We start from the raw sequence: 57,671 nt of genomic DNA on the forward strand, positions 1-57,671 counted from the left end.
GCGGTTCCAGAAGAACCGCGGCATGCGCATCGACTTCGCGCTCTGCTCACCGGCCCTCGCGACCGCGGTGACCGGGGCGCGGATCGACCGGGACGAACGCAAGGGCAAGGGCGCCTCCGACCACGCGCCGGTGATCGTGGAGATCGACTCGTGACCGGAACCCGCGGATGAGCACCATCCTGGTGATCGAACACGACCCGTCCGACCCGCTGCTGCGGTTGGGGGAGTGGCTCACCGACGCCGGTGCGACCGTCGAGGTCCGCCGACCGTACGCCGGCGACACCGTCCCCGAGGACACCGCGGCCTTCGACGCGGTCATCAGCCTGGGGGGCGAGATGGGCGCCCACGACGACTCCGCCGCCCCGTGGCTCCCCGCGACCCGCCGCCTGCTGGCCCGGTCCGTCGCCGCCCGCACCCCGACCCTGGGCATCTGCCTCGGCGCCCAACTGCTCGCCGCGGCCGGCGGTGGCATCGTCACCCGGGGCGAGAACGGTCCGGAACGCGGCGCGTACCTCACCGCCCGCCGCGACGCCGCCGAGCACGACCCGCTGTTCCGCGACCTCCCGCTCACCCCGGACGTCATGCACTACCACGACGACGTCGTGTCGGTGCTGCCACCGGGAGCGACCCTGCTGCTGTCGTCCCCGGGGTACCCGCACCAGGCGTGGCGGCAGGGCGACGCCGCCTGGGCCGTCCAGTTCCACATCGAGACCGGGGCCGACGACCTGCGGGCCTGGGCCGCCTCCGACGACCTGCCGATGACGGGCCGGTTCGGGCCGATGCTCGACGAGGCGGCCGAGACCATGGCCCTGGTGTGGCGGGACGTCGCCGTCCGCTTCGTGGCCCTGGCCGACGCGTACGCCGCCGCCCGCCGCGACGGCGCAGGCGGTGCGCCGTGAGCCGCCCGGCGTCGCGGAGCCTCGGCCGCTACGGACTCGGGACCGAACCCAAGATCCTCCGGGACCTCGAGATCACCGGACTCGCCGACGCCGACGGCGTCCGGGACGGCGGTCAGGACGTGCTGCGGGCGCTGTCGCGCGCCGGCCGCCCGGAGATGGCTTTGGCGGGGCTCGCCAACCTGGCCGCGCACCCGGCGATCTGGGCCCGGGTGCGGCCGGAGCTGCAGGCCAACTCCCGCTTCCGCGGGCGCCTGATCGCCGTCCTCGGTGCGTCCACCGCGCTGTCCGACCACCTCTCCGCCCGGCCGGACGACTGGGAACTGCTGCTTCCGGAGGCCGAGAGCACCCGGCTGCTCACCGCCGATCAGGCCTACGCCGTCCTCGCCACCGCCGTCGGTATCGACCCGGCCGCGCCGCGCTGCACCGGTACCGCCGGCCCCCGGGCCACCGTCGGTGGGCCGGCCGCCGTCATCGCCCTCCGGCAGGCGTACCGCTCGCAGTTGCTCATCGTCGCCGCGCACGACCTGGCCCAGGCCGTCGAGTCCTCGCTGCCGGCGGTGGCGCTGCCGGCCGTCACCCAGGCCCTGTCCGACCTCGCCGACGCCACCCTGCAGGTCGGGCTGACGATCGCCGCCTCGGCCCTGCCCGACACCGCGCCGCCGGCCCGGCTCGCGATCGTCGCGATGGGCAAGTGCGGGGCCCGTGAGCTCAACTACATCTCCGACGTGGACGTCATCTTCACCGCCGAGGGTGAGCCCGGCGACGGTGACGCCGGTCTGGCCACCGCGACCACCCTGGCCTCCCAGACCATGCGGATCTGCGGACAGGCGGCCTGGGAGGTCGACGCCAATCTGCGCCCGGAGGGCAAGGCCGGCGCCCTGGTGCGGACGCTCGCCAGTCACGGCAGCTACTACCAGCGGTGGGCGGCGACGTGGGAGTTCCAGGCGTTGCTCAAGGCCCGCCCGTCGGCCGGTGACCTGGAACTCGGGCAGCGGTTCGTCGACCTCACGCAGCCGGGGGTGTGGAACGCCGCCAAACGCGACTCGTTCGTCGACGACGTGCAGGCGATGCGCCGCCGCGTCGAGGCCAACATCCCCGACGGTGTCCGCGAACGCGAACTCAAGCTCGGCCCCGGCGGCCTGCGCGACGTCGAGTTCTCCGTCCAGCTGCTGCAGCTCGTCCACGGTCGCACCGACCCCGACCTGCGCATCCCCGGCACCCTGATGGGTCTGCGGGCGTTGATCCGCGACGGATACGTGGGCCGCACCGACGGCGCCGACATGAGCGCCGCTTACACCTTCCTGCGCCGCGCCGAGCACCGCATCCAGCTGCAACGGCTGCGCCGCACCCACCTGCTCCCCGACAACCACGCCGACCTCGACTGGCTGGCCCGGACCGCGGGGTACAGCGGGGCGGGCACCTCCGACGCGGCCGAGGTGTTCAACAACGAGCTGCAGCAACACGTCACCACCGTGCGGCGCCTGCACGAGAAGCTGTTCTACCGGCCACTGCTGCACGCCGTCGCCGCCGTCCCGGGCGACGAGCTGCAGCTGACCCCGGAGTCCGCGGCCGCCCGGCTGCAGGCCCTGGGTTTCCGCGCCCCCGAGGCCGCGCTGCGCCATCTCGCCGCCCTGACCAGCGGCGTCAGCCGGCGCGCGGCGATCCAACGACACCTGCTGCCGGTGCTGCTGGACACCTTCTCCACCGCGCCGGACCCCGACGCCGGACTGCTGTCCTACCGGCACGTGTCGGAGGCGCTCGCCGACACCCCCTGGTACCTGCGGCTGCTGCGCGACGAGGCCCTCGTCGCACAGCGGCTCGCCGGGTTGCTGGGTTCTTCGCGGCTGGTCGGCGACCTGCTGCCGCGGGCACCCGAAGTGCTCCAACTGCTCGTCGACGACGAACTGCTCCTCGCCCCGGAGCCCGATCAGGTCGCGGCCTCGCTGCTGCGCCGCTCCCGTCGGGGGCTCACCCCGCAGGAGCAGGTGGACATCGCCCGCAACCGCCGCCGTCACGAGCTGCTCCGGCTCACCTGCGCGGACATGCTCGGGCTGGTCGCGGTCGCCGACATCGTGCTCGGGCTCACCAGCGCCGCCGAGGCCACCCTGCAGGCCGCGTACGCGGCAGCGCTGGCGAAGGTCGCCGAGGACCGCGGCCGCGTCGACTTCCGGTTGGCCGTCATCGGGATGGGACGGCTCGGCGGCGCCGAGGTCGGCTACTCCTCCGACGCGGACGTGATGTACGTCGCCGTCCCGCTGCCCGGCGCCGACCCGGGCGCCGCGATGGCCGCCGCCAACACCGCCGCCGATCTGATGGGGCGGCTGCTCGCCCGCCCCAGCCCCGACCCGGCGCTGCTGATCGACGCGAATCTGCGGCCGGAGGGCAAGAACGGCCCGCTCGTCCGCAGTCTCGACGCCTACAAGGCCTACTGGCAGAAGTTCGCGCAGGCATGGGAGCGGCAGGCTCTGATCCGGGCCCGGCCGGTGGCGGGGGACGCTGAACTCGGCGCCGAGTTCATCGCCGCCGCCGACGAGTTCCGCTATCCGACCGGTGGCCTGGCCGAGTCCGACGTCATCGAGATCCGCCGCATCAAGGCGCGGGTCGACGCCGAGCGGCTGCCCCGGGGGGCCGACCCGACCACCCACACCAAGCTCGGTCACGGCGGCCTGGCCGACGTCGAGTGGACCGTGCAGCTGATGCAGTTGCAGCACGCCGGATGGCACCCGGAGTTGCGCACCCCGCGGACCCTGGACGCCCTGCGCGCCGCGCGGGACCTGTCACTGCTCAGCGAGGAGGACGCGGAGATCCTGGAGCACAGCTGGCTGCAGGCCACCCACGTGCGCAACGTGCTCATGATGGTGTCCGGCAAACCGGAGGACCAGATCCCGCGGCTCGGCCGCCCGCTGGCCGCCGTCGCCCGCGCCATGGGCTACCCACCGGACGGCGATCCGGGCATCTTCGTCGACGAGTACCGCCGGACCACCCGGCGGGCCCGCAAGGTCGTGGACCGGCTGTTCTCCGGCGTCGGCTGACCGTTCCGCAGCACCCGCAACCGTCCCCGTGGTGACCGGCGTCCACCGGCGCACCGGATAATGACCGGATGCCTACCTGGGTCTGGATCGTCGTTGTCGTCGCGGTCGTCGTCGTCGCCGCACTCGTCGTCGGGCTGGCGCTGTCGCGCCGCCGGACCGTCTCACTGCGCGAGGCCGACGAGGCCGCCGGCCGCGAGAAGGCCGCCCCCACCAAGGGGAAGTACACCACCGGCAGTTCCATCTCGTTCTCCTCCGCGCCGTCCAACACCGCGGTGCTGGACCGACCGGAGACGCCGGAGCCGACCGCCACCCCCACCTGGGAACGGACCGAGACCGACGGCCAACCCGGCGTCGGCGACGACGCCTCGGTCCCGCGGGACTCCGACCGCCCCGAGCTGACCGACCTGCAGCTGCCGACCGACCTGGCGCCGGCCCCGGTCCGGCCCCGCCCCGCACCCACGGCACCCCCCGCACCCACGGCGCCCCCCGCACCGACCGCACCCGCGGCCCCCGTCGACCTCCCGCCCGCCACCGGCTCCACCCCGGTGTTCGCGCCCGTCGACCGTCCGGAGCGGATCGAGCGACCGGCCACCGCGCCGGTGGTGCCCGCCACCGGTCCCGACGAGATCGAGTCCGCCGACGGCCGGTTGGTCCGGCTGCGGGGCCGGCTGTCCCGCACCCAGAACACCTTCGGCCGGTCGATGCTGGGTCTGCTCGGCGGTGGCGACCTCGACGAGGACTCCTGGAACGACGTCGAGGACACCCTGCTGATGGCCGACCTCGGCTCCGGGGCGGCCGCGGAGATCGCCGGCCGGCTCCGCGCCGAGGTCGCCGCCCGCGGTGTCGCCTCCGCCGCGGCCGCGAAGGCGCTGCTGCGCAAGGTGATGATCGAGGCGCTCGACCCGTCGATGGACCGCGCCGTCAAGGCGCTGCCGCACGACGGCCGCCCGTCGGTGGTGCTCGTGGTCGGCGTCAACGGCACCGGCAAGACCACCACCACCGGCAAGCTGGCCCGGGTGCTCGTCGGGTCGGGCCGCACCGTGGTGCTCGGAGCCGCCGACACCTTCCGCGCGGCCGCAGCCGACCAGCTCGCCACCTGGGGTGACCGGGCGGGAGCGGTGACCGTCCGCGGGCCCGCCGGCGGTGACCCGGCCGCGATCGCCTTCGAGGCCGTCAAGCGCGGCATCGCCACCGGCGCCGACGCGGTCATCATCGACACTGCCGGCCGGCTGCACACCAAGACCGGACTGATGGACGAGCTCGGCAAGGTCAAGCGCGTCATCGAGAAACAGAGTGACGTGGACGAGATATTGCTCGTCCTCGACGCCACCACCGGCCAGAACGGGATGGTGCAGGCCAAGGTGTTCGCCGAGGTCGTCGACATCACCGGGATCGTGCTCACCAAGCTGGACGGCACCGCCAAGGGCGGCATCGTGGTGGCCGTGCAACGGGCGCTGGGCGTGCCGGTGAAGCTGGTGGGTCTGGGGGAGGGGGCCGACGACCTGGCGCCGTTCGAGCCGGCCGCTTTCGTGGACGCCCTGCTGGGCGACTGACCGGCGCCTCCGGGGCCACCACCCACGGCCTGCACTGACACTGCGTGACGGTGCCCGCGCGCATCTTTACCCCACGGCAACGACGACGCGCCCGCGTTCACGTCGGGGAAACATCGTCGAACAGCAACCGCAACACGATCCGGGGACTCTGCTACCTGTCCCCGGGCCGTCCTGGTCCGGATGCCCATCCGTTCACACCAGGAGACCCTATGGACGACCCGTTCGCGCTCGACTCGGGTAACACCGCGTTCATGATCATCGCGGCGTCGCTCGTGCTGCTCATGACCCCGGGCCTCGCCTTCTTCTACGGCGGCATGACCCGTTCCAAGTCCGTGCTCAACATGATGATGATGTCGTTCGGGGCCCTCGGGTTGGTCGGCGTCATCTGGGTGCTCTGGGGTTACTCGGCCACCTTCGGCGCCGACCAGGGCGGCATCATCGGCGATCCCTTCCAGTTCTTCGGCCTCAACGGGCTGACGAACGAGGACAGCATCATGAAGGCGACCGGCGTGCCCGCCATCGTGGCGGTCGGCTACCAGTCGACCTTCGCGATCATCACGGTCGCGTTGATCTCCGGCGCCATCGCCGACCGCGTCAAATTCTCCACCTGGATGGTCTTCGTCGGCCTCTGGGCGACGCTGTGCTACATGCCGATCGCGCACATGGTGTGGGGCGGCGGCTGGCTCGGCGGATCCGGTTTCGTGGCCACCAACCTGTCCACCCCGATCGACTTCGCCGGTGGCACCGTCGTGCACATCAACGCCGGCATGGCCGGTCTGGTGCTCGCGATCGTCGTCGGCAAGCGCAAGGGCTTCGGCAAGGAGCCGATGAAGCCGCACAACCTCACCCTGGTCATGCTGGGGGCGGCCCTGCTGTGGTTCGGCTGGTTCGGGTTCAACGCCGGTTCCGAGTTCGGCGCCGACGGCACCGCCGGCCAGGCCTGGGTCAACACCACCGTCGCCACCTGCGCCGCCATGCTGGCCTGGCTCGTCGTCGAGAAGTTCCGTGACGGTCACGCCACCAGCCTCGGCTCCGCCTCGGGCATCGTCGCCGGCCTCGTCGCGATCACCCCGGCCGCCGCCGCGGTGGACATCTACGGTGCCATCTTCATCGGCCTCATCGCCGGCGCGCTGTGCGCCTTGGCCGTGGGCCTGAAGTACAAGCTCGGCTACGACGACTCGCTCGACGTCGTCGGCGTGCACCTCGTCGGTGGTCTCGTCGGCACCGTGCTGATCGGTCTCTTCGCCCACCTGCCCACCGAGGACAACGGCCTGCAGACCTTCGCCCCCGAGGGTGCGCTGGACGGTCTGTTCTACGGCGGCGGCGCCACCCAGCTGGTCACCCAGATCGTCGTGGCGCTCATCGCGGTCGTCGTCTCCGGCGTCATGACGCTGATCATCGGCCTGGCCCTCAAGGCCACCATGGGCTGGCGCATCCCGGAGGAGGACGAGATCGAGGGCATCGACGTGGTCGTCCACGGCGAGCAGGCCTACGAGCTGGAGGCCGGCGGTGGCAGCGGCCACGGCGTGCTCACCAAGTCCCTGTCCACGTCCGTCAAGTCGGAGGTCTGATCCTTGAAGCTCATCACCGCAGTCATCAAGCCGTTCAAGCTGGACGAGGTGCGGGCCGCCCTGCTCGCGTTCGGGGTCCAGGGGATGACGGTCCAGGAGGCCTCCGGCTACGGCCGGCAGCGCGGCCACACCGAGGTCTACCGCGGCGCCGAGTACACCGTCGAGCTGCTGCCCAAGGTGCGCCTGGAGATCCTGGTGGACGCCGACGACGCCGACGACGTGATCGACGTCATCGTGCGGGCCGCCCGCACCGGCAAGATCGGTGACGGCAAGGTCTGGGCCGTCCCGGTGGAGAGCGTGGTCCGGGTGCGCACCGGCGAACACGGTCAGGAAGCCCTGTAGCAGTGGATGCCACCGTGGGTACCGGTTACGCCGACCTGCGGGCCCAGCTGCTGGGCCGGACCGGGGTTCCCGGTCCGGCCCGGCGGCGGGCGTTGGCCCGGTTGACCGACTCCTGGCTGGGCTCGCTCGCCCAGGAGGCGGGGGTCAACGTGGGGGGCGTCGCGCTGGTCGCCGTGGGCGGCTACGGCCGCGGCGAACTCAGCCCGTTCTCCGATCTCGACCTGTTGCTGCTGCACTCCAGCGAGACCCCGACGTCCTACGCCGAGATGCTCGCCGAACGCCTGTGGTACCCCATCTGGGATTCGAAGGTGAAGCTCGACCACTCCGTCCGCTCCGTGGGCGGCGCCCGGCAGATCGCCCGGGTCGACCTGCCCGCGATGCTGGGGATGCTGGACCTGCGCCACATCGCCGGTGACCCGGAGCTCGCCGGGTTACTGCGCCGTCGGGTGCTGGCCGACTGGCGCGCCGACGCCAAGGAGCGGCTGCCGCTGCTGGAGGCCAGCTGCGACGAACGGACCGCCCGCAGCGGCGAACTGGCCTTCGCCACCGAACCGAACCTCAAGGAGTCCCGCGGGGGGTTGCGCGATCTGGTCGTGATGCGCGCCGTCGCCGCCTCGTGGCTCGCCGACTGCCCGCACCAGGGTCTGGAGGAGGCCCGCTCCGACCTGCTCGACGTCCGCGACGCGCTGCACCTGACCGCCGGCCGGCGGACCGACCGGTTGCACATCCAGGATCAGGACGAGGTGGCCAAGGCCCTCGACATCCCCGACCGCGACTCGCTTCTCGTGGAGGTCGCCGGTATCGGCCGGACCGTGGCGCTGGCCGCCGACCTGACCTGGCACCGCGTCCACCGGGCCATCGAGGCACCCGACCGCAACGGTCAGGTCTACGACGTGGGAGGCCGCTTCGCCCGTCGCGCCCAGCGGCTGCCGCTGGCCGACGGTGTCGTCGAGCAGGAGGGCGAGGTCATCCTCGCCCGCGCCGCCAACCCGGCCCGGGACCCGGCGCTGCCGGTCCGCGCGGCCGCGGCCGCCGCCCAGGCCGGTCTCACCATCGCGCCGGCCACCGTGCACCGGCTGGCGAAGCTGTGCCCGCCGCTGCCCACGCCGTGGCCGTCGGCGGCGCTGACGGCGTTCGTGTCGCTGCTGGGCGCCGGCGAGCCGATGGTCACCGTCTGGGAGTCGCTGGACCAGGCCGGATTGATCTCGTCCATGCTGCCCGGCTGGGAGCGCCTGCGGTCGATGCCGCAGTGGGACCCGATCCACATGTTCACCGTCGACCGGCACCTGATGGAGACCGCCGTGCAGGCGTCCCGGCTGGTCCGGCGGGTCCGCCGGCCCGACCTGCTGCTGCTGGCGGCGATCTTCCACGACATCGGCAAGGGCACCGGCCGGGACCACAGCGTGGCCGGTGCGGACATGATCCCCGAGTGGCTGGAGCGGCTGGGGGTGTCCGAGCACGACACCGCCACCATCGAGACGCTGGTCCGCCACCACCTGCTGCTTGCCGACACCGCCTCCCGGCGGGACCCCGAGGACCCGGCCACCATCGCCACGGTCACCGAGGTCGTCACCGATCTGGACACCCTGCAGCTGCTGGCCGCGCTGACCGAGGCGGACAGCCGGGCCGCCGGACCCAAGTCCTGGTCGAGCTGGAAGGCCGCGCAGGTCGCCCGGCTCGTCGCCCGCGCGGCCGCTGCCATCGGCTCGGGATCACCGCACGTCGCGGTGCCGGCGGTGTCGGCGCGCGAGACCGAGCTGCTGGCACAGGCCGCCGACGGCGCGGTCAAGGTCCGGGTCGACACCGGCCTCGGCGGCCTGACCGTCACCCTGGCCGCACCGGACCGCCCTGGGCTGCTCGCCGCCGCGGCGGGCACGCTCACCCTGCACCGGCTGACCATCCGGGGCGCGACCGCCCGCACGGTCGGCGACACCGCCCTGCAGGTGTGGTCGGTGCAGTCGCAGTTCGGCGAGGCGCCCCAGGCCGACACCGTGCGGGCCGACCTGACCCGCGCGATGGACGGCGGCATCGACGTCACCGGGGCCCTGGCCAAGCGGGACCCGGCCCGGGAGCGGGTGCCGACGGCGGCGCCGCTGATCGAGCTGCTGCCGGCGGCGTCCGCGCAGGCCACCGTGCTGCAGGTGCGGGCCCACGACGTGCCGGGACTGCTGCACCGCATCACCGGGGCGCTGGCCGGCGCGGGCGTCACCGTCACCACCGCCCTGATCGACACGCTCGGCTCGGAGGTGGTCGACGTGTTCTACCTGGTCGGTCCGGACGGTGCGCCGCTCGCGGCGGAGGACGCCCGGCGGGTGCTGGCGGCCGTCGGTCGGGCGCTCGGTGCGGCACCCGATAATCTGGCCTGATGTTCGACACACTCTCCGATCGGCTCGCCGGCGTCTTCACCTCGCTGCGCGGCAAGGGCCGGATCACTCCGGCCGACCTCGACGCGACCGCCCGGGAGATCCGGGTCGCCCTCCTCGAGGCCGACGTCGCGCTTCCGGTGGTGCGGGCGTTCATCGCCGCGGTGAAGGAGCGGGCGTCGGGCGTCGAGGTCTCGCAGGCGCTCAACCCGGCCCAGCAGATCATCAAGATCGTCAACGAGGAGCTCATCGCCATCCTCGGTGGCGAGACCCGCCGGCTGGAGTTCGCCAAGAACGGGCCGACGGTCATCATGCTCGCCGGTCTGCAGGGCGCCGGTAAGACGACCCTGGCCGGCAAGCTGGCGCACTGGCTGCGCACCAACGGGCACACCCCGCTGCTGGTGGCGTGCGACCTCCAGCGGCCGAACGCGGTGAACCAGCTGCAGGTCGTCGGCGAGCAGGCCGGGGTGCCGGTGTACGCCCCGTTCCCCGGCAACGGGGTCGGCGACCCCGTGCAGGCCGCCCGCGACGGCGTCGCCGAGGCCACCAACCGCCACCACGACATCGTGATCGTGGACACCGCGGGCCGGCTCGGCGTGGACACCGAGATGATGGCGCAGGCCGCCGCCATCCGCGATGCCGTCCAGCCGAACGAGACGCTGTTCGTCCTCGACGCGATGGTCGGTCAGGACGCGGTCACCACCGCGGAGGCGTTCCGTGACGGCGTCGGCTTCTCCGGGGTGGTGCTGACCAAGCTCGACGGCGACGCCCGCGGTGGTGCCGCGCTGTCGGTGCGCTACGTCACCGGCTCGCCGATCATGTTCGCCTCCACCGGTGAGAAGCTGCGCGACTTCGACGTCTTCCACCCCGAGCGGATGGCGTCACGCATCCTCGGCATGGGCGACATGCTGACCCTCATCGAGCAGGCCGAGCAGGCGTTCGAGGCCGACGAGGCCGAGGCGATGGCGCTGAAGATGGGCGAGGGGTCGTTCACCCTCGAGGACTTCCTGCAGCAGATGCAGTCGCTGAAGAAGATGGGCCCGCTGGCCGGCATCCTCGGCATGCTCCCCGGCGCCGCCGGCATGAAGGACCAGCTGGCCAACGTCGACGACCGCGACATCGACCGCACCGCCGCGATCATCCAGTCGATGACCCCGCAGGAGCGGGCCGACCCCAAGATCCTCAACGCCTCCCGCCGCAACCGCATCGCCCGCGGCTCGGGATCGACCGTGGCGCAGGTGTCCTCGCTGGTCGAGCGGTTCTACGAGGCGCGCAAGATGATGAGCGCGATGGCCGGCCGGTTCGGGATGCCCGGCGCCAAGCCGCAGCGGTCGGTCAAGGGCAAGAAGGGCAAGAAGGGGTCGGGCCGCGGTCCGACACCGCCGAAGATCAAGGGCGGGATCCCCGGCGGTCTGGCCGGGATGCTGCCGCCGGGCATGCCGGGCGGGATGCCCGGCGCGGGCGGCGGCGGGATGCCGCAGCTGCCGCCGGGCTTCGACTTCGACCCGACCAAACTGCAGTTCCCGAAGGGCAGGTGACCGACCGCCTGCTGCGCGTCACCGGCACCGACCCGGTGACGCGGCAGCCGGTCGACCACTGGGTCGCCGACGGCGTCTTCGTCGAGGCCCCCGCCGATCGCGGCGCGGCGGCGGTCACGCTGACCGGCTGGGTCACCCCCGGCTTCGTCGACGCGCACTGCCACGTCGGCTACTCTGCCGACGGGGTGGCGTCGTTGGCGGGCGCGGCCGCGCAGGCCCGGACGAACCTGGTCGCCGGCGTCACCGCGATCCGCGACTGCGGGTCACCCCTGGACACGTCCCCGCTGGTCGGGCGACCGGACCTGCCGGTGCTGATCCGGGCCGGCCGGCACCTGGCCCGCCCGAAGCGCTACATCCGCGGACTCGGGATCGATCTGGAGGACCCGGCCGACCTGCCCGCCGAGGTCGCCCGCCAGGTCGCCCACGGAGGCGGCTGGATCAAGCTGGTGGGGGACTGGATCGACCGGTCGATCGGCGACCTCGCGCCACTGTGGCCCGACGACGTGCTGGCCGACGCGGTCGCCGTGGCGCACGCCGCCGGCGCCCGGGTCACCGCCCACGTCTTCGGCGAGGACGCGATCCCCGGGTTGCTCGCCGCCGGGATCGACTGCCTCGAGCACGGCACCGGGCTCGGCGAGGACACCATCGACGAGATGGTCAGGCGCGAGGTGCATCTCGTGCCGACGCTGATCAACATCGCCAATTTCCCGGCCTTCGCCGACGCCGCCGACCGGTTCCCGGCCTACGCCAAGCACATGCGCGACCTGCACACCCGGTCCGACGACACCGTCGCCGCGGCCATGGCGGCGGGGGTGCCGGTGCACGCCGGCACCGACGCAGGCGGCTTCGTCGCCCACGGCCGCATCGCCGAGGAGGCGCAGGCGCTGCTCCGGGTGGCCGCGCTCATCGGCCGGGACGGCCGCGACGTCCTGGACGCCACCACGGGAAGGGCCCGGCGGTGGCTGGGCCTGGCCGATCCGGCCCCCGGGGAACCGGCCGACCTGGTCGTCTACGGCGCGGACCCGGTCGCCGAGCCGGGCACCCTGGGCGCCCCCGTGGCGGTGGTCCGGGCCGGTGTGATCGTCGACGGTCGAGATCAGCCCACCTGATCGGGTAAACTCGACTGTCGATCCAAAATCAGTCCGGCATGCAGTCCGTCGGGACTGCCAGTCCGCTCACCAGTAGTCGAAGGAGCACGTCCCTCGTGGCCGTCAAGATCAAGCTTGCTCGCATCGGAAAGATCCGCGAGCCGTTCTACCGTGTCGTCGTCGCCGACGCCCGCACCCGTCGTTCGGGTCGCGCCATCGAGGCGATCGGCAAGTACCACCCGAAGAACGATCCGAGCGTCATCGAGATCGACTCCGAGCGGGCCCAGTACTGGCTGTCCGTCGGCGCCCAGCCGACCGAGTCGGTCGAGGCGCTGCTCAAGGTGACCGGCGACTGGCAGAAGTTCAAGGGCCTGCCGGGCGCCGAGGGCAGCCTGAAGTCGCAGCCGGAGAAGGCCGACAAGCGCGCCCTGTACGAGGCCGCCATCGCCGCCATCGGCAACGAGAGCGGCACCGAGGCCACCACGCCGCGCAAGAAGGCCGCCGACAAGCCGGCCGCCGACGCCGCCCCGGCCGAGTCCGAGTAACTCGTGCTCACCGAGGCGCTGGAGCATCTGGTCCGCGGCATCGTCGATCACTCCGACGACGTCGACGTCACGATGGCCACCTCGCGTCAGGGGCGCACCCTGCAGGTCCGGGTGCACCCTGACGACCTCGGCAAGGTGATCGGCCGCAACGGTCGCACCGCCACCGCGCTGCGGACGGTGATGACCGCGGTCGGTGGCCGCGGCATCCGGGTCGACGTCGTCGACACCGACCGCTGATCACTCGAACCACGTCATGACCGATCTCACCGTCGGCCGTATCGGCCGACCCCACGGGCTGCGTGGCGAGGTCACGGTCGACATCCGCACCGACGACCCCCGCGAGCGATTCGCTCCGGGGGCTTCGGTGCGTACCGAGCCGGCCACGCGGGGACCGCTCACGGTCGCCTCCTTCCGGATCATCTCCGGCCTCAACGTGGTCCGCTTCGACGGCTACGACGACCGCAACGCCGCCGAGACCCTCCGCGGCACGATGCTCGTCGTCGAGGCCGGGGCGCTGCCGGCGCTGACCGACGAGGACGAGTTCTACGACCACCAGCTGATCGGCCTGACCGCCCGGCTGACCGGCGCCGACGGTGCCCCCGGTGAGGTCATCGGGCCGGTCACCGACCTGCTGCACCCGCCGGCCAACGACGTGCTCGTCGTCCTCACCCGGATGACCGCGGCCGGTGAGGTGCTGATCCCGTTCGTCAAGGCCGTGGTCCCGGTGGTCGACCTGGCCGCGGGACACCTGCTGGTGGATCCGCCCGACGGCCTGTTCGAGTAGTCGCCCATGCGGATAGACGTCGTCACGATCTTCGCCGAGTACCTCGCCCCGCTGCGGGAGTCGCTGCTGGGCCGCGCCATCGGTGCCGGACTCATCGACCTCGGGGTCCACGACCTGCGGGCCTTCACCACCGACCGCCACCGCACGGTGGACGACACCCCGTACGGCGGGGGGCCCGGCATGGTGATGAAGCCCGACGTCTGGGGTCGGGCGCTCGACACGCTCTGCAGCCCCACGACCACCCTGGTCGTGCCGACGCCGGCGGGGGAGCGGTTCACCCAGGCGGTGGCCGAGGAACTGGCCTCGGCGGACCATCTCGTGTTCGCCTGCGGGCGGTACGAGGGCATCGACCAGCGGGTCGCCGACGAGGCGGCCGGCCGGATGTCGGTTCGGGAACTGTCGATCGGCGACTACGTGCTGGCCGGTGGGGAGGCCGCGGTGCTGGTGATGGTGGAGGCGATCGCGCGGCTGGTGCCGGGCGTGCTGGGCAATCCGGCCAGCGCCGTGCAGGACAGCTTCGGTGCCGGTTGGCCCGGGCTGCTCGAGGCGCCGAGCTACACCCGGCCGGAGACGTACCGTGGGATCCCGGTGCCACCGGTGCTGCTGTCCGGCAACCACGCCGCGATCGATGCGTGGCGCCGCGAACAGTCGTCGGCCAGGACCCGCACCCGGCGTCCCGACCTGTGGGACGCGCAGCACGTCGAGTAGAAGATTTCGCGTACGACCGCCCTTCTGGCAGACTAGAAGGGTTGCCTTTCTGACTGTAAGGATTCTTCGATGAACACCCTGGATGTACTGGACGCCGCGTCGCTGCGCTCCGACCTGCCCTCCTTCCGCCCCGGTGACTCCGTCCGGGTGCACGTGAAGGTCATCGAGGGCAACCGGTCCCGCGTGCAGGTCTTCGCCGGTCACGTCATCCGTCGTCAGGGCGGTGGCATCCGCGAGACCTTCACCGTCCGCAAGATCAGCTTCGGCGTCGGCGTCGAGCGCACCTTCCCGGTGCACTCCCCGAACCTGGACAAGGTCGAGCTGGTCACCCGTGGTGACGTCCGCCGCGCCAAGCTGTACTACCTGCGCGATCTGCGTGGCAAGAAGGCCAAGATCAAGGAAAAGCGCGACGTCCGCTGACGCGGATCCCGCGTTCCGCACCCGGTAGCTCCCGGATCACGGATGTCGACGGACGGACCCGAGGCACGCACCGGCTCGGTCCCGGCACCTGACGACGACTCACCCGCCGCGCAGCGGTGGCGTGAGGTCGAAGCAGGACGGGACCGGTCGGTCGCCGCTCCCGTGAAGAAGCAGCGCCCGTTCTGGGTGGAGCTGCCGATCCTGCTGGTCATCGCGTTCGTGATGACCTTCCTGATCCAGACGTTCCTGTTCAAGGTCTACTACATCCCCTCCGGGTCGATGGAGCAGACCTTGCACGGAGTGTCCTCGGGCGGCGACCGGGTGCTGGTGAACAAGGTCGTCTACGACTTCGCCGAGCCCGAGCCGGGCGAAGTCGTCGTGTTCAGCGGCCCGCCCAGCTGGGCACCCGAAGCCGCGATCCCGGGTCCGTCGACCTGGTACGGCAAGCTCTTCCAGTCCGTCGGTTCGGTGGTGGGCATCGCCCCGCCGAACGAGAAGGACTTCGTCAAACGCGTGATCGCCACCGCCGGCCAGACCGTCGAGTGCTGCGACGAGCAGGGCCGGGTGATGGTCGACGGCGTGCCGCTCGACGAGCCGTACATCTACCAGGACTGGCCCTTCCTGGCCGGTACCAGCGACTGCCGGTCGGCGGTCAAGGCGCAGCGCTGCTTCGGCCCGGTCACCGTGCCCGCCGACTCGCTGTGGGTGATGGGTGACCACCGCAGCGGCTCGAAGGACTCCAGCTACAACTGCCGCGGCTCCGAGCCCGGCGAGTGCCAGGGCCCCATCCCGGTCGACAACGTCATCGGGCACGCGGTCTTCATCGTGATGCCGGTGTCCCGCTGGGACGTCATCTCCTCGCCCGACATCCAGGGCGGCGCCATGATCGCCGGTCTCGGGATGCTCGCCCTGCCGCGTCCGGGCGCCGCCGGCGCCGGGGTGACCACGCTCCGGAGATCGCGGTGGCGTCGCCGCTGACCCCGCGGTCGACCGGGCCGGCCGTCCCCACCGGGCGGCGACCCGACCTGCGCACCGAGAAGTCGCTGATGCGCGGTGGGGTCGCCCGGCTGGCGGCGATGGACGAGGTCGGCCGCGGCTCGTTGGCCGGGCCCGTGAGCATCGGCGTCGTGGTCGTCACCCCGGCCATCGGCCGCGTCCCCGCGGGGCTGCGGGACTCCAAACTGCTCACCCCGGCCGCCCGCACCGCGCTGGTGACCCCGATCCGCCGCTGGGTGCGGGAGTTCGCGGTCGGCCACGCGTCGTCGGTGGAGATCGACGAGGTCGGCATCATCGGAGGCCTCCGACTCGCCGCGCTGCGCGCGCTGGCGCAGCTGGACACGGTGGACGCGGTCCTGCTCGACGGCAACTACAACTACCTCCTCGGCAGCACCGACCTCCCGGTGCACACCCGGATCAAGGGCGACATGACCTGTGCCGGGGTGTCCGCGGCGTCGGTGCTGGCCAAGACCGAGCGGGACGCCATGATGGTCGATCTCGACCCGGCGCACCCGCCCTACGGTTTCGCGGTCAACAAGGGCTACTCGACGCCCGAGCACATCGGGGCGTTGCGCGAGCACGGTCCGAGCGCGGCGCACCGCCGATCGTGGCGCCTCCCCGGCTGCGCGTACGACGACGACACAACTCCCGCTATGTTCGGCGTATGAGCGCAGAGGATCTCGAGCAGTACGAAACCGAGATGGAACTGCAGCTGTACCGGGAGTACCGGGACATCGTCGGCCACTTCTCCTTCGTGGTGGAGACCGAGCGCAGGTTCTATCTGTGTAACGCCGTCGACGTGCAGGTGCGCAACTCGGACGGGGACATGTACTTCGAGGTACGGATGTCCGACGCCTGGGTGTGGGACATGTACCGGCCGGCCCGGTTCGTCAAGAACGTCCGCGTGGTGACGTTCAAGGACGTCAACGTGGAGGAACTGGAGAAGCCGGACCTGCGGTTGCCGGAGGACGGCGAGTTCTGATCCACCGGCGGCGTGTGCGGCGTCCACAACGACCCGCGGACGGGCAGTTGTCCACAACCCGCTGACGGTCGGTTCGGCCCGTGAGCCCGGCCCCGGCACGCTCGACCCCACAGCGGGACGAGGACCGGGGGAGACGTGGCAGCGAAGGACGAGGTCGGCCGCAACGGCGAGGAGCTGGCGGCGAGGTATCTGGGTGACATCGGGCTGACGGTGATGACCCGGAACTGGCGGTGCCGCGAGGGGGAGCTGGACATCGTCGCCGTCGACGGTCGTGATCTCGCCGTCGTCTGTGAGGTCAAGACGCGCAGCGGCGTCCGGTACGGCTCCGGGGCCGAGGCGGTGGACGCCACCAAACGACGCCGGATCCGCCGGCTGGCCACGCTCTGGCTGGCCGAGCACCAGGCCCGACCGGGGATCCGGCTCCGGTTCGATGTCATCAGCGTGCTGTGGACGCCGGGTGCCGAACCCCGGCTGACCCACATCGCGGGCGCGTTCTGATGTCGCTGGCCCGCACCCTGGCGGTGCAACTGGACGGCCTGGACGGGCACCTGGTCAGCGTCGAGGCCGATCTGGCCAACGGCCTGCCCGGGACGACGGTGATCGGGATGGGCGACACCGCGGTCCAGCAGTCCCGCGACCGGGTCAAGGCCGCGGTGGTCAACTCCGGGCAGACCTGGCCGGACCGCCGGATCACGCTGGCGCTGTCGCCGGCGTCGCTACGCAAGAACGGCTCCGGTTTCGACCTGGCCATCGCCGTCGCCGTGCTGGCCGCGGCCGAGACCGTCGACCTGCGCCGCGGTGCGCAGACCGTCTGGATCGGCGAGCTGGGCCTGGACGGCCAGGTCCGTGCGGTCCGTGGTGTGCTGCCCGCCCTGTTCGCGGCGCGGCGGGCCGGTGTCCGGTCGGCCGTGGTGCCGTTGGGCAACGTCGCCGAGGCGGGCCTCGTCCACGGCATGGAGGTCCTGGGGGCCGCCAGTCTGCGGGAGGTCATCACCCACCTGGGCGGCGGCACCGCCCTCACCGGTCCGGGCATCCGCGTGGTGCCCGATCCGCCGGTGCTGCCGGACATGGCCGACGTGCTCGGGCAGCCCGAGGGCCGGGCGGCTCTGGAGCTCGCGGCGGCGGGCGGGCATCACCTGTCCATGATCGGGCCACCCGGCGCCGGCAAGACGATGCTGGCCGCCCGGCTGCCCGGCCTGCTGCCGCCGCTCACCGGTGACCAGGCGCTGGAGGTCACCGCGGTGCACTCGGTCGCCGGTGAGCTGGCCCCGGGCCTGCCGCTGGTCACCACCCCACCGTTCGTCGACCCCCACCACACGGCCTCCGCCGCGGCCATCATCGGCGGCGGGTCGACGGTGGTCCGGCCGGGCAGCATCTCGCTGGCCCACCGCGGGGTGCTGTTCCTCGACGAGGCGCCGGAGTTCAAGCCCACGGTGTTGGATGCGCTGCGCCAGCCGCTGGAGAGCGGCGAGGTGCTGATCGCCCGGGCGTCCGGCGCGGTGCGGTACCCGGCGCGTTTCCAGCTGGTGCTGGCGGCCAACCCGTGTCCGTGCGCCGCGGCCCGGGATCTCGACTGCCGCTGCGAGGTCGGGCTGCGACGGCGGTACCTGAGCCGGCTGTCCGGGCCGCTGATGGACCGGGTCGACATCCGCATCGAGCTGCCGGCGCTGGACCCGGTGGCGCTGGGCTCCGGTGAACCGGGGGAGCCGTCGTCGGTGATCGCCGCGCGGGTGCTCGCCGCCCGCGACCGCTCGGCGCACCGCTGGCGCGGAACCCCCTGGCGGTACAACGCCGAGGTGCCCGGCGCGGTGCTGCGCCGCCGGTGGCGGCCGACCGGCGAACCGTCCCGGCTGTTGGACCGTGCCGTCCGCGCGGGACTGCTCACCGGACGGGGCTACGACCGGGTGCTGCGGCTGTCGTTGACCGCCGCCGACCTCGCCGCCCGCGACGAACCGACCATGCCCGACGTGGCCACAGCGCTGGGCCTGCGGACGAACGGGGCGGCGGCATGACCGGCACCGACGCGCCCGACGCCGTGCACCTGGCCCGGGCGGGGCTGCTCCGGTTGGCCGAGCCGCCGGCGCCCGCGGTCGTGGAGCTGGTCGCCCGGATCGGCGCGGTGGCCGCGTTCGACGCGGTGATCCACCGGTCGGCGCCGCCGGCGGCGCTCGCCGCGACCGCCGCGCGCACCGAGGGCCGGTCGGCCGAGACGCTCCGGGCGGCTGCGGCCGCCGACCTCCGGGCCGCCGCCGCGGTCGGGGCGTACCTGCTCGGTCCGGAGGACCCGGACTGGCCGGAGGCGGCCACCATCGGCTTCGGCATGGCGGGCGGCCGTGGGGTCAGCGGGGCCGCGCCACCGCTCGGGCTGTACGTACGCGGCACCCTGCCACCGGACCTGCCCGGGTCGGGGGTCACCATCGTCGGGTCACGGGCGAGCAGCCCGTACGGGGAGCGGGTGGCCGCCGACCTCGCGCTCGGCGTCGGAGACGCCGGTCTCGCGGTGGTCTCCGGCGGGGCGTTCGGCATCGACACCGCCGCCCACCGGGCGGCGGTCACCAGCGGGGCCCTGTCGGCCGCGGTGCTGGCCTGCGGCATCGACCGCGCCTACCCCGTCGCGAATGCGCCGCTGCTGCAACGCATCTCCGCCCAGGGTGCGGTGATCAGCGAGTACCCGCCCGGCACCTCGCCGGCCCGGCACCGCTTCCTGGTGCGCAACAGGCTGCTGGCGGCACTCGGTGCCGTCACGGTGGTGGTGGAGGCGAGCCGACGGTCCGGGTCCCTGTCCACGGCGGCGGCCGCGGCGCACCTCGGTCGCACGGTCATGGCCGTGCCCGGCCCGGTGACCTCGGCGATGTCGGTGGGCTGTCACCTGCTGCTCCGCGACCGGTTCGCCACCCTGGCCACCTCGGCGCAGGACGTACTGGCCGCGGTACGACCGGTCGACGCGGGGCTGTTCGACGCGGACCCGTTCGGCGCCGGCTCGTCCACCGGCCCCGCCGCTCCTGCGGCGACGTCCTCGGACGACCGCCGTGCCGGGCGCCGGTCCGACGTCCGGCGCACCGACACGCTGGATCCGCTCTCGCTGCGGGTGCACGGTGCGCTGCCGACCCGCGGCACCGCCACCGTCTCCGAGCTCAGCACCTCGGCTGGAGTGCCGGCGCCGCAGGTGATGGCCACCCTGCCCGTGCTCGAACTGGCCGGTCTAGCCCGGAAGGAGGGAGCGGTGTGGCGCCGGCTCTGAAGCGGCGGCCGGTCGGCAGGCTGGGCGGCAGTGGTCGGGGCAGCTCGGCGGGGGGCACAGTCCGGCGGGGGGCACAGTCCGGCGGTGGGCACAATCCGGCGGTGGGCACAATCCGGCGGTGGGCACAGCTCGGCGGTGGGTACCGCCCGGCGGTCAGAGCAGCCCGTCGATCAGAGCAGCTCGGCGGTCAGAGCAGCTCGGCGGGCGGCGCCGCGGGCACCGCCGGGCCGGCGGCCGCGGCCTCGGGCCGGCGCCAGAACAGCAGGGCGTCCACCGAGCTCGCGCCCTTGAAGGTGCTGACCTGCTCGTTGACGTCGGTCGAGACCAGTTCCCAGCCCGACATGCTCATCGCCTCCAGGTGACGGTCCATGGTGTCGCGGAACTGGTCGGAGTTGATCCCGATGCCCTGGACGGCGATGTGGGTCATCCTGTGCTGGTACATCCCGGCATGCTCGCACGCCGGGAGAGCTACGCGCATACTCGGATCAGCCCGACCGGGGAGGACCCATGACACTGCTGACCATGCGGCAGGAGTACGAGCAGATCCGCGGCAGCTGGCGCAACCGCCCGCCCGCGGAGCACCGCCTCGATCTGGACCGGCTGCGCGCCCTCCGCGCCGCCGCCGTCGACTCGCCCGACGAGGGCACCGAGCAGCTCGCCGTCGAGATCGAGGATCTGATGGGCCAGATCTCGCACACCAGCCTGCCCCTGCAACGGGACCGGCAGACGGCCTACCACGAGCCCAGCGACGCGATGTGACGGTCGGTTCCGGAGCCGAGCCGATCGCCGACCCGACGGCGGGCACCGGCCGCTGGGACGGGGTGCTCGCCGACTACCTGCGGCACCTGCGGTTCGAGCGCGGCGTGGCGGCGGCGACCGTGCGGGCCTACCGGGCCGACACGGCCGACCTGCTGGACCACCTCGACCGGCTCGGACGTGACCTGGACCGGCTCGACCTCGCCGCCCTGCGGAGTTGGCTGGCGCGGTTGGCCACCACCGGCACCGCGCGCTCGTCATTGGCCCGCAAGGCCGCGGCAGCCCGGTCGTTCACCGGCTGGGCCCACCGCGCCGGACTGATCCGCAGCGACCCGGGGGCGCGGCTGGCCGCACCACGGGCGCACCGCGCGCTGCCCGGCGTGCTCCGCGCCGACCAGGCCACCGCTCTGCTGACCCCGCCGGCGGCGCCGGTGCGAGCCGGCTCCGCCGGCCCTCCGCCGCCTATCACCCGCAGGTCCCAGGCCACGCCGCCCGCCGCAACCGTCGCCCGGGACACCCGGCCACCGACCGGCGGCGCCCGGGACACCCCGTCTCCGACCGGCGGCGACCGGGACATCCCGCCCGCCACGGGCGTCCCACGGGACACCGCGCCCGGCGAAGGCCGCCGCGCCGAGGAGGCCCGCGTCGACGCCGCTGTGCTGCTGCGCGACCAGGCGGTGCTGGAAGTGCTGTACGCCGCCGGGCTCCGGGTCTCCGAGCTGGTCGGCCTCGATCTCGACGACGTCGACCCTCGCCGGCTGGTGCTGCGGGTGATCGGCAAGGGCGACAAGCAGCGCACCGTGCCCTACGGCCGGCCGGCCGATCACGCCCTCACCGCCTACCTCGACGCCGGCCGTCCGGTGCTGGCCACCGGACGGGAGCGGGCCGCGGTCTTTCTCGGCCGCCGCGGCGGCCGCCTCGACCAACGGGCCGTCCGCACCCTCGTCCACGCCCGGCTCGCCGACGTCGACGGCGCCCCCGACCTCGGCCCGCACGGGCTCCGGCACTCAGCGGCGACGCACCTGCTCGAAGGCGGCGCCGACCTGCGCACCGTGCAGGAGATCCTCGGGCACGCCAGCATCGGAACCACCCAGATCTACACCCACGTCTCCGCCGAGCGGCTGCGCTCCGTCTTCACCCAGGCGCACCCCCGCGCCTGAACCGCCCGTCCCTCCGCTCCCGTGTCCGGGACCACCGCACCCCGTGATCGACCCCGTCAGCCGTCCCAGGGCAGCAGTCGCACCCGCACCGGCGCGAGCAGCGCCATCGGGTCCAGGTACACCCCGTCCAGCCGCACCCCCCAGTGCACGCACACCGCCGGTGCGCACCGCGGATGTCCGGCGTCCACGGTCCCGACGACCGCACCCGCCGCCACCCGCGCACCCACCGCGACCGCCGCGGTCACCGGCTCCAACGACGAGCGCAGCCCGCCCCCGTGGTCGATCGACACCACCCCGCGGTCCACCAGCCGCCCGGCGAAGACCACCACCCCGGCCGCCGGTGCCGACACCACCGCCCCGGCGCCGGCGGCCAGATCCACCCCGCGATGCCCGGCCGCGTACGGGCCCGGGGGCGCCGCAAACGGCACCAGCACCGTGGGCGGTCGCACCGGCGGCTCCAGCACCGCGCCCGGCACCGGCCCGGCCGCCGCCGGGGCCGGACCCGGCGCACCGACCCCGACCGCGACTCCCGCCCCGCCCCGCACCCCCACCCCGCCCCGGGCATTTACCCCCACCACGGCCGGGGCCGCGACCCCCGGCCCGCCCGCCGCCGACACCCCCGGGACCGGCGCGAACGACCCCGCCAGCACCGCTGCCACCAGCACCGACGCCACGCCACGGAGCTCCATCGCCCCACCCTGACCGGACCCGCCGGCGGACGGGGCCGGCACCTGCCGTGATGTGGACAGCCGTGGCCCCGGCGCGGCCTGTGAATGCCGTAAGCTCGAACAGCGGTCCGTGCGTGCACGGGCTGACTTCGCGCGCCCTGTCGCGGCCAGCCGTACCGGTCCTCGGACCGGCCCCGGTAGTGGTCGCCGGAGCACCCCGGTCCCCGCCGGTACTTCACGACGGGGTGGGTGCGCCGAGGGCGCCAGGGCTTCCTCCGCCGGAGGGAGCGACAACTGAACGCGCGACCAGCACCCTGGCGCGCCTCCACGAAGGGACGACCATGGCAGTCGTCACGATGCGTCAGCTCCTTGACGCAGGTGTCCACTTCGGACACCAGACCCGCCGCTGGAACCCGAAGATGAAGCGTTTCATCTTCACCGAGCGCAACGGCATCTACATCATCGATCTCCAGCAGACGCTGACGTACATCGATAAGGCGTACGAATTCGTCAAGGAGACCGTGGCCCACGGCGGCACCGTGTTGTTCATCGGCACGAAGCGCCAGGCCCAGGAGGCCATCGCCGATCAGGCGACCCGCGTCTCGATGCCCTACGTCAACCAGCGCTGGCTGGGCGGCATGCTCACCAACTTCACCACCGTGCACAAGCGTCTGCAGCGCCTCAAGGACCTCGAGGCGATGGAGGAGGCCCAGGACTTCGCCGGTCGCACCAAGAAGGAGCTCCTTCTGATGAACCGCGAGAAGATCAAGCTGGCCAAGACCCTCGGCGGCGTCCGGGACATGGCCAAGGTGCCGTCCGTGGTGTGGATCGTGGACACCAAGAAGGAGCACATCGCCGTCGGTGAGGCCCGCAAGCTGGGCATCCCGGTCGTCGCCGTGCTCGACACCAACTGCGACCCGGACGAGGTCGACTTCCCGATCCCGGGCAACGACGACGCGATCCGCAGCGCCGCCGTCCTGACCCGGGTCGTAGCCGACGCCGTGGCCGAGGGTCTGCTGGCCCGCTCGGGTGGCGGCACCACCGCCGTCGAGGAGCCGCTGGCCGAGTGGGAGCGTGAGCTGCTCGCGACCACCGACAACGGCGCGTCGGTCATCGCCGCCGCCGAGGCCGCCGCGATCGACCCGGCCGCCCTGCCGACCGAGGCTCCCGTCGCGGAGTCCGAGGCCGCCGCGCAGGCCGCCAACCAGGCTGCGCGCGAAGAGGTCCCGGGCGACACCTCGTCCATCGTCTGATCCCCATCCCGCGGGCGGGTGGCCGGGCCTCGTGCCCGGCCACCCGCCCGCGGGTGCCGGACCACTGTTGTGAAGCACCACAGACAAGAGGGAAAGAAGCATCATGGCGAGCGCTGCTGAAGTGAAGAAGCTCCGGGATCTGACCGGAGCCGGGATGATGGATTGCAAGCGGGCTCTGGACGAGACCGACGGCGACTTCGACAAGGCCGTGGAGATCCTGCGCATCAAGGGCGCCAAGGACGTCGGCAAGCGCGCCGACCGCACCGCCTCGCAGGGTCTGGTCGCCGCCTCCAACGGTGCGCTCATCGAGCTCGCCTCCGAGACGGACTTCGTGGCCAAGAACGAGGAGTTCCAGGCGCTGGCCAACGACATCGTCGGGGCCGTGTCCGAGTCCGCGTCCGACGTCGCGTCCGTGCTGGCCGCCCCGCTGGGCAACGGCACCGTCGAGGACGCGATCACCGCGGCCTCGGCCAAGCTCGGCGAGAAGATCGAGCTGCGCCGCGTCGTGCGCTACGACGGCCCGACCACCACCTACCTGCACCGCCGGTCCGCGGACCTGCCGCCGGCCATCGGCGTGCTGATCCAGTACACCGGTTCCGGCGACGCCGCCGCCGACGTCGCGCGTGCCGCGGCGATGCAGGTCGCGTCGCTGCGGGCCCGCTACGTCACCCGCGACGAGGTCCCCGCCGATGTGCTCGAGACCGAGCGCCGTATCGCCGAGGCCACCGCGCGCGAGGAGGGCAAGCCGGAGGCGGCGCTGCCCAAGATCGTCGAGGGCCGGGTGAACGGGTTCTTCAAGGACTCCGTGCTGCTGGAGCAGTCCTCGGTGCTGGACTCCAAGAAGACCGTCGGCAAGCTCCTCGAAGAGGCCGGCGTGACCGTCACCGCGTTCTCGCGGTTCGAGGTCGGCGCGAGCTGAGCCCAGGCGGCTCCGCTCCACCCCGTACCTCCCAGCTCCACCTGCAGAAAGGCCGGTGCATCGGCAGATGACAGACAACCTCCCGGTGCGCCGGCCTTTCCAGCGTGTGTTGCTCAAACTCGGCGGTGAGATGTTCGGTGGCGGCGAGGTCGGGGTCGACCCCGGCGTCGTCTCCACCGTCGCCCGCCAGATCGCCGAGGTCGTCGCCACCGGCACCCAGGTGGCGGTCGTCATCGGCGGCGGCAATTTCTTCCGCGGCGCCGAACTGTCCGACATCGGCATGGACCGCGCCCGTGCGGATTACATGGGCATGCTCGGCACGGTGATGAACTGCCTGGCTCTGCAGGACTTCCTCGAGCGTGAGTTCGACATCGACACCCGCGTGCAGACCGCCATCACGATGGGCCAGGTCGCCGAGCCCTACATCCCGCGTCGCGCCCAGCGGCACCTGGAGAAGGGCCGCGTGGTCATCTTCGGCTCCGGTATGGGCATGCCGTACTTCTCCACCGACACCACGGCGGCCCAGCGCGCGCTGGAGATCCACGCCGAGGTCGTGCTGATGGCCAAGGCGGTCGACGGTGTCTACGACGCCGACCCGCGCAAGGTCCCCGACGCCACCATGTTCACCGAGATCACCCACCGGGAGGTCGTCGAGCGCGGCCTGCAGGTCGCCGACGCCACCGCGTTCACGCTGTGCATGGACAACAAGATGCCCATCATCGTGTTCAACTTGCTGGTCGAGGGCAACATCGCGCGCGCCGTCCTCGGCGAGCCGATCGGCACCCTCGTCACCACCCTCTGAACCAGCTCGCCGAGCCAGAAGTGAAGGTTTCCAGATGATCGACGAAGAGTTGTTCGACGCCGAGGAAAAGATGGAGAAGGCGGTCACCTCCGCCAAGGACGACCTGCAGACGCTGCGGACCGGCCGGGCCAACCCGAACATGTTCGCGCGCATCCAGATCGACTACTACGGCGCGCCGACCCCGTTGACCCAGATGGCCCAGATCACCGTGCCCGAGGCGCGGATGGCGGTCATCAAGCCCTACGACATGAGCCAGTTGTCGGCCATCGAGAAGGGCATCCGGGACTCCGATCTCGGGGTGAACCCCAGCAACGACGGCTCCATCCTGCGGGTGATCTTCCCGCAGCTCACCGAGGAGCGCCGCCGCGAGCTCGGTAAGACCGCACGCGCCAAGGGCGAGGACGCCAAGGTCGCGATCCGCAACATCCGTCGGCGCACCAAGGACACCATCGACAAGCTGGTCAAGGACAAAGAGAGTGAAGTGTCCGAGGACGACGGCAGGTCCGCGGAGAAGGAGCTGCAGACCCTGACCGACCGGTACGTCAACACCGTCGACGAGCTGGTCAAGCACAAGGAAGCCGAGCTGCTCGAGGTCTGACGACCGACCGGCCGACTCTGATGACCACTCCTGCCGCCGCTCCCGCGGGTCGTCCCGCGTCCCGGGCCGGCCGTGACCTGCCCGCCGCGATCGGTGTCGCGCTGGTGCTCGGCGTCGTCGTGGTCGGCTCGCTGCTGGTGTTCCGCCCGCTGTTCGTCGCCGTGGTGGCCGCCGCCGCCGCGGCCTCGGTGTGGGAGCTCCGCGGCACCCTGGCTGCCGCCCGCGGCATCGTGCTGAGCTGGATCCCCATCATGGTGGGCGGGGTCGCCACCATCGCGCTGGCCTGGCCGTACGGGCTGCGGGCGCAGGTGGTGGGCATCGCCCTCACCGTGCTGGCCTGCATGGTCTGGCGGCTCGCCGCCGGCGCCGACGGGTACCTCCGCGACGTCTCCGCGTCCGTCTTCGTGACGTTGTACGTGATGTTCTTCGCCTCGTTCGCGACCCTGCTGGTGTCCCCCGACGACGGGGCCGACCGGGTCCTGACCTTCATCATCGTGGTCGTCGCCTCCGACACCGGGGGGTACGCCGCCGGGGTGGTGTTCGGCCGACACCCGATGGCGCCGCGGATCTCACCGAAGAAGAGCTGGGAGGGCTTCGCGGGTTCGGTCACCGGTGCCGCCGTCGCCGGAGCACTCACCGGCAGTCTGATGCTGGACCACCCGTGGTGGCGCGGCGCGCTGCTCGGCCTCGTCGTGTGCGTCACCGCCACGCTGGGCGACCTCATCGAGTCGATGGTCAAGCGCGACATCGGGGTCAAGGACATGGGATCGCTGTTGCCCGGTCACGGTGGGGTCATGGACCGGATGGACTCGCTGCTACCGTCGGCCGTCGTCACCTGGATCCTGCTGTCCCTCTGACCGGGGCGACTGTCGAAAGGCACCGCATGAGCACGCGTATCAGCGCCAACACCATGCTCCCGGCCCGCCGGGAGCCGTTCACCCTGCGCACCGCCGACGGGTTGGACCTCGTCGCGGAACTCGCCCTGCCGCTGGACCGGGACCCGGTGGCCACCCTGGTGACGCTGCACCCGCTGCCCACCCACGCCGGGATGATGGACTCCCACATCTACCGCAAGGCGGCGTTCCGGTTGCCCGCGCTGGCCGACATCGCCGTGCTGCGCTTCAACACCCGGGGCACCGTCAGTGCCGCCGGCCGCAGTGACGGCGCCTTCGACGGCGGCGACGGCGAGCGACACGACGTGCAGGCCGCCGTGGACGCGGCCGTCGGCCGGGGACTGCCCGACCGCTGGCTGGTCGGCTGGTCGTTCGGGACGGAGCTCGCGCTGCGCTACGGCGCCACGGCCGACGTCACCGGGGCCGTGCTGCTGTCGCCGCCGCTGCACCGCGCCCAGGACAGCGATCTCGACGCCTGGGCCGCATCGGGGAAACCGCTGGTGGCGCTGGTGCCCGAGCTCGACGACTACCTGCGCCCGGCCGAGGCGCGGGACCGGTTCGCCCGGGTCCCGCAGTGCACGGTCCGCGACTTCCCGAAGGTCAAACACCTGTGGGTCGGGCAGGCCGAGGCCGCGTTGGACGCCGTCGTGGGCACCGTCCGTCCCGGCTTCGGGCCGCTGCCGCGCGAGTGGGACGGGCCGTCGGAGAACGTGCCGGCCCAGATCGTGTCCGCGGGCTGACGTCGCCGACCGCCGGGAGGAGGTGAGATGCCGTCCACGACTCCGGTGCTGCTGCTCCCGCCGTTCCCCTTCGACAGCCGGGTGTTCGCCCCGCTCCGTGCCGCCCTCGGGCGGCAGCGGCCGGTGCTCACGCCCGACCCCGTCCTCGACGGCGCACCCACGCTGGACACGGTGGCCGACCGGGCGGTCGCCGAACTCGACGCCCACGGTGTGGACCGGGCCGTCGTCGGCGGGGTCTCGATGGGCGGCTACGTGGCCCTGAACCTGGTGCGGCGCCACCCCGACCGGCTCGCCGGGGTCGTCCTGATGGACACCAGAGCGACCGCCGACACCGCCGACGCACGGGCGCAGCGGTGGGCGGTGGCCGACCGCGCCGACCGCGGCGAACGGCCCGAGCGGCGGGCGACTGTCGCCGGCATGGTCAGCCCGCTCACCCGCAGCTACCGCCCCACCGTGGTCCGGTTCCTCGAGGACGTCGTCGCCGACCAGTCCGCCGCCTCGGTCGCCTGGCGCCAGCGCGCGATGGCCGCCCGTCCGGACAGCACCGCCGCGCTGGCCGCCGTCGCCGTGCCGGTGCTGGTCATCGTGGGTTCCGACGACGCGCTGACGCCCCCCACCCTGGCGGCGCAGATGGCAGCGTGTGCGCGACAATCGACGCTGCGTGAGATTCCGGGCACCGGCCACCTGGCCGTCGCCGAGGATCCGGCGGCCGTCGCGACCGCGATGGCGGCCTGGTGGGAGGGGTGGGCGTGAGCGAGCAGCAGCTGAAGTACCCGGGGGTGGACGCGGACCCGACGATCGCCGGCACCGCGCTGGCGACCCGCGGCCTGCACAAGCAGTTCGGGGACGTGGTCGCCGTCGACCGGCTGACCCTGGACGTGCCCGCCGGGTCGTTCTTCGGACTCGTCGGTCCGAACGGCGCCGGGAAGACGACGACCCTGTCGATGGTCACCGGACTGCTGCGGCCCGACGCGGGCTCGGCCTACATCGCCGGTCACGACATCTGGCAGGACCCGGTCGGGGCGAAGGCCCGGATGGGGGTGCTGCCGGACGGGCTGCGGCTGTTCGAGCGGCTGTCCGGCATCGAGCTGCTGACCTATCTCGGACGTTTCCGGGGGATGCCGTTGGACGAGGTGCGCTCCCGCGCCACCGAGCTGCTGCGCGTGCTGGACCTCACCGACGCCGGCGACAAGCTCGTCGCCGACTACTCGACCGGCATGCGCAAGAAGGTGACGCTGGCCGCGGCGCTGCTGCACTCGCCGCAGGTGCTGCTGCTCGACGAGCCGCTGGAGGCGGTCGATCCGGTGTCGGCGCGGGTGATCCGGACCGTGCTGACCCGCTACACCGCCGGTGGCGGCACCGTGATCTTCTCCAGTCACGTGATGGCGCTGGTGGAGGAGCTGTGCTCGCACGTCGCCGTGATGGCCCACGGCCGGCTCGCCGCCGTCGGTACCCTCGCCGAGGTCCGCGGTGCGGCGGCGTCCCTGGACGACGCGTTCATGCACCTGGTGGGGGCCGACGACCGTGGGGCGGGGGGGCTGGAGTGGTTGCGCTCTTCGTCAGCCTGAAGTGGCGGCTGCTGACCAGCCGACTGCGGGCGGCGACCCCGGGCCGGCGGGTCGTCACCCTGGTCGCCCTGGCCGTGGCCCTGCTCGTCGCGGCGGTCGCGGCGTTCGGGCTCTCGCTGCTGCGGGAACTGCCGGCCTACGCGGTGACGACCGCGGCGGTGCTGCTGGCCAGCCAGCTGGTCGCCTGGATGCTGACGCCGTTGATCGCGTTCGGGGTCGACGAGACGCTGGATCCGCAACGGTTCGCGCTGCTGCCCCTGCGCCGCGGCGACCTGCTCCGGGGACTGGCGGTCAGCTCGCTGGTCGGCTGGTTGCCGGCGGTCAACACCATCCTGCTGGTCGGGGTGGCCGTGATGGTCAGCCCCAGCTGGGGGGTGCTGCCGGTCGCGCTGGCCTGCATGGCCCTGCAGCTGCTGCTGCTGGTGACGCTGTCCCGGGCGGCGTCCACCGCACTGGCGGGCCTGATGTCCACCCGCCGGGGCCGTGACCTGGGCATGATCGTCGGGTTCGGCGTCTTCGTGGTGTACTTCGCCGCCAGCCTGGCCCTCGGGCAGGTGTCGTCGGGCGCCGGTTTCGGCGACGGGGTGTCGGCCGCGGGCCGGGTGCTGGGCTGGACGCCGCCCGGCGCGCTGGCCCGGATCCCGACCCTGGTCCACGACGGTGACCTCGGCCTCGCCGCGGTCCTGCTGCTGATCGCGCTCGCCGGCATCGCCCTCGCCGCGCTGTGGTGGGGGCGGTCGTTGCGGCGGTCGATGGAGTCCGGCACCTCGCTGACCGAATCGTCCTCGTCGGCGTCGGGGGAGCACGACTTCGGCCCGGCCGCCGGTGGCACCGCCCGCGTCGTCGCCGGCCGCGACCGGCTGCTGACCTGGCGGGACCCGATGCGCCGACTGCCGTGGCTGATGGTCCTGGTGTTCATCGTGCTGTGGCCGTTCCTGGTGGTGCGCGGGCACGGCTCGCTGTTCGCGGTGGCGTTCGGGGCGCTGATGTCGGGCACCCAGGTCGGCAACCAGTTCGGGGTGGACGGCTCCGGCATGTGGCTGCACCTGGTGGCCATCGGCGACCGCAACCGCGCGCGGGCCGAGATGGTCGGTCACCTGCTGGTCGCGCTGGTGCCCGGCTCGGTCATCGTGGTCGTCGGGGTGTTCGTCCAGGCGCTCCTCCGCGACGACCTGGCCTGGGTGCCGGCGGCCCTGGGACTGTGCCTGGCGTCGTTGGTGGCCTCGGCGGGACTCGCGTCGTACATGTCGGCGGTGAAGCCCTACGCGATGCCGCAGCAGCGCACGTCGATGTTCGCCTCGGCCGCTCCCCAGCACAAGTCGCGCTCACTGGCGGTGGCCGCGACCGTGCTGTTCGGCGGACTGGGCGTGGCGCTGCCGGGCGTGGTCTTCGCGGTGCTGACCGTGACGGTCGCCCTGTGGTGGGGGTGGGTCGGCCTGGTCGCGGCCCCGGCGATCGCCGCGGCCGTCACCTGGCGCCTCGTCCAGGTCGCCGCCACCCGCTACTTCGAGCAGGGCCCCGAGATCTTCGCCGAGGTCAGGACCGGCGACCGGAGCTGACCGGAGATCCGACGCGCTCGTCGTCGGCCCCGTCGTCGCTCCCGTCGGCCGCGGCGTCCCCGGCGGGCTCGTCGATGGGATCGACGGCCGCGGTGTCCGCGATGTCCGCGGTGTCCGACGTCGGGTCGACCTCGGCCCGCGGGTCACCGGCGCTGAAGTCGACCGTGCCGACCTCCGGGTCGAAGTCCGCGCCGCCGGGCTTGGACGCCTCGTCTGCGTGGGCCTGCAGCAGGTCGTCGGCCCGGGCCGTGGCTTCGTCGATCTGCGCGAGGAACGGGCGCAGGCCGGCGAGCTGGCCGAGGACGTGGGTGCGCAGGCCGATGAGCTGGTCGACGGCCTCGTCGGCCTCCACGACCCGGCGGTGCGACTCCTGCGCGGCCAGGGACACCCGGCGCTGGGCCTCGGCGTCGGCGGCCTCGACGATGCGCCGGGCCTCGGCGGTCGCGTTGGCGACCAGCTCCTCGGCCTGCTGGCGAGACTCGTTCTCCTGCTCGGCGACGTACTGGTGGGCCTGCGCCCGGCGCGCGGTGATCGCGATGGTGAAGTCCTCCTCGACCTCCTTGCGCCGCGCCTCGGACTCCGCGTCCAGCCGCTGCCGCTCGGCGGTGGCGGCCGCGTCGAGCTGCTGGGCGTGCTCGACGGTGCGCTCGAGGTAGTCCGTCGCCTGCGAGATGAGCCGCTGGGACTCCGCCTGGGCGGCGCCGACCATGCTGGCGGCCTGATTGCTGGCCTCGGTGCGGACCCGCTCGCTCTCGTGCAGGGCCTCGTTGGTGATGTCCTCGACCTGCTGGGCGAGCTGCCCGCGGGCCTTCTCCCGCTCCGCCTCGAAGGCCCGCCGGGCCTCGGCCAGCTCGGCGACGCGGGCGTCGATCTCGGCCTTGCGATCGGCGGCGTCGGTGTTGGCCCGGGCGCGGATCTCCGACGCCTCCTCCTCGGCCAGCCGGATCATCCGCTGCATCCGCTCCGAGAGCCCCGCCATCGTCGGGGTGCTCATCGCAGTCCGGTCGAGCTGGAGGCGCAGGTCGTCGGCGTCGGACTGCGCGGCCTGCAACTGGGCGGTCAGCTCCGACAGCCGGTGCGTCGCCGAGTCGCGGTCGGCGGTGAGGATGCGCAGGTCGTACTCGAGCCGGTCCATGTACTCGTTGACCTGCTCCGGGCTGTAACCGCGGCGGACAGTCTCGAACGCGACCTGTTGCGGAAGCCATTCACGGGAAGTCATGGGTCCATGTTCCCACGCACCGACACCACGTCCCGGGCGGCGTGCCGCGGCGTCCGGGTGTGTCCTGGCCCGCCCGGGAATGGCCCTCTAGGGTGACGCCATGGTCAACGCCATCGAGGTGCGCGACGTACGGAAGAGCTACGGGGCGCTGACCGCTGTCGACGGGGTGTCGTTCGAGGTGGGGGTGGGGGAGTTCTTCGGCATCCTCGGTCCGAACGGCGCCGGCAAGACCACCCTGCTGGAGCTGGTCGAGGGCCTGCGGCAACCCGACGCGGGCACCGTGAGCGTGCTCGGCCTGCCGCCGTGGCCACGCAACCCCGGGTTGCTGCCGCGGATGGGGGTCCAGCTGCAGGCGTCGGCGTTCTTCGAGATGCTCACGGCCCGGGAGCAGCTGCAGACCTTCGCCGACCTGTTCGCGGTCGACCACCGGCGCGTCGACGAGATGCTGGAGCTGGTGGGTCTGACCGACAGCGCCCGGGTGCGGTCGGAGAAGCTGTCCGGCGGTCAGGCGCAGCGGCTGTCCATCGCCTGCGCCCTGATCTCCGATCCGGAGATCGTCTTCCTCGACGAGCCCACCGCGGCGCTGGACCCGCAGGCCCGGCGCAACCTGTGGACGGTGCTGACCTCGATCGCCGAGAGCGGCCGCACCGTGGTGCTGACCACCCACCACATGGACGAGGCGGAGATCCTGTGCGACCGGGTGGCGGTGATGGACGGTGGGCGCATCCTGCAGCTCGACTCGCCGGCGGCGCTGATCCGGGCGCTGGACGCACCGGTCCGGATCGCCGTCGAGCGGGCGGCGCTGTCGGCGGAACGGGCGGCCGCCATCCCCGGAGCCGACCGGGTGGAGGCGGAGAGCGCGTCGACGGTGATCACCACGCGACGGCCGGCCGAGGTGCTGTCGGCGCTGGCCGCGGCGGACGCGTTGGCCGGGCTGCAGGTCCGGGGCGCCACCCTCGAGGACGTCTTCCTCGACCTGACCGGACGGGAGTACCGGGTGTGACCGGGTTCCGCGCGCTGGGCCTGGCCATGCTCAAGGGCTTCTACCGGGACCGGATGACGATCTTCTTCACCGTCTTCTTCCCGCTGTTCTTCATCCTGATCTTCGGTGTGGTCTTCGCCGGCGGGGACACCCAGTCGCGGCAGAAAGTGGTCCCGGTCGGGGACGTCGCATTCGTGCAGGACCTGCCGGCGCCCGCGCGGGCGTCGTTCGACGAGGTCTTCGACCTGCAGCCCGCAGCGCCGTTGGACGTCGCCCTCGACGCGGTCCGCACCGGCGACGCCGCCGCCGCGCTGGAGCAGCAGGGCGATGCGCTGGTGGTGCACATCTCCCGGGCCGACCAGGTCGCGGCGGCCACCGTGCAGGGCGTGCTGTCGTCGTTCGTGGACACCACCAACCTCGCCGTCGCCCAGGTGACGCCCACCTACAGCTTGCAGGTGACGGCGGTCGAGGACGAGTCGCTGAAGGGCATCCAGTACGTGGCCCCCGGCATGATCAGCTACGGCATCACCGTCGGGGCCACCTTCGGGGCGGCGCTGACCCTGATCACCTGGCGCAACAGCAAGCTGCTGCGCCGGCTGCGGCTCGCCCCCGTCGCGACCGGCTCGGTCGTCGGGGCGCGGGTGGTGGTGTCGCTGGCGGTCGCGGTGTTCCAGCTGGTGCTGATGATCGGGGTGTCGAGCCTGCTCGGGCTGCGGCTCTCGGGGGCCTGGTACATGGCCGTGCCGCTGACCATCGCCGGCACCCTGGCGTTCCTGGCCATCGGGCTGCTGGTCGGGTCCATCGCCAGGACGTCCGAGGGTGGCTCGGGCCTGGCCAACCTCATCACCCTGCCCATGGGGTTCCTGTCGGGTGCGTTCATCCCGTTGGCGGCCGCACCGGGCTGGCTGATCGCCATCAGCAAGGTGATGCCGATGGGCTACCTGGTGTCCGGGCTGACCGACGTGCTCGTGCGTGGCGAGGGCCCGTCGGCCGCGCTGCTGCCGATCGCCATCCTGCTCGCCTTCGCCGCCGTGCTGACCATGATCGCCACCCGGCTGTTCCGCTGGGACGCGGCCTGACGGCGACGCCGCGCGCGGCCTAGAAGTCCCCGGCCGCCTTGCGCAGCTTGGTGAGCAGCACCGAGAGCTGACTGAGCTCGCCCGGCTCGAGACCGACGAACCCGAAATCGGTCTTGAGCACGCTCTGGGTGGCCTCGGTCAGCCGCTTGCGGCCGGTGGCGGTCAGGGTCACCAGGGTGGTGCGGCGATCGGTCGGGTGCGGCAGGCGTTGGGCCAGTCCGTCGGCCTCGAGCCGGTCGACGATGTTGGTGATCGAGGTGGGGTGCAGCTGCAGCCGCTCACCCATCAACCGCATGGGCAGTGAATCGCGGCTGGAGAAGGACAGCAGGACCAGCGCCTCGTAGCGGGCGAAGGTCAGACCGTGCTGACGCAACGACTCGTCCACCGCGGCCTGCAGGATCTGCTGCACCCGCATGATGTTGCTGACGGCCTCCATGGACTCCGACGGCCCGATGCGCTCCCGCCACGTCTCGGCGGCTTTGGCGATCAGGTCGAAGGTCACCGGAGTCTCTGTCACGGTGCAGACGCTAGCAGGATGGACAATCACTGGTATGACCCGAAGCAACCCGCGTTCCGACCCCGCCGCGCTCTCCGCGGCCTTCTCCCGTGCGGTCGACCTGTCCGCCCTGAAGCGTCCCGCCGGCCCGGCCGGGCCCGCCGCCGGCGCCCCCCGGCCCGCCTGGGTGGCCGACGTCACCGAGGCCAACTTCCCGGCCGAGGTCGTCGAGAAGTCCGCCCAGAACCTGGTTCTCGTCGACCTGGGGTCGCCGCGCTCACCGGTGTCGGCCGACGTCAGTGCGATGATGGAGCGCGTCGTCGCCCCGTACGGCGGCGCGGTCGCGTTGGCCCGGGTGGACGTGGACGCACAGCCCCGGATCGCCCAGGCGTTCGGCGTGCAGACGATCCCGACGGTCATCGCCGTCGCCGCCGGACAGCCGGTGGACGCCTTCACCGGTGAGCAGCCCGAGGCGCAGGTCAGCACCTGGGTGCAGAGCCTGGTCGAGGCGGTCGCCGACCGCCTTCCCGGGATGGCGGCTGCGGGCGCGGTCGACGGGGCGGCCGCCGAGGCGCCCGTCGACCCGCTGCTCGAGCAGGCCGAGGACGCCCTGGAGGCCGGCGACCTGGCCTCGGCCATCACCGCCTACGAGGCGCTCGTCGCGCAGAACCCCGCCGACACCGAGGCGGCCGCGGCGCTGGCGCAGCTGCGCTTCCAGGAGCGGGCGGCGGCACTGCCCGCCGACGCCGTCGAGCAGGCCCAGGCCGCGCCCGACGATCTCGCCGCCCAGTTCGACGCGGCCGACCTGCTGTTCGCCACCGGTCGCACCGAGGAGTCCTTCGCCCTGCTGGTGGACGTCGTGAGCCGGTTCTACGGCGACGAGCGCACCGCGACCCGGGACCATCTGCTGGAGCTGTTCGCGCTGGTGGGCAACGACGACCCGCTGGTCATCGCCTCCCGCCGCAAGCTGGCCGCGGCCCTGTACTGAGCGGTGCCGAGTGCCTCGCTGTCAGCAGCGACCGGCGAACCCGTCGAGGTAGCCGACGACGACGTCCGGTGATGTGTCGGGCCGGGTGCGCAGAAAGGTCAGCGCCTCGTCGGGATCGGTGAGCCGACCGCCGACGGCGTCCGGCCCGGCCTCGCCGAAGACCTCCGCCATCCAGCGGCCGACGGTGCAGCCGCGGGCGGTGTCGTCGCCGGCCGCGGCGGTCAGCCGGGCCGCCGCCGCGAGTGCGGCGTCACCCAGCGGTGCGGCCAGCGCCCGGTCGGCGTCGGACACCGTGACCGGGGGGAGGTCCCGCGGTGCCCGCGACGCCGGCGGCGTCAGCCGCCCCAGCGTGACGTCGATGTCGCCGGGCCCGACGTCCCGGCACGCGGGTGGCCCGCCGCGCAGCCCGAGCAGGGCGCCCTGCGCCCGGTCCACGGACAGGCCGTGGGCGGTCGCATCGGCGGGTGTCACCGACGGCTGGTCGCCGAAGTCCAGCAGCGGCGCCAGCGCGGTGATCCGCTGGTCGGCCGGGATCAGCGCCGCCAGCGCGGCCCCGGCCAGGCAGTCGGCCTGCAGCTCGCGGAACAGCGGCTCGGCAGGCGCACCCAGCCGGGCCGCCACGGCGTGACCGAACTCGTGCGCCAGGCTCGCCGTCAGCCCGCCGGTGCCGTAGTGGTCGGTCAGCACGGGCACGAGAACGCCGGTGTCGTAGACGATCCCGTCGTCGGCGGGACAGTAGTAGGCGTTGCCGGTGATCTGGTCCGGGGTGGCGATGCAGAGTGCGCCGTCACCGTCGGCGCCGGAATCCAGCGGACGCAGACCGCCGCGCAGCTCCACCCACCCGGTGCCGAACGACACCGGGAAGGCCTGCCGCCAGAAGTCCTGGACGGCGTCCAGGGTGGTCGCCGCGGTGGCGGCCGGGTCCGATGCCGCCGCGTCCGTGACGACCGACGACCGCACCGGGCCCGGTGCGGTCGCGGTACAGCCGGTCAGTGCGACCAGGCCCACCGCGACCGCGACGAGCAGGCTACGAATGATCCGCAGCCGTCGGGTCCACCGCCGTGTCCGCCGCAGGATCGGCGGCCGCGTCGACGACGGTGACACCGTCGGTGTCCGGGACCAGCAGCAGCGACCCGAGTGGCGGGAGCACCACGGTGGCCGAGGTCGGCTGGCCGTTCCACGGCTCGCCGTCGGCGGTCACCGAACCCATGTTGCCCATCCCCGAACCGCCGTAGATCTCGGCGTCGGAGTTCAGCGCCTCGCGCCAGCGGCCGGCGATGGGCAGGCCCACCCGGTACCAGTTGTGCGGCTGGGCCGCGAAGTTGATGAGCACCGCGACCACCGACCCGTCGCTGCCGTACCGCAGGTAGGTGAAGACGTTGCCGTTGCGGTCGCCGCCGTCCAGCCACTGGAACCCGGCCGGTACGTGATCCTGCGACCAGAGGGCGGGCGAGGACCGGTAGAAGCGGTTCAGGTCACCGACGTAGCGGCGCAGTCCGCTGTGCAGCTTGTGCTCCAGCAGCCACCAGGGCAGCGAGGCGCTCTCGCGCCACTCGTCGAAGGCGCCGATCTCGGAGCCCATGAACAGCAGCTGCTTGCCGGGGTGACCCCACATGTGGGTGTAGTACGAGCGCAGGTTGGCGGCCTTGCGCCAGCTGTCGCCGGCGACCTTGCCCCACATGGAGCCCTTGCCGTGCACGACCTCGTCGTGCGAGATCGGCAGCACGAACTGCTCGGAGTAGGCGTAGACCATCGAGAACGTCATGTCGTCGTGGTGCCAGGAGCGGTAGATCGGGTCGCGCGACAGGTACTCGAGCGTGTCGTGCATCCAGCCCATGTTCCACTTCATGTGGAAACCCAGGCCACCGACGTAGGTCGGCTTGGTGACGCCCGGCCACGAGGTGGACTCCTCGGCGATCATCATCACGCCGGGGTGCCGCTTGCCGACGGTCGCGTTGACCTCCTGCAGGAACGACACGGCCTGCAGGTTCTCCCGCCCACCGAACTCGTTGGGCTCCCACTGGCCCGCCTCGCGCGAATAGTCCAGGTACAGCATCGAGGCCACCGCGTCGACCCGGAGGCCGTCCATGTGGAATTCCTCGAGCCAGTACAACGCGTTGGCGACCAGGAAGTTGCGGACCTCACGACGACCGAAGTCGAAGATGTAGGTGCCCCAATCCATGTGCTCGCCGCGGCGGGGGTCCGGGTGCTCGTACAACGCGGTGCCGTCGAAGCGGCCCAGTGCGAACTCGTCCTTGGGGAAGTGCCCGGGGACCCAGTCCAGGATGACGCCGTAGCCCTCCTGGTGGAGCCGGTCGATGAGGTAGCGCAGGTCGTCCGGCTCGCCGAACTTGGAGTCCGCCGCGTAGTAGCCGGTCACCTGATAGCCCCAGGAACCCTCGAACGGGTGCTGCTCCACGGGGAGCAGCTCGACGTGGGTGAACGCCGTCTCGGCCAGGTCGGCGATCAGCGCGTCGGCGAACTCGCGGTAGGACAGGCCCCGCTTCCAGGAGCCGATGTGCAGCTCGTAGATCGACATCGGGCCGTTGAGCACGTCGGAGGTCGAGCGCTTCTCGATCCAGGCGTCGTCGCCCCAGCTGTAGGTGCTCTGGTACACCTTCGAGGCGTTGGCCGGCGGCACCTCGGCCCAGTTGGCCATCGGGTCGGCCTTGTCGCGCCAGACCCGGTCGGCGCCGAGGATGGCGTACTTGTACGCGGTGCCGGGAGCCACGCCGGGCACGAACAGCTCCCAGATGCCGCTGCTGCCCAGCGAGCGCATCGGCTGGTTGATGCCGCTCCAGAAGTCGAACTCCCCGGTCACCCGCACGCCGTGCGCGTTGGGCGCCCACACCGCGAACGACGTACCGGTGACGGTGCCGTTGGGCGTGTCGTAGCTGCGCTGGTGGGCGCCGAGGACCTTCCACAGTTGCTCGTGGCGGCCTTCCTGGATCAGGTAGACGTCCATCTCGCCGAGCGTGGGCAGCCAGCGGTACGGGTCGTCCACCTCGTGGGCGTTGCCGTCCTCGTAGGTGACGCGGATGCGGTAGTCGCCGACCGGGCCGTCGACGAACGCCGACCAGATGCCGCCGTAGGTGCTCTCGAACTCGACGACCTCGCCGTCGTGCAGCAACTCGACGGTGCGGGCGTGGTGGCGCAGCGTGCGCACCACCGAGCGACCGTCGGCCAGCGGATGGGCGCCGAGGATGCTGTGCGGATCGTGGTGGGCACCGCCGATGAGCCGCTGGTACTCCTCCTCGCTGAAGCCGTCGACGGTGGCGCCGACCTGGTTGCCGGCGTCGGACACCCCCTCCGCACCCTTGGCGGCGGCGACGGAGTCGGAGGCGGGAGCGGTGGACGGGGTCCGGCGCGGCGGCCGGGCGTTGACGGCGCCGGCGGGGGCGAGCGGGGCGACCTCGGCGTCGGCGCTGCCGGCCGGGGTGGTCACGACCGCGTTCTCGACCGCGGCCGGCTCGGCGACCGCCGCGGTGGGCGGCACCACGGCGGGGGAGTCGGCCGACAGTGCGGCCGGGGTGTCCCCGGCCGGGGTGGTCGACACGTCCGGAGCCCCGGCGGGAGCGGGGGTCACCACGACCGGGGCCGGCTTCTTCGCGCGGGGGGCGCGCGGCTTCGGCGGGATCGGGTTGCCGTCGGCGTCGAGCTTCGGCGCGGCGGGCTTGCGCGGCGCGCGGGGCGTGGGCGGGGCGGCCGCGGCGGGGGTGCCGTCGGCCGTGGGCCCGGCAGCCGGCGCGGCGGCGGCTGCGGGCTTGCGGGGCGCACGCGGCTTCGGCGGGATCGGGTTGCCGGCCGCGTCGAGCTTCGGCGCGGCGGGCTTGCGGGGAGCGCGGGCCGGCTTGGTCACGGGTACTTCTTCGGTCACTGGGTTCCTCCGGCTTTGATCAAGGTGTCGACGGCGTGCAGCGGGATCGGTTCCCAGGTGGGCCGGTTCCCGTGCTCGTAGGCGACTTCGTACACAGCTTTGTCGAGTTCGAACGCGGTGATGACTTCCGGGGCGCCCAGGGGCTTGGCGCCGTCGGCCGAGCGGTACCCGTCGAGGAAGGCGTCCCGGTTGCGGTGTGCCCATTCCGCCGCCCGGTAGGTCTGCTGTGGGTCGGTGGCCCCGGTCGGCAGCAGATGGTTGGCGGCGTAGTCGAAGGAGCGCAGCATGCCGGCCACGTCCTTGGCCAGGAGCTGACGCTCCTTGCGCTCGGGCAGCGATTTCGCCGGCTCTCCCTCGAAGTCGATGATGGCCCACCCGGTGAGCGTCCGCAGGGTCTGACCCAGGTGCAGGTCGCCGTGCACCCGCTGGACCACCACCGGGGTCTCCAGCGAACGGGCCGCCTCGAACGTCGCGATCACGGCGGGCAGCCGCTCGGCGACGGCCGGCACGTGGCCGGCGACCCGGCGGGCCTCGTCGATCATCGCCGTGACGACGTCCGACCACGCCTGCGAGCTCAGGGTGACCTCGCCGAACGCAGCGGCGAGGTCCCGGTGGACCTCGGCCACGGCGACCCCGAGACGGAACGACTCGGCGGCGAAGTCGCCACCGACCTCGTCGGCCCGCAGGTCGCCCTCGGCGAGCAGGTCGCGGACGCTGGTGGTGGCCATCGCCCAGCCGTCGGCGGAGTTGGCGAAGAAGCTCGACAGGAAACCCAACGTCGTGGGTTCGGCGTTGCCGTCGTCGGTGGTCAGGGCGTCGGACTCGAGCACGGCCAGCGCCCGGGCCACGTGCGGGCTGCCGGTGGACGACAGTGCCCGGTGGATCTCGACGTCGGGGTTCACGCCCGGCTCCAGCCGCCGGTAGACCTTCAGGATCCCCGAGTCGCCGTAGATGATCGAGGTGTTGGACTGCTCACCGGAGATCATCCGGCCACGGGCGGCCGGGTCGATGTCGGCGCCGGGCTCGGGCACCAGCCGGACGTCACCCCAGACGCGTCCGGTGGCCAGACCGGCGATCAGCTCGCCGGTCACCACGGGGTCGTGGAGGGCGTCGTAGGCGACGAGACCGTCGGCGGTGCCGATGGTCGCGTGGGCGAGCCGATCCGGCAGCCAGGGCCGGCGGCCGACGAACAGCTGGTAGTGCTGCTTCCCGAGCGCGCTGTGCACCTCGAGGATCAGGTGGTCCAGCTGCAGCGGCCCGTCCGGGGTGTCCAGCGCGTCGGCTAGTCGGCTCGAGGCGGCGGTGCCGATCGAGTGCAGGTCGACGCCCTTGGCCGCGAACCAGCGCTGCCGGGGCAGCCAGTCGTGCAGGAGATCGGTCAGTGAGCTCATGGTCGGTGTGCTCCTTCGGCCTGGGGGACGAGTTCGAACCAGTAGAACCCGTGGCCCGGGAGGGTGAGCAGATAGGTCAGCTCACCGATCGGGGGGAACGTGGCCCCTCCGGTGAGTTCGACGGGAACGTAGTCGGCATAGCGGCTCAGGTCCAACTCGACCGGTTGCGGGAAGCGGGAGAGGTTGTTCACGCACAGCACCGGCCGCTCGTGGTCGTCCAGGGTCAGGGTGTAGGCCAGTACGCACGGGTTGGAGCCGCCCTCGTCCGTGAACCGCCCGAGGGCGAAGATCGGGTGCCGCTTGCGGATCTCGATCATCCGGCGGGTCCAGCCAAGCAGCGACGAGGAGTTGTTCAGCTGCGCCTCGACGTTGACTGCCTGGTACCCGTACAGCGGATCCATGATCGCGGGCAGGCTGAGCCGGGCCGGATCGGCGCGGGAGAAGCCGCCGTTGCGGTCGGGTGACCACTGCATCGGGGTGCGCACGCCGTCGCGGTCGCCGAGCCAGATGTTGTCGCCCATCCCGATCTCGTCGCCGTAGTACAGCACCGGAGATCCGGGCAGCGACAACAGCAGCGCGGTGAACAGTTCGATCTGGTCGCGGTCACCTTCCAGCAGCGGCGCCAGCCGTCGCCGGATGCCGATGTTGGCCTTCATCCGCGGGTCCTTGGCGTACTCGCTCCACATGTAGTCGCGGTCGGCGTCGCTGACCATCTCCAGGGTCAGCTCGTCGTGGTTGCGCAGGAAGATCCCCCAGGCACCGGTCCGTGGGATGGCCGGCGTCTGGGCCAGGATCTCCGCGATGGGGAACCGCGACTGCCGCCGGGCGGCCATGAAGATGCGGGGCATCAGCGGGAAGTGGAAGCACATGTGGCACTCGTCGCCGCCGACGGCCGGATCCCCGAAGTACTCGACGACGTCGTCCGGCCACTGGTTCGCCTCGGCGAGCAGTACCGCGTGCGGGTACTCGGTGTCGACGACCCGGCGCACCTGCTTCAGGAAGGCGTGCGTCTGCGGCAGGTTCTCGCAGTCGGTGCCCTCCTGCTCGAACAGATAGGGCACCGCGTCCAGCCGGAACCCGTCGATGCCCAGGTCCAGCCAGAACCGCATCACGTCCAGCAGTGCCTCGCCCACCGCCGGGTTCTCGAAGTTCAGATCCGGCTGGTGGGCGAAGAAGCGGTGCCAGTAGTACTGCCGGCGGACCGGGTCGAACGTCCAGTTCGACGCCTCGGTGTCGACGAAGATCACCCGGGCCCCGGGATACCCGGTGTCGTCGTCGCGCCAGACGTAGAAGTCCCCGTAGTCACCGTCCGGGTCCCGCCGCGACTCCTGGAACCAGCGGTGGGTGTCGGAGGTGTGGTTGAGCACCAGGTCGGTGACCACCCGCAACCCCCGTTCGTGGGCGGCGTCCAGCAGCGCGACGAAGTCGTCCACGGTGCCGAACTCCGCGAGCACCGTCCGGTAGTCGCGGATGTCGTAGCCGCCGTCGCGCAGGGGTGAGTCGTAGAACGGCGGCAGCCACAGGCAGTCGACACCGAGCCAGGCGAGGTAGTCCAACTTCTCGATCAGGCCCCGCAGGTCACCGGTGCCGTCGGCGTTCGAGTCGTGGAACGACCGCACCAGCACCTCGTAGAACACCGCCCGCTGGTACCACTGCGGGTCGGCCGGCATCGGCCGGGCGGACCGGAGACCGGCCACCGGTGCGTCGGCCATCAGCTCACCGGTGCTTGATCGAGAACACGTGCGCCACCGCGACGGCCGGGTTGAGGATGACCGGGTTGAACTGGCCCCAGCGGTAGGCGTCGCCGCTGAGCTCGTCGAACACGTCGAAGTCCTGGCCCCACTCCAGGCCCAGCGCCGGCAGCCACAGGTCGGTGGTGCCGAAGTGCGTGGTGTCGGAGTTCAGCGCGACGACCACGAGGACCGTGTCGCCCGAGACCTCGTCGTGCCGGCTGTAGCAGAGCAGGTTGTCGTTGTCGACACCGTGGAACCACAGCCCCTTCATGGTGTGCAGGGCCGGGTGGGCCTTGCGGATCCGGTTGAGCGCGCCCAGGAACGGCTCCAGCGACTGACCGGTGGCCAGTGCGGTCTCGAAGTCCCGCGGCCGCAGCTGGAACTTCTCCGAGTTCAGGTACTCCTCGCGGCCGGGCGCGAGCACCTCGTGCTCGTAGAGCTCGTAACCGGCGTACACCCCCCAGGTGGGCGACAGCGTGGACGCCAGCACCGCCCGCAGGGCGAACGTGGCCGGGTCCCGGCGCTGCAGCGCGAACGGCAGGATGTCGGGCGTGTTGACCCAGAAGCTCGGCCGCATGTAGTCGCTGGCCTCGACGAGTTCGACGCAGTAGTCGATGATCTCCTGCTTGGCGTTGCGCCAGGTGAAGTACGTGTACGACTGCGTGAAGCCGGCCCTGGCCAGCTCGTGCATCATCGCCGGCCGGGTGAAGGCCTCGGCCAGGAACATCGCCTCCGGGGTGGTGCGGTGCACCTCGGCGATGAGCCATTCCCAGAAGTTCACCGGCTTGGTGTGCGGGTTGTCGACCCGGAAGACCGTCACCCCGTGCGAGATCCAGTACTGAACGATCCTCAGTACTTCCGCGTAGATCGTCTCCGGCGCGTTGTCGAAGTTGATCGGATAGATGTCCTGGTACTTCTTCGGCGGGTTCTCGGCGTAGGCGATGGTCCCGTCGGGACGGGTGGTGAACCACTCCGGGTGGGTCTGCACCCACGGGTGGTCCGGCGCCGCCTGGAGGGCCAGGTCGAGTCCGACCTCGAGGCCCAGCTCGTTGGCGGCCGCCACGAAGGCGTCGAAGTCCTCGATGGTGCCGAGCTCCGGGTGGATCGCGTCGTGGCCGCCCTCGCTGGACCCGATGGCCCAGGGCGACCCGACGTCCTCGGGATCGGAGTGGACGGTGTTGTTCGGGCCCTTGCGGTTCAGCCGGCCGATGGGGTGGATCGGCGGCATGTAGAGGATGTCGAAGCCCATCCGGGCCACCCGCGGGAGTGCCGCGATCGCGTCCCGGAAGGTGCCGTGCCTGACGACCTTGCCGTCCTCGTCGACCACCGCACCCTGGGAGCGGGGGAAGAACTCGTACCAGGCCGAGAACGCGCCGAGCTTGCGGTCCACCCAGACGGTGTGCGGGCCGTCGACGGTCACGAGCTCGCGGACCGGGTTCTCCTCGAGCACCTTCCACAGCTCCGGCGCCAGCGCCGGCCCGATGCGCTCGGCGACCGAGCGGGAGTCGTCGCGGAGCGCCTCCACGGCCGCGGTGATGGCACCGCGGTAGGCCTGGCCGGGGCGGGCGGCGATCTGCTCGAGCAGCAACGCGCCGGTCTCGAGGTCGTTGGCCATCTCCTCGGCGGTCTGGCCGGCCTCGGCCTTGACCTCGGCGGAGTGCTTCCACGTCTCCAGCGGATCCGACCACGCCTCGATGGTGAACGTCCAGGTGCCCGTGCGGTCCGGGACGACGTGGGCGTCCCACAGGTCGAGCCCGAGGGAGTAGGGGTGCATCCGGACCAACGGCGCGTCGGTGTCGTCACCGTCGTCCTCGTGTCTGAAGACCACATTCGCGGCGACGGCATCGTGTCCCTCCCGGAACACCGTCGCCTGGATACGGATCCGCTCGTCGACCACGGCCTTCGCCGGGTAGGCGCCGCAAGCGACGCGTGGGCTGATGTCGGCAATTCCGATTCGTCCGGCCACGCGGACAACCTACCCAACCGGGTGCGGGCCGGCTGCGCGGACCACCCCCGGCGCGTGACGGCCGCGGCCGGGCGGTGCGGTCTGCTGAATCGTGCCCATCGTCGGATTCGACGCGTCGCGTTCATCCCGACGTGACGATCATCGACTAGTTTCACGCGGTGTGAAAGCACTCCGCCGCTTCAGCGTTCGCCCGCAACTGCCCGCCGCCCTGCGGCCGCTCGGATCGCTGGTCCGCAACCTCCGATGGTCCTGGCACCCCGCCAGTCAGGACCTGTTCGCCGACATCGACCGCGACCTGTGGAAGCAGGTCGGGGGCGACCCGCTGAAACTGCTGGGCTCGGTGAGCACCGCCCGCCTGGAGGAGCTGGCCGCCGACGCCGCGTTCCTCGGGCGGCTGACCGCCCTGGACGCCGACCTGCAGGCGTACCTGACCGAACCACGCTGGTACCAGCAGCAGGCGACGGACCCGTCGGCGGCACTTCCCGCGGCCATCGCCTACTTCTCGATGGAGTTCGGCGTCTCGGAGGTGCTGCCCAACTACTCCGGCGGCCTCGGCATCCTGGCCGGCGACCACCTCAAGTCGGCGTCCGACCTCGGGGTGCCGATCATCGGTATCGGGTTGCTCTACCGCTTCGGCTACTTCTGGCAGTCCCTGTCGTCGGACGGCTGGCAGCAGGAGCACTACCCGGTGCACGACCCCCAGGGGCTGCCGCTGAGCCGGGTCAAGGGCCCGGACGGCGAGCAGCTGGTGATCAGCGTCGAGATGCCCGGCGACCGGAAGCTCTACGCCCGCATCTGGCAGGCGCAGGTCGGCCGGGTGCCGTTGCTGCTGCTGGACAGCGACATCGAGCAGAACGACGAGGAGCTGCGCGGCGTCACCGACAAGCTCTACGGCGGCGACCAGGACCACCGCATCAAGCAGGAGATCCTGGTCGGTGTCGGCGGCCTGCGGGCGGTCCGCGCGTTCTGCGCCGCCACCGGGCACCCGGCCCCCGAGGTCTTCCACATGAACGAGGGCCACGCCGGCTTCCTCGGCATCGAACGGATCTCCACGCTCGTCACCGACGAGGGGCTCACCTTCGACCAGGCGTTGTCGGCCGTCCGCGCCGGCACCGTGTTCACCACGCACACGCCGGTGCCCGCCGGGATCGACCGGTTCCCGATGTCGCTGGTCGAGCACTACCTCGGTCACGACGGCCGGGGCGGCTCGAAGCTGGTCCCGGGCGTCGGGGTCGGCGAGGTGCTCGCGCTGGGCGTGGAGGACGATCCGAGCCGGTTCAACATGGCCCACATGGGGCTGCGCCTGGCCCAGCGCGCCAATGGGGTGGCCAAGCTGCACGGCGTGGTGTCGCGCGAGATGTTCGCCGGTCTCTATCCGGGGTTCGCGCCGGAGGAGGTGCCGATCGGGTCGGTGACCAACGGCGTGCACCTGCCGACCTGGGCGTCGCGGGAGATGTACCAGGTGGCCGGGGACATGGCGAACTGGCAGGACCTGGCCTCGGCCGGGGAGTGGCCGCACGCGGCCGGTGTGTCCGACGAGCGGCTGTGGGAGCTGCGCAACACGCTGCGCGCGCGGTTGATCGAGATGGCCCGGGCCCGGGTGAAGAAGTCGTGGCTGCAGCGCGGGCGCACAGAGGCGGAGCTGGGGTGGACCGACTCCATCCTGGGTCCCGACATCCTCACCATCGGGTTCGCCCGCCGGGTGTCGACCTACAAGCGGTTGACGCTGATGCTGCGCGACCCCGAGCGGCTGCGCGCGCTGCTGCTGGACCCGGAGCGGCCGCTGCAGATCATCGTGGCCGGCAAGGCGCATCCCGCCGACGACGGTGGCAAGGGCTTCATGCAGGAGATGGTCCGCTTCACCGACGACCCGTCGATCCGGCACCGGATCACCTTCCTGCCCGACTACGACATGAGCATGGCGTCGGTGCTGTGCGCCGGGGCCGACGTGTGGCTCAACAACCCGATCCGCCCGCAGGAGGCCTCCGGCACCTCGGGGATGAAGGCCGCGCTCAACGGTGGCCTCAACCTGTCGATCTCCGACGGCTGGTGGGACGAGCTCTACGACGGCCACGACGGCTGGATGATCCCCACCGCCGACGGCATCGCCGACCACAACCGGCGCGACGACCTCGAGGCCAGCGCGCTGTACGACCTGCTGGAGAAGCACGTCACCCGGCTCTTCTACGACCGGGCCTCCGACGACCGGCCCGGCCGCTGGGTGGAGATGGTGCGGCACACGCTGTCCTACCTGGGCCCACGGGTGCAGGCCACCCGGATGGTGCGCGACTACGTGCAGCGGTACTACGCGCCGGCCGCGGTGTCCTCCCGCGCGGTGCTGGCCGACGGCTTCGCCCCGGCGAAGGCGCTGGCGGCGTGGAAGGGGTCGGTGCGCACCGCCTGGGACCGGGTGCGGGTGATCAACGTGGACACCTCGGGGATCGGCGTCACGCCGTCGCTGGGCAACATGATGACCGTCCGGGCCCACGTCGATCTGGGTGGGCTGACGCCCGCGGACGTCAGCGTGCAAGCCGTGATCGGCCGCGTCGACTCCCACGACGAGCTGCACGACATGCAGTACTTCGACATGGCGCCTGCGGCGACCGGGGTGGCCGGGGGCAGCGGTGACGCGCCGACGGTCGGCTCGGCCGACGAGGTGCTCTACGAGTCCGACGTGCCGCTGACCCGGTCGGGTCAGATCGGGTACACCGTGCGGATCCTGCCGCGCCACGACCTGCTGGCCGCCACGGCGGAGATGGGGCTGGTCGTCACCGCCTGACCGTCCACAACCGGCGGGAGACGCCGGGTTGTCCCCACACCGGCCCCCGCACGCTTCCGCGTCCGGGGGCCGGTGGCCTTTCCTGGACCGGAGCGGCCGCATCCGGCGGTCGCCAGGGGAGGGGAACCACCATGGGATCGTCGGTCGCACATCTGGTCGGCAACGTGGCCACCGAATTGCGTACGTCGCTGGAGAACGCCGGGCACGAGCGGGTGTCGTTCCGGTTGATCGCCACCGAGCGACGGCGTGACGCCGCCACCGGGGCCTGGACGGACGGCGACGAGTTCGCGGTCACCGTCGTCTGCTGGGGAGCGCTCGCGCGCAACGTCGCCCAGTCGGTCCGGTTGGGCGACCCGCTGCTGGTCAGCGGCCGGCTGACCAGCCGCCGGTACGAGGTCGAGGGCGACCTGAAGTACGTGACCGAGCTGCGCGCCGTCCAGGTCGGCCACGACCTGAGCCGTGGTCGGTCGGTCTTCTCGCGGTCGGCGGCCGCGGTCGGCGGGACGGGTACGCCGCTCGCCGAGGCCGACGCCGACCCGCACCAGGCGGCCGACCGGGCCGCCGCGGGCGACGGTGCCGTCGACGAGATGCTCGCCGCGGCGTTCTGAGCCGGCGGTCGGGACCGGCGTCGTGGACGGTGTTGTCGGCCGGCGGTGTGGGCCGGCGGTCGGTTCCGGTGCGCCGCGGGTCCGGCCGCCGGGGCGGTGACCGGCCACTGCCGCAGGTCCGGCCGTTGCCGCGGTGACCGGTGGTGGGTCACCCCCGCCGGACGCGGCGGATGCGGATCGGGCCCTTCGCGGTGGACGGGTCGACCACCGCGCCGCCCTGGGTGATGACGACCTCGCCCGCGGTGACGAGCCGGCGGGCGGCGGCCCGGGCGGGTTCCATCAGGTCCCGCCAGGTGTCGCCGCCGACCGCCCGGGCGGCGTCGGACGGGCAGATCGTCGCGTCGGACGCGCGGGCTGCGAGCAACGACAGGATGGTGGTCTCCAGCTCGCGGTCGGTACTGCGGACGCCGGTGCGGCGGCAGGCGTCCGAGCAGTACCGGACGGCGTCCCAGTCCCGCTCCCACTTCTTCCGCCAGGTGATGGTGCGGCCGCAGACCGTGCACGGTTTCGACGGGAGGGCGGATCGGTGGGCCATGTCCCGACTATGCCCCGACGCGGGCACCGGCTGCCGTCCTGGTCGTGGTCGGCCGTGGCTGCACGGCTGTCCGGCAGTCGCTGCGCGACGGACGCCGCACCGCTGTCGGGGCTGTCCGGCTGTCACTGTCCGGCTGTCACTGTCCGGCTGTCGCTGCGCGACGGACGCCGCCCGGCTGTCGTCGCCCGTCGGACGCTGCCCGGCTGTCGTTGCCGTCGGTCGTGGCCCCGGGGTGCGTGCCCGCCGGCCGTCGCCGTAGCCGGGTGGCACGCGCCCGGGCCGTTCCGATTCCGGCCCGCGCCGCCGGCCGGCCCGCCCGGTGCGGGCCGGAGGATGGCCGGCACGGGATCTGGGCACAGGCTCTCGCATGCCCGTCCTGCCCAGCCCGCCGTCCATCGCCGACGGCGCGACCACCGCCGACGTCGTGGGGTGGGTCGCCACGCATCTGGGCGACCTGACCCTCGAGGGTCCCGACGGGATCGCGCCCGGTGCCTTCCGCGGTGGACAGTCCGCCGCCGACGCGGCGCTGGCCCTACTCGACGTCGCCGGTTACGCCGGACGGCGCAGCACGGTGCTGCCGGAGTCCCGCCGCGGCGCGAGCCGGATGTCGCCCTACATCCGCTACGGGCTCACCACGCTGCCCCAGGTGTGGGCCGCGGTCGCCGGCGCCCCGAGCCGCGACCGGGGCCGGTACCGCGACGAGTTGCTGTGGCAGGAGTTCGCCCGGCACCTCTACGCCCGCGTCGGCGGGGCCAACGGCGAAGCACTGAAGAACCTCCAACCGACGACCCGGTCCCCGACGGACGTCCCCTGGTCGCTGGACGACCCGTGGCCGTCGGCGATGAACTGCATGCGGTTCGTCACCGACGAGCTGCACCGGGACGGCTGGTTGGTCAACCAGACCCGGATGTGGCTCGCCTCCCAGTGGGCCGTCCGGGCCGGTGCGGACTGGCGCGCGGGGGAGGACGCCATGTTCACCCACCTGCTCGACGGTTCCCGCGCGGCGAACCGGCTCGGGTGGCAGTGGACGGTCGGTACCGGCAGCGGCAAGCCGTACGGCTTCAGTCGCTGGCAGGTCGAGAAGCGCGCGCCCGAGCTGTGCCGCAGCTGCCCGTTGCGCGGTGCCTGCCCGATCGAGCGGTGGCCCGACGCCGACCCCGGCCCCCGCGCCGACGGGCCGCCACTGAACCGGGCCCCGGTACCCGCCGGGCCGTCCCGTCCCGAGAACCCGGGCGCCGCGGACACCGTCTGGCTCACCGCCGAATCGCTCGGCACCGCCGACCCGGCGCTCGCCGCCGACCCGGAACGTCCCGCCGTGTTCGTCTTCGACGAGCCGCTGCTGCGCCGACTGCGGCTGTCCGGCAAGCGCCTGGTGTTCCTGGCCGAGACCCTCGGCGAGCTCGCCGCGCTGCGTCCGCTGGAGGTCCGACGCGGTCGGGTCGTCGACGAGCTCGCCGGCCGCACCCTCGCGGCGACCTGGACGCCGGTGCCCGGCTGGGCCCGCATCGCCGCCACCCTGGCCCCGTCGGAACTGCACCCCTGGCCCTGGCTGGTGCGTCCCGGCACCACGTCGGTCAGCTCGTACAGCGCGTGGCGTCGTGACGCAGGGGCGTGACGGCGACACGGATCCCGCCCGTTTCGTACGTCGGACGAGTGAACGTTCACCTGAACGTCTACGCAGGGTCATCGATTCCGTATTCTGACGGGGTGCCCACCACCGCCTCCGCCGTCTCTCCCGGGAGCTCGTCCGGCGTCGTCCCCGGCGTCCAGCCGGCCGCCGGCGCGGTGCTCGTGGTGGATACCGACCCCGACCTGCGGAAGCTGGCTGCGACGTGGCTGCGCCTCACCGGGTTCTCCGTGCGCACCGCATCCGACGCCGGGGCGGCCCTGGCGCTGCTGACCGACGGTGAGGTCGGTTGTGTCGTCGTCGACCACGCCCCCGACGCCCCGGCGGTGACCGCCGACCTCCTGGACGCCGTGCGCCGCCGGCACCCCGACTGCCGCACGGTCGTCACCTCGGTCCTGGACGCGCAGGACTACCCGGCGGCCGACGCCGCCCTGCCCAAGCCATTCAGCCGCGTCCAGCTCGTCGCCGCGGTGCTTCCGGCGGCGCCGCTGCCGGGGCCACGCGCCGCGAGCGACGTGCCGAAGGCCACCCCGCCGCGCTGACCCGGGTCGGGGCCGACCGACGCCCCCGGTCCCGTCGCTCCCGCCGCGCGGAGCCGGTGGGACCAGTCGACAACCGGCCGGACCGGCCGACAGGCGCCCGTGCGCGACCGCCCGTCCAGTCCCGCCCCCGGACCCGTCGCTCCCGCCGCGGGGAGCCGGCCGGACCAGCCGGCTCGCGCCCACGCGTGTCTGCCGCCCTGATCCCGCCCCCGGCGGGGCGCGTCCCTGCCGCCTGCGGCGATGCGTCCCTGCCGCCTGCGGCGACGCCGTCATCACGCTGAACCGGGTGCTGGCCGCAGACGCCATCAGGCAGACTGTGGGGCGGGTTCGCCCGGACACGCCCCGGCACAGCGGGCGTGCAGGCACGTTCTAGAGGCAGGCAGAGACACACGGTGGCTGAGTTCATCTACACCATGAAGAAGGCGCGCAAGGCGCACGGCGACAAGGTCATCCTCGACGACGTCACGATGTCGTTCTACCCGGGCGCCAAGATCGGCGTGGTCGGTCCGAACGGCGCCGGTAAGTCGACGATCCTGCGCATCATGGCGGGCCTCGACCGGCCCAGCAACGGCGAGGCGTTCCTGACGCCGGGCTTCACCGTCGGCATCCTCGAGCAGGAACCGCAGCTCGACGAGAGCAAGAACGTCCTGGAGAACATCCAGGAGGCGTTCGGTGAGACCAACGCCAAGATGGCCCGGTTCAACGAGATCGCCGAGTTGATGGCCACCGACTACTCCGACGAGCTGATGGCCGAGATGGGGGAGCTGCAGGAGCAGCTCGACCACGCCGACGCCTGGGACCTCGAGGCGCAGATCGACCAGGCCATGGACGCGCTGCGGTGCCCGCCCGGTGACGGTGACGTCAGCGTGCTCTCCGGTGGTGAGCGCCGCCGGGTCGCGCTGTGCCGGCTGCTGCTGAGCAAGCCCGACCTGCTGCTGCTCGACGAGCCCACCAACCACCTGGACGCCGAGAGCGTCCAGTGGCTGGAGCAGTTCCTGTCGTCCTACCCCGGTGCCGTCCTCGCCGTCACCCACGATCGCTACTTCCTCGACAACGTCGCCCAGTGGATCGCCGAGGTCGACCGCGGCCGCCTGCACCCCTACGAGGGCAACTACTCCACCTACCTGGAGAAGAAGGAGGAGCGGCTCGCCATCGCCGGCAAGAAGGACGCGAAGCTGGCGAAGCGGCTGCGCACCGAGCTCGAGTGGGTCCGCTCCGGCGCCAAGGCCCGGCAGGCCAAGAACAAGGCCCGGCTCGAGCGCTACGAGGAGATGGCCGCCGAGGCCGACCGCACCCGCAAGCTCGACTTCGAGGAGATCCAGATCCCGCCGGGCCCGCGGCTGGGCTCGATCGTCGTCGAGGTCGACGCGCTGAAGAAGGGCTTCGGTGACCGTGTCCTCATCGACGGCCTGTCGTTCAGCCTGCCGCGCAACGGCATCGTCGGCGTGATCGGCCCGAACGGCGTCGGCAAGACCACGCTGTTCAAGACGATCGTCGGCCTCGAAGACCCCGACGCCGGCAGCGTCAAGGTCGGCGACACCGTGTCGCTGTCCTACGTCGACCAGAACCGCTCCGGCATCGACCCGAAGAAGAGCGTCTGGGAGACCGTGTCCGACGGGCTGGACTACATCAAGGTCGGCAACGTCGAGATGCCCTCCCGCGCCTACATCGGGGCGTTCGGGTTCAAGGGCCCGGACCAGCAGAAGCCGTCCGGGGTGCTCTCCGGCGGCGAGCGCAACCGGCTGAACCTGGCGCTGACGCTCAAGGTCGGTGGCAACCTGATCCTGCTCGACGAGCCCACCAACGACCTGGACGTCGAGACGCTGGGCTCGATGGAGAACGCGCTGGAGCAGTTCCCGGGCTGCGCCGTGGTGATCTCCCACGACCGCTGGTTCCTGGACCGGGTCTGCACCCACCTGCTGGCCTGGGAGGGCACCGACGAGGATCCCTCCCGCTGGTTCTTCTTCGAGGGCGGCTTCTCCGACTACGAGAAGAACAAGGTGTCGCGCCTCGGCGTGGACGCCGCGCGGCCGCACCGCGTCACCCACCGCAAGCTGACCCGCGACTGACCGGTGCCCGGTCCGGTCCGCGTCCCGTCCGGGCGCGGACCGAGCCGGGACCGGCCGGGGCCCGTTAGGGTCGGTGTCGGGGTCGCAACGGCGCGACACCGACAGCCCACCGGCTCCGGTGCGCTGGGGACGAGACAGGCGCGGGTGGCATGGCAGTGACGGACGAGACCCGGACCAGCAACGCGGCGGTGCGCGAGGCGTGCGCGTTGCGGCCCGACATCGCGACGACCATCGGCCGGTACTTCCGGCACGTGGCGGTGGAGGATCTGCCGGACAGTGCGGCCGACGTGGTGGCCATCGTGGCGGCCCACCAGCGGCTGGCGCGGAACCGGGTGCCCGGGGAGTCGCGCATCCGGCTGTTCAACCCGCAGTCCACCGGTGACCGGTGGTCGGCCGATTCCACCGTGATCGACCTGGTCAACGACGACATGCCCTACCTCGTCGACTCCGTGATCAGCGCGCTGGCCGCCGCCGGCGCGGTGGTGCACCGGGTGCTGCACCCCATCCTCGAGGTCCGCCGGGACCCGGGCGGCGCCCTGGTCGAGGTGCTGGGCGGTTCGCACCGCAGCGGGCACCGCAGCCGGGACGTCCTCGCCGAGTCGTGGATGCACGTGCTGATCGACCGGATCACCGACGCCGAACGCGCGGAACGGATCGAGGCCGAGGTGGCCGCGGTGCTCGCGCAGGTCCGCCACGTCGTGGAGGACAGCACCGATCTCGCCGAGCTGGCCCGGGCCACCGCCACCGACATCCGGCGCAACCCGCCGCACCGCCCGGCGCAGGAGATCATCGAGACCGCCGACCTGCTCGACTGGCTGACCGAGGGCAACCTGACGTTCCTGGGGGCACAGCAGTACGACCAGGTGGCCGGCGACGAGCGGCTGGTCCCCGAACCCGACACCGGTCTGGGCCTGCTGCGGGACAACACCGACCCGGACGGCTTCACCGCCGCCATCGGCGCGCCCCACGACCTGGGCCTGATGATGGTGTCCAAGGCGTCGGCGGTGTCGCCGCTGGCGAAGAACCTGCCGCCGTTCTACCTGGCCGTGCGGCTCTACGACGACCGCGGTGAGCCGGTGGGCGAGCTGCGGTTCCTCGGCATCCTCACCGCCCGCGCGCTCAACGCCGACGTCACCGCCACCCCGGTGCTGCGCCGCGTCGTGGACCAGGTGCTGCTGGCGGTGGGGGCGACCCCGGAGTCCTACAACGGGCAGCGGGCGCTGGACCTGCTGACCGGATATCCGCGCGCCGAGTTGTTCTGGGCCCCGGTCGATTCCATCGTCGGACTGGTGCGCAGCATCCTGCAGAGCATCGCCCGGCGGCAGCTGCGGTTGTTCCTGCAGGCCGACCCGTTCGGACGGTTCATCGACGCCATGGTGTACCTGCCGCGGGACCGCTACACCACCACTGCGCGGCTGGCCATGCAGGACGAGCTGCTCGCCCGGTTGCACGGGTCGGCCATCCGCCACACCGCGCGGATCGGGGACTCGGCGCTGGCCGCCGTCCACTTCATCGTCACCACCGACCCGGCCGAGCGGGTCCAGCTGGACGACGACAGCGTCGCGGCGCTCACCGAGGCGGTCCGGCGCACCATCCGCACCTGGGAGGACGAGCTCGCCGCCGGGGTGCTGCGCTCGTCGGTGAGTGCCGCGACCGCGGCGGCCGTCGCCGACAACGGCGGCGACATCAGCGATCTGGACGTCGACGACGCCGACATCGACGAGGTGCTCGACACCGCGGGCGAGCGGTCGCGGTACAGCCGGGCGTTCGACGCCGCCTACAAGGAGGACTACAGCTCCGCCGAGGCGGTCGTGGACCTGCACCGGCTGGACGGGCTCCGCGGTCCCGACGACATCGCCCTCGCGTTGTCCGACGCGCCCGGCGAGCAGGCCGGCAACCGGCGGCTCAAGATCTACGTCACCGGGGCCACGATCACGCTGTCCCGGGCGCTGCCGCTGCTGCAGAGCCTGGGCGCGGTCGTCATCGACGAGAACCCGTACCAGGTCACCCGCAGCGACGGGACCCCCTCGCGCATCTACGATTTCGGGCTGCAACTCCCCGAGGCCTACCTCGCCCGGGCCGGCGTGGGCACCGACGAGGGGCAGGTCGCGGCCCGTAACCGGGTCACCGACGCGTTCACGGCGGCCTGGAACGGTCGCGCCGAGGTCGACGGGCTCAACGAGCTGGTCCTCGCGGCCGGCCTGGACTGGCGTCAGGTCACGGTCTTCCGGGCCTACGCGAAATACCTCCGGCAGATCGGGACGCCCTACACCCAGGGTTATCTCGAGTCGGTGCTGGTGTCGCACGCCGCGATCGCCGGGCAGCTCGCCGCGTTGTTCGCGGTGCGCTTCGATCCCGAGCGGTACGCCGCCGACGACGCGGGTGCGGCCGCCCGGGCCGCCGAGAACGACCGGCTGGCCGCCGCGATCACCGAGAACCTCGACGCGGTGACGAGTCTGGACGCCGACCGGATCCTGCGGACCTACCTGCAGCTGATCCTGGGCACTGTGCGGACCAACGCCCACCGGCGTGGGGCCGACGGCGCCCAGCGCGACTTCTGGGCGTTCAAGCTGGCCCCGCAGCGGATCCCTTCGCTGCCGAAACCGGTTCCTGCGCACGAGATCTGGGTGTACTCGCCGTGGGTCGAGGGAGTGCACCTGCGATTCGGCGACATCGCCCGTGGCGGGCTGCGCTGGTCGGACCGGCCGGAGGACTTCCGCACCGAGGTACTCGGCCTGGTCAAGGCGCAGGAGGTGAAGAACGCGGTCATCGTGCCGGTCGGCGCCAAGGGCGGCTTCGTGGTGAAGCAACCCCCCGCCGCCACCGGTGATCCGGTGGCCGACCGCGAGGCGTTCGTCGCCGAGGGGGTGCGCTGCTACCGGATGTTCATCCAGGCACTGCTGGACGTCACCGACAACCGTTCCGGCACCACGATCGTCGCGCCCCGGCAGGTCGTGCGTCACGACAGCGACGACTCGTACCTGGTGGTCGCGGCGGACAAGGGCACCGCCACCTTCTCCGACATCGCCAACGCGGTGGCGGTGGAGAACGGATTCTGGCTGGGCGACGCGTTCGCCTCCGGCGGCAGCGCCGGCTACGACCACAAGAAGATGGGCATCACCGCCCGCGGTGCCTGGGAGTCGGTCAAGCAGCACTTCCACGAGCTCGACGTGGACACCCAGGCCGAGGACTTCACGGTGGTCGGCGTCGGCGACATGAGCGGCGACGTCTTCGGCAACGGGATGCTGCTGAGTGAGCACATCCGGCTGGTCGCGGCCTTCGACCACCGGCACGTGTTCGTCGACCCCGACCCGGACGCCGCCGCGTCGCACGCCGAACGACGCCGGCTGTTCGACCTGCCCCGTTCGTCCTGGGCCGACTACGACCCCGGTCTGATCTCCGACGGCGGTGGTGTCTGGCCGCGGACGGTGAAGAGCATCCCGGTCAGCGGGCCGATGCGGGCCGCACTGGGGCTCGCCGCCGACGTGACCTCGATGGCCCCCGCCGAACTCATCCACGCCGTGCTGCTCGCCCCGGTGGACCTGCTGTTCAACGGCGGGGTGGGTACCTACGTGAAAGCGTCCACGGAGTCACACGCCCAGGTGGGCGACAAGGCCAACGACGCCGTGCGGGTCGACGGTGGCGAGCTCCGGGTCCGGGTGGTCGGTGAGGGGGGCAATCTCGGGGTGACCCAGCTCGGCCGCATCGAGTTCGCCCGGGCCGGTGGCCGGATCAACACCGACGCGATCGACAACTCCGCCGGGGTCGACACCTCCGACCACGAGGTGAACATCAAGATCGCACTGCAGACCCTGCACACGTCGCAGACGCCGGCCGGTGAACCCGCGCTCACGCCGGAGCAGCGTGACGCGTTCCTGTTCTCGATGACCGACGAGGTCGCCCAGCTGGTGCTGGCCGACAACATCGCGCAGAACCGGCTGCTGAGCATCTCGCGACAGCACGCCGAGGCGATGATCTCGGTGCACGCCCGGCTGATCGACGAGCTGGTCGCCGGCGGACGGCTGGACCGCAAGCTCGAGTTCCTGCCGTCGGCGACCGACATCGGCCTCCGTCAGGCCGCGGGCGGCGGCCTGACGTCCCCGGAGCTCAGCGTGCTGGTGGCCTACGTGAAGTCGGGACTGGCCCGCACGATGCTCGCCTCCGAGCTCCCCGACGACCCGGCGTTCGCAGGCCGGTTGCCGAGCTACTTCCCGGCGGCGATGCGCGAGCGTTTCCCGGCGGCGATCGCCGCCCACCCGCTGCGGCGGGAGATCGTCACCACGATGGCGGTGAACCACCTCGTCAACGGGGCCGGGATCACCTTCGCGTTCCGGCTCGGAGAGGAGATGGCGACCGGTCCGACCGACGCGGTGCGCGTCTACGAGATCGCCACCGCGGTCTACCAGCTCCCGGAGCTGTGGGAGGAGATCGCCGGCCGGTCGATGCCGGCCGCCGCGCAGAACCAGCTGGTGCTGCTGTCCCGGCGGCTGCTGGACCGGGCCGCGCGCTGGTTGCTGGTCCGCCGACCGCAGCCGTTGGACGTGCAGGCCGAGATCGGCCGCTACGCGACGATCGTGGGGGAGCTGAGCCGGTCGATGCCGCGGCTGCTCTGCGGCTCGGAGTTCGACAAGGTGCACACCGACGCGGCCGAGCTGCGGGCCCTGGGCACGCCGCCGGACCTCGCCCTGCGGATGGTCTACGCGCTGTACACCTTCAGCCTGCTCGACATCACCGACGTGGCCGGCGAGACCGGCCGGGACCCGGCCGAGGTGGCGCAGCTGTACTACGCGCTGAGCGAGCAC

General features: G+C 72.3%; 50 protein-coding genes (2 of these 50 cut by a window edge). 40 read left to right on the top strand and 10 right to left on the bottom strand.

Features of this window, described 5'->3' with window-relative positions:
• The 20 genes from DB033_RS02280 to DB033_RS02375 all read left to right on the top strand — a co-directional run.
• Positions 1–154, top strand: the 3' portion of a protein-coding gene (locus DB033_RS02280; protein WP_111767170.1) for an exodeoxyribonuclease III. The gene continues 647 nt to the left of window position 1, outside the view; 154 of the gene's 801 nt are visible here — the last part of the coding sequence; its start codon lies beyond the left edge, outside the window; its stop codon occupies positions 152–154.
• Between the two features lie 13 nt (positions 155–167).
• Positions 168–899 (top strand): type 1 glutamine amidotransferase, encoded by a 732-nt coding sequence (locus tag DB033_RS02285; RefSeq protein ID WP_111765274.1) that lies wholly within the window; start codon positions 168–170, stop codon positions 897–899.
• Complete coding sequence (locus DB033_RS02290; RefSeq protein ID WP_111765275.1) at positions 896–3,931, top strand: bifunctional [glutamine synthetase] adenylyltransferase/[glutamine synthetase]-adenylyl-L-tyrosine phosphorylase; 3,036 nt, start codon at positions 896–898, stop codon at positions 3,929–3,931. Before DB033_RS02285 ends, DB033_RS02290 begins: the two co-directional genes overlap by 4 nt.
• A 68-nt stretch (positions 3,932–3,999) precedes the next feature.
• On the top strand, positions 4,000–5,484 hold the full coding sequence (ftsY, locus tag DB033_RS02295; protein WP_111765276.1) for a signal recognition particle-docking protein FtsY: 1,485 nt from the start codon (positions 4,000–4,002) through the stop codon (positions 5,482–5,484).
• A gap of 209 nt (positions 5,485–5,693) precedes the next feature.
• Positions 5,694–7,055 carry an ammonium transporter gene (locus DB033_RS02300; RefSeq protein WP_111765277.1) on the top strand — a complete coding sequence of 454 codons (1,362 nt, stop codon included), beginning with the start codon at positions 5,694–5,696 and terminating at the stop codon, positions 7,053–7,055.
• Positions 7,056–7,058: 3 nt separating this feature from the next.
• The gene (locus tag DB033_RS02305) at positions 7,059–7,397 is read left to right on the top strand and encodes a P-II family nitrogen regulator (protein WP_111765278.1); all 339 of its coding nucleotides are present in this window, start codon (positions 7,059–7,061) and stop codon (positions 7,395–7,397) included.
• Positions 7,398–7,411: 14 nt separating this feature from the next.
• The gene (locus DB033_RS02310; RefSeq protein ID WP_205843613.1) at positions 7,412–9,763 is read left to right on the top strand and encodes a [protein-PII] uridylyltransferase; all 2,352 of its coding nucleotides are present in this window, start codon (positions 7,412–7,414) and stop codon (positions 9,761–9,763) included.
• Entirely contained in the window at positions 9,763–11,298 is a 1,536-nt protein-coding gene (gene ffh, locus DB033_RS02315) for a signal recognition particle protein (protein WP_111765280.1), read from the top strand. Before DB033_RS02310 ends, ffh begins: the two co-directional genes overlap by 1 nt.
• Entirely contained in the window at positions 11,295–12,407 is a 1,113-nt protein-coding gene (locus tag DB033_RS02320) for an amidohydrolase family protein (protein ID WP_205843614.1), read from the top strand. Before ffh ends, DB033_RS02320 begins: the two co-directional genes overlap by 4 nt.
• A gap of 95 nt (positions 12,408–12,502) precedes the next feature.
• A complete protein-coding gene (gene rpsP, locus DB033_RS02325) occupies positions 12,503–12,931 on the top strand; it encodes a 30S ribosomal protein S16 (RefSeq protein ID WP_111765281.1) in 429 nt (142 codons plus the stop codon).
• Between the two features lie 3 nt (positions 12,932–12,934).
• Positions 12,935–13,168, top strand: coding sequence for an RNA-binding protein (locus DB033_RS02330; RefSeq protein ID WP_111765282.1), 234 nt, complete (start codon positions 12,935–12,937; stop codon positions 13,166–13,168).
• A 16-nt stretch (positions 13,169–13,184) separates the two neighbouring features.
• Positions 13,185–13,715, top strand: coding sequence for a ribosome maturation factor RimM (rimM, locus tag DB033_RS02335; RefSeq protein WP_111765283.1), 531 nt, complete (start codon positions 13,185–13,187; stop codon positions 13,713–13,715).
• 6 nt (positions 13,716–13,721) lie between these two features.
• On the top strand, positions 13,722–14,423 hold the full coding sequence (gene trmD, locus DB033_RS02340) for a tRNA (guanosine(37)-N1)-methyltransferase TrmD (protein WP_111765284.1): 702 nt from the start codon (positions 13,722–13,724) through the stop codon (positions 14,421–14,423).
• A gap of 69 nt (positions 14,424–14,492) precedes the next feature.
• The gene (rplS, locus tag DB033_RS02345; protein ID WP_111765285.1) at positions 14,493–14,843 is read left to right on the top strand and encodes a 50S ribosomal protein L19; all 351 of its coding nucleotides are present in this window, start codon (positions 14,493–14,495) and stop codon (positions 14,841–14,843) included.
• Positions 14,844–14,885: 42 nt separating this feature from the next.
• Positions 14,886–15,821: a signal peptidase I gene (lepB, locus tag DB033_RS02350; protein WP_111765286.1), complete on the top strand. Its 936-nt coding sequence runs from the start codon at positions 14,886–14,888 to the stop codon at positions 15,819–15,821.
• Positions 15,806–16,507, top strand: a complete 702-nt coding sequence (locus tag DB033_RS02355; RefSeq protein WP_240615695.1) for a ribonuclease HII — start codon at positions 15,806–15,808, stop codon at positions 16,505–16,507. The genes lepB and DB033_RS02355 overlap by 16 nt, the downstream gene beginning before the upstream one ends.
• Positions 16,504–16,821: a DUF2469 domain-containing protein gene (locus tag DB033_RS02360; RefSeq protein WP_111765287.1), complete on the top strand. Its 318-nt coding sequence runs from the start codon at positions 16,504–16,506 to the stop codon at positions 16,819–16,821. The genes DB033_RS02355 and DB033_RS02360 overlap by 4 nt, the downstream gene beginning before the upstream one ends.
• 135 nt (positions 16,822–16,956) lie before the next feature.
• Positions 16,957–17,319 (top strand): YraN family protein, encoded by a 363-nt coding sequence (locus tag DB033_RS02365; RefSeq protein ID WP_111765288.1) that lies wholly within the window; start codon positions 16,957–16,959, stop codon positions 17,317–17,319.
• Positions 17,319–18,833, top strand: coding sequence for a YifB family Mg chelatase-like AAA ATPase (locus DB033_RS02370; RefSeq protein ID WP_111765289.1), 1,515 nt, complete (start codon positions 17,319–17,321; stop codon positions 18,831–18,833). Before DB033_RS02365 ends, DB033_RS02370 begins: the two co-directional genes overlap by 1 nt.
• Positions 18,830–20,062 (top strand): DNA-processing protein DprA, encoded by a 1,233-nt coding sequence (locus DB033_RS02375; protein ID WP_111765290.1) that lies wholly within the window; start codon positions 18,830–18,832, stop codon positions 20,060–20,062. The genes DB033_RS02370 and DB033_RS02375 overlap by 4 nt, the downstream gene beginning before the upstream one ends.
• 187 nt (positions 20,063–20,249) lie before the next feature.
• On the opposite strand, the gene DB033_RS02380 is transcribed toward DB033_RS02375, so the two are convergent.
• Entirely contained in the window at positions 20,250–20,504 is a 255-nt protein-coding gene (locus DB033_RS02380) for a hypothetical protein (protein WP_157970460.1), read from the bottom strand.
• Positions 20,505–20,569: 65 nt separating this feature from the next.
• Here DB033_RS02380 and DB033_RS21285 point away from each other — a divergent pair, with 65 nt between their 5' ends.
• Positions 20,570–20,821 (top strand): hypothetical protein, encoded by a 252-nt coding sequence (locus tag DB033_RS21285; RefSeq protein ID WP_111765292.1) that lies wholly within the window; start codon positions 20,570–20,572, stop codon positions 20,819–20,821.
• Complete coding sequence (locus DB033_RS02390; protein ID WP_276309183.1) at positions 20,818–21,978, top strand: tyrosine-type recombinase/integrase; 1,161 nt, start codon at positions 20,818–20,820, stop codon at positions 21,976–21,978. Before DB033_RS21285 ends, DB033_RS02390 begins: the two co-directional genes overlap by 4 nt.
• 56 nt (positions 21,979–22,034) lie before the next feature.
• On the opposite strand, the gene DB033_RS02395 is transcribed toward DB033_RS02390, so the two are convergent.
• The gene (locus DB033_RS02395; protein ID WP_111765293.1) at positions 22,035–22,667 is read right to left on the bottom strand and encodes a peptidoglycan DD-metalloendopeptidase family protein; all 633 of its coding nucleotides are present in this window, start codon (positions 22,665–22,667) and stop codon (positions 22,035–22,037) included.
• A gap of 320 nt (positions 22,668–22,987) precedes the next feature.
• Here DB033_RS02395 and rpsB point away from each other — a divergent pair, with 320 nt between their 5' ends.
• The 9 genes from rpsB (at position 22,988) to DB033_RS02440 (ending at position 30,978) form a co-directional block, all read left to right on the top strand.
• The gene (gene rpsB, locus DB033_RS02400; protein ID WP_111765294.1) at positions 22,988–23,899 is read left to right on the top strand and encodes a 30S ribosomal protein S2; all 912 of its coding nucleotides are present in this window, start codon (positions 22,988–22,990) and stop codon (positions 23,897–23,899) included.
• A gap of 103 nt (positions 23,900–24,002) precedes the next feature.
• Complete coding sequence (gene tsf / locus DB033_RS02405; protein WP_111765295.1) at positions 24,003–24,818, top strand: translation elongation factor Ts; 816 nt, start codon at positions 24,003–24,005, stop codon at positions 24,816–24,818.
• Positions 24,819–24,885: 67 nt separating this feature from the next.
• The gene (pyrH, locus tag DB033_RS02410; RefSeq protein ID WP_111765296.1) at positions 24,886–25,620 is read left to right on the top strand and encodes a UMP kinase; all 735 of its coding nucleotides are present in this window, start codon (positions 24,886–24,888) and stop codon (positions 25,618–25,620) included.
• Between the two features lie 34 nt (positions 25,621–25,654).
• A complete protein-coding gene (gene frr / locus DB033_RS02415; protein ID WP_111765297.1) occupies positions 25,655–26,218 on the top strand; it encodes a ribosome recycling factor in 564 nt (187 codons plus the stop codon).
• Between the two features lie 20 nt (positions 26,219–26,238).
• Positions 26,239–27,075: a phosphatidate cytidylyltransferase gene (locus tag DB033_RS02420; RefSeq protein WP_111765298.1), complete on the top strand. Its 837-nt coding sequence runs from the start codon at positions 26,239–26,241 to the stop codon at positions 27,073–27,075.
• 26 nt (positions 27,076–27,101) lie between these two features.
• Complete coding sequence (locus tag DB033_RS02425) at positions 27,102–27,851, top strand: alpha/beta hydrolase (protein WP_111765299.1); 750 nt, start codon at positions 27,102–27,104, stop codon at positions 27,849–27,851.
• A gap of 27 nt (positions 27,852–27,878) precedes the next feature.
• Entirely contained in the window at positions 27,879–28,604 is a 726-nt protein-coding gene (locus DB033_RS02430; protein WP_111765300.1) for an alpha/beta fold hydrolase, read from the top strand.
• A gap of 26 nt (positions 28,605–28,630) precedes the next feature.
• Complete coding sequence (locus tag DB033_RS02435) at positions 28,631–29,419, top strand: ABC transporter ATP-binding protein (protein ID WP_420814042.1); 789 nt, start codon at positions 28,631–28,633, stop codon at positions 29,417–29,419.
• Positions 29,395–30,978, top strand: a complete 1,584-nt coding sequence (locus tag DB033_RS02440; protein ID WP_111765301.1) for a hypothetical protein — start codon at positions 29,395–29,397, stop codon at positions 30,976–30,978. Before DB033_RS02435 ends, DB033_RS02440 begins: the two co-directional genes overlap by 25 nt.
• Here the strand turns inward: DB033_RS02440 and DB033_RS02445 are convergent.
• Positions 30,956–32,197, bottom strand: a complete 1,242-nt coding sequence (locus tag DB033_RS02445) for a DivIVA domain-containing protein (protein ID WP_111765302.1) — start codon at positions 32,195–32,197, stop codon at positions 30,956–30,958. The two genes, DB033_RS02440 and DB033_RS02445, sit on opposite strands and share 23 nt — an antisense overlap.
• Positions 32,198–32,297: 100 nt before the next feature.
• Between DB033_RS02445 and DB033_RS21585 the strand changes: the two genes are divergently transcribed.
• Positions 32,298–33,200 (top strand): ABC transporter ATP-binding protein, encoded by a 903-nt coding sequence (locus DB033_RS21585; RefSeq protein ID WP_111765303.1) that lies wholly within the window; start codon positions 32,298–32,300, stop codon positions 33,198–33,200.
• On the top strand, positions 33,197–34,258 hold the full coding sequence (locus DB033_RS02455; protein WP_240615697.1) for an ABC transporter permease: 1,062 nt from the start codon (positions 33,197–33,199) through the stop codon (positions 34,256–34,258). Before DB033_RS21585 ends, DB033_RS02455 begins: the two co-directional genes overlap by 4 nt.
• A gap of 19 nt (positions 34,259–34,277) precedes the next feature.
• Here the strand turns inward: DB033_RS02455 and DB033_RS02460 are convergent, their stop codons facing one another.
• Positions 34,278–34,775 carry a MarR family winged helix-turn-helix transcriptional regulator gene (locus tag DB033_RS02460; RefSeq protein ID WP_240615698.1) on the bottom strand — a complete coding sequence of 166 codons (498 nt, stop codon included), beginning with the start codon at positions 34,773–34,775 and terminating at the stop codon, positions 34,278–34,280.
• 34 nt (positions 34,776–34,809) lie between these two features.
• Between DB033_RS02460 and DB033_RS02465 the strand changes: the two genes are divergently transcribed.
• On the top strand, positions 34,810–35,742 hold the full coding sequence (locus DB033_RS02465; protein ID WP_111765304.1) for a tetratricopeptide repeat protein: 933 nt from the start codon (positions 34,810–34,812) through the stop codon (positions 35,740–35,742).
• Between the two features lie 21 nt (positions 35,743–35,763).
• Here the strand turns inward: DB033_RS02465 and DB033_RS02470 are convergent, their stop codons facing one another.
• The 5 genes from DB033_RS02470 to DB033_RS02485 all read right to left on the bottom strand — a co-directional run bounded on the left by DB033_RS02470 (position 35,764) and on the right by DB033_RS02485 (position 44,709).
• Positions 35,764–36,750: a hypothetical protein gene (locus DB033_RS02470; RefSeq protein WP_157970461.1), complete on the bottom strand. Its 987-nt coding sequence runs from the start codon at positions 36,748–36,750 to the stop codon at positions 35,764–35,766.
• Positions 36,751–36,769: 19 nt separating this feature from the next.
• Entirely contained in the window at positions 36,770–39,046 is a 2,277-nt protein-coding gene (gene glgB, locus DB033_RS02475; RefSeq protein ID WP_420814043.1) for a 1,4-alpha-glucan branching protein GlgB, read from the bottom strand.
• Between the two features lie 569 nt (positions 39,047–39,615).
• A complete protein-coding gene (locus tag DB033_RS21295) occupies positions 39,616–41,010 on the bottom strand; it encodes a maltokinase N-terminal cap-like domain-containing protein (RefSeq protein ID WP_157970462.1) in 1,395 nt (464 codons plus the stop codon).
• Entirely contained in the window at positions 41,007–42,722 is a 1,716-nt protein-coding gene (gene treS / locus DB033_RS02480) for a maltose alpha-D-glucosyltransferase (protein WP_111765306.1), read from the bottom strand. Before treS ends, DB033_RS21295 begins: the two co-directional genes overlap by 4 nt.
• Before the next feature lie 4 nt (positions 42,723–42,726).
• Positions 42,727–44,709 carry an alpha-1,4-glucan--maltose-1-phosphate maltosyltransferase gene (locus DB033_RS02485; protein ID WP_111765307.1) on the bottom strand — a complete coding sequence of 661 codons (1,983 nt, stop codon included), beginning with the start codon at positions 44,707–44,709 and terminating at the stop codon, positions 42,727–42,729.
• 160 nt (positions 44,710–44,869) lie between these two features.
• On the opposite strand from DB033_RS02485, the gene glgP reads away from it, so the two are divergent.
• On the top strand, positions 44,870–47,488 hold the full coding sequence (glgP, locus tag DB033_RS02490) for an alpha-glucan family phosphorylase (protein WP_111765308.1): 2,619 nt from the start codon (positions 44,870–44,872) through the stop codon (positions 47,486–47,488).
• A gap of 131 nt (positions 47,489–47,619) precedes the next feature.
• Positions 47,620–48,096: a single-stranded DNA-binding protein gene (locus DB033_RS02495; protein WP_111765309.1), complete on the top strand. Its 477-nt coding sequence runs from the start codon at positions 47,620–47,622 to the stop codon at positions 48,094–48,096.
• A 148-nt stretch (positions 48,097–48,244) separates the two neighbouring features.
• Here DB033_RS02495 and DB033_RS02500 read toward each other — a convergent pair whose 3' ends face one another.
• Positions 48,245–48,631: a DUF2256 and DUF3253 domain-containing protein gene (locus DB033_RS02500; protein WP_111765310.1), complete on the bottom strand. Its 387-nt coding sequence runs from the start codon at positions 48,629–48,631 to the stop codon at positions 48,245–48,247.
• 367 nt (positions 48,632–48,998) lie between these two features.
• Between DB033_RS02500 and DB033_RS02505 the strand changes: the two genes are divergently transcribed.
• From DB033_RS02505 to DB033_RS02520, 4 genes are all read left to right on the top strand, one after another.
• Positions 48,999–50,246 carry an FAD-binding domain-containing protein gene (locus DB033_RS02505; RefSeq protein WP_111765311.1) on the top strand — a complete coding sequence of 416 codons (1,248 nt, stop codon included), beginning with the start codon at positions 48,999–49,001 and terminating at the stop codon, positions 50,244–50,246.
• A 92-nt stretch (positions 50,247–50,338) separates the two neighbouring features.
• Positions 50,339–50,800, top strand: a complete 462-nt coding sequence (locus DB033_RS02510; protein ID WP_157970463.1) for a response regulator — start codon at positions 50,339–50,341, stop codon at positions 50,798–50,800.
• 392 nt (positions 50,801–51,192) lie between these two features.
• Positions 51,193–52,869, top strand: a complete 1,677-nt coding sequence (ettA, locus tag DB033_RS02515; protein ID WP_111765313.1) for an energy-dependent translational throttle protein EttA — start codon at positions 51,193–51,195, stop codon at positions 52,867–52,869.
• A gap of 149 nt (positions 52,870–53,018) precedes the next feature.
• Positions 53,019–57,671, top strand: the 5' portion of a protein-coding gene (locus tag DB033_RS02520; protein ID WP_111765314.1) for an NAD-glutamate dehydrogenase. It continues 303 nt past the right edge of the window; 4,653 of the gene's 4,956 nt are visible here — the first part of the coding sequence; it begins with the start codon at positions 53,019–53,021; the stop codon falls past the right edge of the window.

Origin of the sequence: Nakamurella deserti (assembly GCF_003260015.1) — a bacterium.
In the GTDB taxonomy this organism is placed as follows: Bacteria; Actinomycetota; Actinomycetes; order Mycobacteriales; family Nakamurellaceae; genus Nakamurella; species Nakamurella deserti.

Coding starts and splice junctions, on each gene's coding strand:
- DB033_RS02285 (WP_111765274.1), top strand. CDS start 168: ATGAGCACCATCCTGGTGATCGAACACGACCCGTCCGACCCGCTGCTG.
- ftsY (WP_111765276.1), top strand. CDS start 4,000: ATGCCTACCTGGGTCTGGATCGTCGTTGTCGTCGCGGTCGTCGTCGTC.
- DB033_RS02300 (WP_111765277.1), top strand. CDS start 5,694: ATGGACGACCCGTTCGCGCTCGACTCGGGTAACACCGCGTTCATGATC.
- ffh (WP_111765280.1), top strand. CDS start 9,763: ATGTTCGACACACTCTCCGATCGGCTCGCCGGCGTCTTCACCTCGCTG.
- rimM (WP_111765283.1), top strand. CDS start 13,185: ATGACCGATCTCACCGTCGGCCGTATCGGCCGACCCCACGGGCTGCGT.
- trmD (WP_111765284.1), top strand. CDS start 13,722: ATGCGGATAGACGTCGTCACGATCTTCGCCGAGTACCTCGCCCCGCTG.
- rplS (WP_111765285.1), top strand. CDS start 14,493: ATGAACACCCTGGATGTACTGGACGCCGCGTCGCTGCGCTCCGACCTG.
- lepB (WP_111765286.1), top strand. CDS start 14,886: ATGTCGACGGACGGACCCGAGGCACGCACCGGCTCGGTCCCGGCACCT.
- DB033_RS02360 (WP_111765287.1), top strand. CDS start 16,504: ATGAGCGCAGAGGATCTCGAGCAGTACGAAACCGAGATGGAACTGCAG.
- DB033_RS02370 (WP_111765289.1), top strand. CDS start 17,319: ATGTCGCTGGCCCGCACCCTGGCGGTGCAACTGGACGGCCTGGACGGG.
- DB033_RS02375 (WP_111765290.1), top strand. CDS start 18,830: ATGACCGGCACCGACGCGCCCGACGCCGTGCACCTGGCCCGGGCGGGG.
- DB033_RS02380 (WP_157970460.1), bottom strand. CDS start 20,504: ATGTACCAGCACAGGATGACCCACATCGCCGTCCAGGGCATCGGGATC.
- DB033_RS21285 (WP_111765292.1), top strand. CDS start 20,570: ATGACACTGCTGACCATGCGGCAGGAGTACGAGCAGATCCGCGGCAGC.
- DB033_RS02395 (WP_111765293.1), bottom strand. CDS start 22,667: ATGGAGCTCCGTGGCGTGGCGTCGGTGCTGGTGGCAGCGGTGCTGGCG.
- rpsB (WP_111765294.1), top strand. CDS start 22,988: ATGGCAGTCGTCACGATGCGTCAGCTCCTTGACGCAGGTGTCCACTTC.
- tsf (WP_111765295.1), top strand. CDS start 24,003: ATGGCGAGCGCTGCTGAAGTGAAGAAGCTCCGGGATCTGACCGGAGCC.
- pyrH (WP_111765296.1), top strand. CDS start 24,886: ATGACAGACAACCTCCCGGTGCGCCGGCCTTTCCAGCGTGTGTTGCTC.
- frr (WP_111765297.1), top strand. CDS start 25,655: ATGATCGACGAAGAGTTGTTCGACGCCGAGGAAAAGATGGAGAAGGCG.
- DB033_RS02420 (WP_111765298.1), top strand. CDS start 26,239: ATGACCACTCCTGCCGCCGCTCCCGCGGGTCGTCCCGCGTCCCGGGCC.
- DB033_RS02425 (WP_111765299.1), top strand. CDS start 27,102: ATGAGCACGCGTATCAGCGCCAACACCATGCTCCCGGCCCGCCGGGAG.
- DB033_RS02430 (WP_111765300.1), top strand. CDS start 27,879: ATGCCGTCCACGACTCCGGTGCTGCTGCTCCCGCCGTTCCCCTTCGAC.
- DB033_RS02445 (WP_111765302.1), bottom strand. CDS start 32,197: ATGACTTCCCGTGAATGGCTTCCGCAACAGGTCGCGTTCGAGACTGTC.
- DB033_RS21585 (WP_111765303.1), top strand. CDS start 32,298: ATGGTCAACGCCATCGAGGTGCGCGACGTACGGAAGAGCTACGGGGCG.
- DB033_RS02465 (WP_111765304.1), top strand. CDS start 34,810: ATGACCCGAAGCAACCCGCGTTCCGACCCCGCCGCGCTCTCCGCGGCC.
- DB033_RS21295 (WP_157970462.1), bottom strand. CDS start 41,010: ATGAGCTCACTGACCGATCTCCTGCACGACTGGCTGCCCCGGCAGCGC.
- treS (WP_111765306.1), bottom strand. CDS start 42,722: ATGGCCGACGCACCGGTGGCCGGTCTCCGGTCCGCCCGGCCGATGCCG.
- DB033_RS02495 (WP_111765309.1), top strand. CDS start 47,620: ATGGGATCGTCGGTCGCACATCTGGTCGGCAACGTGGCCACCGAATTG.
- DB033_RS02500 (WP_111765310.1), bottom strand. CDS start 48,631: ATGGCCCACCGATCCGCCCTCCCGTCGAAACCGTGCACGGTCTGCGGC.
- DB033_RS02505 (WP_111765311.1), top strand. CDS start 48,999: ATGCCCGTCCTGCCCAGCCCGCCGTCCATCGCCGACGGCGCGACCACC.